The following is a 55,590-nucleotide window of genomic DNA, read 5'->3' on the forward strand; positions in this document are numbered from 1 at the left end:
GCTGCCGGCCAGGCCGGCCAGCCTGTGCACGGTGACGAACTGCGGCTCGATCCGCATGTAGACCGGGTCGAAGACCGCGCCGTCCACGAAGTGCGGTACCGGCCCGAAGAGTTCCAGCTCGGCGGTGGCCGGTTCGACGATCTGCGCGGTCCCGGTGAACTGGACCGACCACAGCCGGGAATCACCGGAGTTGAAGTTGTCGGCCCCGTACGCGACGACGCTTCCGTTGCACGCCTGGTGGTAGCCGAAGCCGCCGTGCATTCTCAGGACGACCCGGCCGTCCACCACGATGTGGCGGGCGACGGCGAGGAAGGGCAGCGCGCGCATGCTGGTGGCCACCCGGCCGTACGGCACTCGGCACAGCAGGTCGATGGCGTGACGTTCCTCCGGTGACATGCCCCCACTCTCCGATACCGGCGAGTAGCGGAACAGGGGAGCCCGCCCCCATGTTCGGGGACGTTGGTCCCGAAATGGCACGGAGTGCCACGTGGAACCTTCGCGTCAGCGCTTCTCCGCCTGCAGGCGGGCCACGTACGCGGCGGCCTGGGAGCGGCGCTCCATGCCCAGCTTGGACAGCAGGCTGGAGACGTAGTTCTTGATCGTCTTTTCGGCCAGGTGCAGCCGCTCGCCGATCACCCGGTTGGTCAGGCCCTCTCCGATGAGGTCGAGGATCTTGCGTTCCTGCTCGGTGAGATTGGCCAGCCGGTCGTCCGACTTGCCGTTCTTGCCGTCCCGCAGGCGCTCCAGCACCCGGGCCGTGGCCACCGGGTCCAGCAGGGACTTCCCGGCGGCGACATCGCGTACGGCATGCAGCAGCTCATTGCCGCGGATCGCCTTGAGGACGTACCCGGAGGCGCCCGCCATGATCGCGTCGAAGAGCGCCTCGTCGTCCGCGAACGAGGTCAGCATCAGGCACTTGATGTCCTCGTTCTGGGAGCGGACCTCCCGGCACACCTCGACGCCGCTGCCGTCCGGCAGCCGTACGTCCAGCACCGCCACGTCGGGCCGGGTCGCGGGGATCCGCACCAGCGCGTCCGCAGCCGTCCCGGCCTCGCCCACCACCTCGATGTCGGATTCGCTCGAGAGCAGCTCGTAGACACCTCGGCGTACCACTTCGTGATCGTCCAGGAGGAATACCGTGATTTTTCCATCTTCGCGCACGGAGTCAGTTTCACACACTCACCCCTTCCCTGGCGGAGTTACCCGGGATAACGTGCCGTTGTTCCGGCCCCCTGCAAGGCTGTGACCAGTGGTTGTTCCAGATTCCTGGGATTTACTTGGAAATCCAAGCAAAATCCCAGGTCAAATGGGGTTTCGCGGTTACGCGACGCACTGGGTAACGTGCATTGCGCAGGGCACTCGCCGGGACACCTGTCACGCCTGTATCCCGGACGAGTCGCACCCACCCCGTGCGCGGGTACGGATACAGGCGGAGCCGCACTGGTCCCGGAGAACCCGGGTGCCGGACCGACGGAGGAGCACACGTGACCGTGGAGAGCACTGCCGCGCGCAAGCCGCGACGCAGCAGCGGCACCAAGCGAGCGGCAGCCGGGGCAAGCACCCGCAAGTCCGCCGACAGCGCCGCCGCAGCCACTCAGAGTGCCGAGCCCCAGCTCGTACAGCTGCTGACGCCCGAAGGGGACCGGGTCGAGAACGCGCAGAACGCGGAGTTTCTCTCCTACGTCTCCGACATCACCGCCGAGGACCTGCGCGGGCTCTACCGCGACATGCTCCTGACCCGCCGCTTCGACGGGGAGGCGACCGCCCTGCAGCGCCAGGGCGAGCTCGGCCTGTGGGCCTCGCTGCTCGGCCAGGAAGCCGCCCAGATCGGCTCCGGACGGGCGCTGCGCGACGACGACTACATCTTCCCGACCTACCGCGAGCACGGCGTTGCCTGGTGCCGCGGGGTCGACCCGACCAACCTGCTGGGCATGTTCCGCGGTGTGAACCACGGCGGCTGGGACCCCACGGTCAACAATTTCCACCTGTACACGATCGTCATCGGCTCGCAGACCCTGCACGCCACCGGCTATGCAATGGGTGTGGCCAAGGACGGCGCGGATTCCGCGGTCATCGCGTACTTCGGCGACGGAGCGTCCAGCCAGGGCGACGTCAACGAGGCATTCACCTTCTCGGCGGTCTACAACGCCCCCGTGGTGTTCTTCTGCCAGAACAACCAGTGGGCGATCTCCGAGCCCACCGAGCGCCAGATGCGCGTACCGCTCTACCAGCGGGCCGCCGGCTTCGGCTTCCCGGGCGTCCGGGTGGACGGCAACGACGTCCTCGCCTGCCTGGCCGTGACCCGCTGGGCCCTGGAGCGGGCCCGCCGCGGCGACGGTCCGACCCTGATCGAGGCCTTCACCTACCGGATGGGTGCCCACACCACCTCCGACGACCCGACCCGGTACCGGCGGGACGAGGAGCGGGCGGCCTGGGAGGCGAAGGACCCGATCGAGCGCCTGAAGGCGCACCTGCTCGCCAGCGGTGACGCCGACGAGGAGTTCTTCGCCGCGCTGGAGGTGGAGAGCGAGCAGCTGGGCAAGCGGGTGCGCGAGGTCGTGCGCGCGATGCCCGACCCGGACACGATGGCGATCTTCGAGAACGTCTACGCGGACGGGCATGCGCTGGTGGACGAGGAGCGCGCCCAGTTCGCGGCCTACCTCGCGTCGTTCGAGGAAGGGCACTGATCATGACTGTCGAGAAGATGTCGATCGCGAAGGCGCTCAACGAGTCGCTGCGCAAGGCCCTGGAGACGGACCCCAAGGTCCTGATCATGGGTGAGGACGTCGGCAAGCTGGGCGGTGTCTTCCGGATCACCGACGGCCTGCAGAAGGACTTCGGCGAGGAGCGGGTCATCGACACCCCGCTCGCCGAGTCGGGCATCGTCGGCACCGCCATCGGCCTGGCCCTGCGCGGGTACCGGCCGGTCGTGGAGATCCAGTTCGACGGGTTCGTCTTCCCGGCGTACGACCAGATCGTCACGCAGCTGGCGAAGATGCACGCGCGGGCGCTGGGCAAGGTCAAGATGCCGGTCGTCATCCGCATCCCGTACGCGGGCGGCATCGGCGCGGTGGAGCACCACAGCGAGTCGCCGGAGGCCCTGTTCGCGCACGTGCCGGGCCTGAAAGTGGTCTCGCCGAGCACGCCGAGCGACGCGTACTGGATGCTCCAGCAGGCGATCCAGAGCGACGACCCGGTGATCTTCTTCGAGCCGAAGCGGCGCTACTGGGACAAGGGCGAGGTCGACGTCGAGGCGATTCCCGGCGCCCTGCACGAGGCCCGGGTGGCCCTGGCGGGTACGGACATCACCCTGGCCGCGTACGGTCCGATGGTGAAGGTCTGCCTGGAGGCGGCTGCCGCGGCGGCCGAGGAGGGCAAGTCGGTCGAGGTCGTGGACCTGCGCTCGATGTCCCCGGTCGACTTCGACGGACTGCAGCGGTCGGTGGAGAAGACCCGGCGGCTGGTCGTGGTCCACGAGGCCCCGGTCTTCCTGGGCATGGGTTCGGAGATCGCCGCTCGCATCACGGAGCGGTGCTTCTACCACCTGGAGGCGCCGGTGCTGCGAGTCGGCGGCTTCCACGCTCCCTACCCGCCGGCCCGCCTGGAGGACGAGTACCTGCCGGGCCTGGACCGCGTGCTCGACGCCGTCGACCGCTCGCTGGCGTTCTGAGGAGATCCGCTGTGACGATCCGCGAATTCAAGATGCCCGATGTGGGCGAGGGCCTCACCGAGGCCGAAATCCTCAAGTGGTACGTCCAGCCGGGCGACACGGTCACCGACGGCCAGGTCGTCTGCGAGGTCGAGACGGCGAAGGCGGCGGTGGAGCTGCCCATCCCGTTCGACGGCGTGGTCCACGAGCTGCGGTTCGCCGAGGGCACCACGGTCGATGTCGGCCAGGTGATCATCTCGGTGGCGGTGGGCGCTGACGGCGCGGCCGAGGCTGTGGCCGTGGCCGCGGCTCCGGTTGCCGAGGCTCCGGTTGTTGCCGAGGCTCCGGCCGAGGCCGAGGAGCCGGCCGCCCCGGCCCGCCAGCCCGTGCTGGTCGGCTACGGCGTCTCGCAGGGCTCGACCAAGCGGCGCCCGCGCAAGGCGGGCTCGCCCGCGGCCGTGACGGGTCAGCCCGCCCAGGCCGGCTTCGCCGCCGCCGCACCCGCCGCCACCCCGGCCCCGGCCGGAGCGGCGCTCGCGCCGGCCCCCGCCGCGGTGCTGAACGGCGCCGGGACCGTGTCCGGCGAGCGCCCGCTCGCCAAGCCGCCGGTGCGCAAGCTCGCCAAGGACCTCGGTATCGACCTGGCGCTGGTGGTCCCCACCGGCGAGGGCGGCATCGTGACCCGTGAGGACGTGCACGCGGCGGCGGCAGCCGCAGCCGCCCCGGCCGTCCCCGCGAGCCGGAATGGCACGGCCGCTGCGGCCCAGGCGCCGGCACAGGCCCCGGCTCCGGCACAGGTGGCAGCTGAGGCGGCGGCTCCGGTTCCGGCCGGCGCCCGCGAGACCCGTATCCCGGTCAAGGGCGTCCGCAAGGTCACCGCCCAGGCGATGGTGGGCTCCGCGTTCACCGCCCCGCACGTCACCGAGTTCATCACGTTCGACGTGACCCGCACGATGAAGCTCGTACAGGAGCTCAAGCAGGACCCGGACCTCGCCGGGCTCCGCATCAACCCGCTCCTGCTCATCGCCAAGGCGGTCCTGGTCGCGATCCGCCGCAACCCGGACGTCAACGCGTCCTGGGACGAGGCGGCCCAGGAGATCGTGCTCAAGCACTACGTCAACCTCGGGATCGCCGCGGCGACCCCGCGCGGGCTGATCGTCCCCAACATCAAGGACGCGCACGCCAAGACGCTGCCCGAGCTCTCCCAGGCCCTCTCCGACCTGGTCGTGACGGCCCGGGACGGCAAGACCTCCCCGGCCGACATGCAGGGCGGCACCCTCACCATCACCAACGTCGGCGTCTTCGGCGTCGACACCGGTACGCCCATCCTGAACCCCGGCGAGTCCGCGATCCTCGCGGTCGGCGCGATCAAGCTCCAGCCGTGGGTCCACAAGGGCAAGGTGAAGCCCCGTCAGGTCACCACCCTGGCCCTGTCCTTCGACCACCGCCTGATCGACGGCGAACTCGGCTCCAAGTTCCTCGCGGACATCGCGGCGGTCCTGGAACACCCGAAGCGCCTGATCACCTGGTCCTGACGTCCTGACGTCCTGACGGACTGCCAACGCGCCTTCGCCCCCGGCCTTCTTGGCCGGGGGCGAAGGCGCATTTGCGCGTGGAACTCTCCCCCACCCACCGGTTACGGTCGTCTGATCATGTGATCAGCCGACTGATCGCATCGGGCAAGAGGGGAAGGCCGATGAGCGGCGACGGCGAGCTGGAGATATCCGCGCAGGCGGTCAAGGGCATTCAGGACGGCCTGCGTTCCGCCATCGCGGAGTTGCGCGAGTCCGGGGCTGACGCCGGAGGTGCCTCGCTGGGGGCCGGTTTCAGCGACCTGGCCATGACCGGAATGGAAACCGGACACCCGGGCCTGGCAACCGACTTCGAGGACTTCTGCGAGCGCTGGGAGTGGGGCGTACGAGCCCTCGTCCAGGACGCGAGCGGCCTCGCATCCCGACTCGGCATCGCCGCCGGCACCCTCTGGGAGGAAGATCAGTACCAGCACGGTGCCCTGAAGGTGTTCGTCAACTCCCTGTACGGCAACCCGTATGCCGACGAGGACGAGATCGAGAAGAAGCCCTGGGGCGAGTTCATCCGGCCGCCGTGGGAGGTCTACAAGCCCGATTGGAGCCGGGAGAGCTTCGGCAAGGCCTTCGACGAGATGGGCAACACCTGGGAGGACACCGGCGAGAAGCTCACGGACAGCGGCCGGGTCGGCTCCCTCAAGGACCTCCTGGATCAGGCGCGGGACCAGGCGCAGGGGGGTGACCGCTGATGGGCTTCCGCGACTACATACCCGATCCGATCGAGGACTTTGCCGAGGACCGGGCCGAAGACGTCGGCGATTTGGTCGAATGGGCCGGCGACAAGACCGCCCGCGCGGCCGAGAAGGTCGGCTGGGACGGAGGCGGCGACTGGATCCGCGACAAGAGCCGCTCCGCCGCCAACCGGCTGGGCGCGGACGTCGCCGAGCTGGAACTGGGCCAGACCGAGGACCCGAAGCGGCTGGTCTACGGATCCGCCTCCAAGATCCGTGCCCAGGCAGCCCACTTGACCGACTTCCAGACCTCCTTCACCTCGGTCGGCAACGGCCTCAAGGGCCTCCAGGGCGACGGCCTGAAGGGGAAGTCGGCCGACGCCTTCCGGGAATCCGTGGCCAAGGAGCCGCCCAAGTGGTTCAAGGCGGCCGAGGCCTGCGAGAAGGCCGCCGACGCGCTCACCCGGTTCGCCGAAACGGTGGAGTGGGCCCAGGGCCAGGCCCGGGAGGCCCTCGACGAGTACAAGGCGGCGCGCAAGGCGTCGCAGGACGCCGTCGACGCCCACAACAAAAACGTCGACACCTACAACGAGGCCGTCAAGGCCCGCAAGGACCCCCTGCCGCCCCGCCCCGGCACCTTCACCGACCCCGGCAAGGCGAAGGCCTCCGCGGCGCAGGACAAGCTGGACTCCGCCCGCCGCCAGCGCAACGACATGGCCGAGACGGCCCGTACGGCGATCCGCGCCGCCCGCGACACGGCCCCGGCCAAGCCCTCGTACGGGGAGCAGCTCGCGGACGGCCTGGCGTACACGGACATCGCCAAGGACCACCTGATCGGCGGCCTCCTCAAGGGCACGGGCGGGCTGGTCAATTTCGGCCGGTCTCTCAACCCGTCCGACCCCTACAACCTCGCGAACCCGGACGAGTACCTGACCAACCTCAACTCGACGGCGGCGGGGCTGGTGACCGTCGTGAACGATCCGTTGGGGACCGGGAAGACGCTCCTCGACGAGTTCATGAAGGACCCGGGTGAGGGCCTCGGCAAGCTCCTGCCCGAGCTGCTCGGCACCAAGGGCGCGGGCGCGGCGAAGAAGGGCGGCACGGCCGCCAGGATCGGGGACGACGCCGCCGGCAACGGCCGCACCTCGGTCGACAAGAACGGCCCGGACGCGGCAGACAAGCCCGACTCGGACAAGACCAGCAAGGGCACCGACCCGGTCGACCTGGCCACCGGCCGGATGTACCTGCCGCAGACGGACGTCCTCCTCCCCGGCACCCTGCCGCTGGTGTTCACCCGACGGGCGGAATCCGGGTACACGGCCGGCCGCTGGTTCGGCCCGTCCTGGTCCTCCACGGTCGACCAGCACCTGGAGATCGACGCCGAGGGCATCGTGTTCGTGGCGGAGGACGGCCTGCTCCTCACCTACCCCCACCCGGCACCGGGCCTCCCGGTGCTCCCCCTGACCGGCAGCCTCCGGCGCCGCCTGTCGCGCATGCCGGACGGCACCTACTCCCTCCTCGACCCGGATACCGGGCACACCCGCCACTTCACGCCCGAGGGCCGCATCGACGCGATCTCGGATCGCAACGGCAATACGATCACCTTCGACCACGACGAGTCCGGCATCCCGCTCGCCCTCACCCACAGCGGCGGCTACCAGCTCCGGTTCGACGTCTCGGAGGGCCGGATCACAGGCCTCCACCTGACCGGCGGCCCGCGCATCCTCGCGTACGGCTACACGGACGGCCACCTCACGGAGGTGGTGAACTCCTCGGAACGTCCCCTCCGCTTCACGTACGACGACTGCGCCCGCATCACGTCCTGGACGGACACGAACAACAGCCGCTACGACTACGCCTACGACGACCGGAACCGCTGCATCGCGGAGGGCGGCGCGGCCGGCCACCTGGCCATCACCATCGACTACTCCGACCCGGACCCGTCCACCGGCCACAGCACCACGACGGTCACGACCTCCGCAGGCCACACCACCCGCTATCTGATCGACCACCGCTACCGCGTCATCGCGGAAACGGACCCCTTGGGCGCGACGACCCGCTTCACGTACGACCGCCACGGCCGGCTCCTGATCCGCACGGACCCACTGGGCCACACGACCTCATGCTCGTACGACGAGGAAGGCCGCCTGGTCTCGGCGACCCGCCCGGACGGCCGCTCCAGCCGGGCGGAATACAACGCCCTCGGCCTCCCGGTGAAGGTCGTCCGCCCGGATGGCACGGTCCTGCGACAGACCTTCGACGAACGCGGCAATCGCACCTCCCTGACCACGTCCACCGGTGCCACCACGCGCTTCGGGTACGACGTCCTGGGCCACCTCACCTCCGTGACGGACGCCCTGGGCGCGGTGACCCGGATCACCTCCGACGCGGCCGGGCTGCCCGTCTCCTCGACGGACCCGCTGGGTGCCGCCACGGCCTGCACCCGCGACGGTTTCGGCCGCCCGGTCACCCTGACCGACCCCCTCGGACGTACGACCAGCTTGAGCTGGACGGTGGAAGGCCGCCTGGCACACCGGTGGCACCCGGACGGCGCGGTGGAATCCTGGATTTTCGACGGCGAGGGCAACTGCCTCACGCACACCGACCGCGCCGGCGGGGTGACCACGAGCGCGTACGGGGACTTCGACCTCCTCAAGGCCCGCACGGGCCCGGATGGCGTCCGGTACGAGTTCACCCACGACGCGGAACTCCGCCTCACTTCGGTCACCAACCCTGCGGGCCTGGCCTGGACGTACGCGTACGACCCGGCCGGCCGACTGACCACCGAGACGGACTTCGATGCCCGCACCCTCACCTACGCCCATGACCCGGCGGGCCGCCTGACCTCCCGCACCAATGCGCTCGGCCTCAGCACGTCCTACGAGCACAACGTCCTCGGCCAGGTCGTCCGCAAGACCACAGCGGACGGCGTGACCACGTTCGAGTACGACACGGCGGACCAGCTGGCTCGGGCCCAGTCCCCGGATGCGACGGTCACCCTGCTCCGCGACCGCAACGGCCGGCTGGTCTCCGAGACGGTCAACGGCCGTACGGTCCGCTACGGGTACGACGCGCTGGGCCGGCGCAGGGAGCGCACCACGCCCTCCGGCGCCCACCTGGTGTGGACGTACGACGCGGCCGGCCGCCGCAGCGCCCTCACCACTTCGGGCCGCACTCTGACGTTCGACCGGGACGCGGCCGGCCAGGAACTGACCCGCACCCTCGGCTCGACCGTCACCCTCACCCACGCCTACGACGAGGCGGGCCGCCTCACGTCCCAGCACCTGACCGGCCAGGACGGCCGCACCCTCCAACGCCGCGGCTACGCCTACCGCGCAGACGGGGCCCTCACGGAGCTGGACGACCTGCTGTCAGGTCACCGCACGTTCACCCTGGACGCGGCCTCCCGCGTCACGGCGGTGTCGTCGCCGTCCTGGTCGGAGCAGTACGCGTACGACGCGGCGGGCAACCAGCTCTCCGCGTCTTGGCCGACCAAACACCCGGGCGCCGACGCCCAGGGCACCCGCGAATACGCGGGCACCCGCATCACCCGGGCCGGCTCGGTCCGCTACGAACACGACGCCCTCGGCCGCACCACCCTCCGCCAGAAGACCCGCCTGTCCCGCAAGCCGGAGACCTGGCTGTACGAGTGGAACGCGGAAGACCAGCTCAGCGGGGTCACCACCCCGGACGGCACGGTCTGGCGCTATATCCACGACCCCTTGGGCCGCCGAATAGCCAAGCACCGCCTGTCCCCGTCCGGCGAGATCGCGGAGACAACCCACTTCACGTGGGACGGCACAACCCTCTGCGAGGAGACCACCGACCAGGTCAGCCTCACCTGGACCCACAACGGCCTGCACCCGCTCACCCAGACCGAGTCCAACGGCATCGACGAACGCTTCTTCGCGATCGTCACCGACCTGATCGGCACCCCGAAGGAACTGGTCGCCGAAGACGGCACGATCGCCTGGCACACCCGCACCACCCTGTGGGGCACCACCAGTTGGAACCGTGACGCCACGGCGTACACCCCCCTCCGCTTCCCGGGCCAGTACTACGACCCCGAAACGGGCCTCCACCACAACTACTTCCGCACCTACGACCCGGAAACCGCCCGCTACCTCACCCCAGACCCCTTGGGCCTGGCCCCATCCCCCAACCCGTCCACGTACGTCGACAACCCGCACACCTGGTCCGACCCGCTCGGCCTTGCTCCACATGGGTGTCCGGAAGAAGACGGCGATACGGTGCCCATCTACAAGGCCCCTCAGAGGAACCAGGGAGAAACGCAGGAACTACTAGGGTTCCTGAAGGAGAATTTCCCCGGAGGTCAGGACGATCCCTACCTGAACGGGCTGGTGTATTTTGCCAAGCAACGAGAACTCGCTGATGTCTACGCAAAACACTATGGTGAAGGGGTGATCGAGGTCAGGATTCCGGTAGCGGAGTACCTAGCGCAGTATCAGAAATATGAACGCTCATACGAAGGTGGGCCACTTACGGAACTTGAGATACCCAACTCGGTCGTGGAGGATCTGAACCAGTATTGGCGAAAGCGGCACAAGTGATGAATGAGGCGATGTGGGAAGCAGTCAAGCAGGCCCACCCCATTGGGTCGCAATTGACCGGCAGGGTCCAGGCTCGATTCCCCTTCGGGGTTTTCCTTGGGGTTGAAGGGGAGCCTCAGCTGAAGGTATTTATGGACATTGTTTCGTATCTGCCGCAGGCCGCATCGAATTCTGTAACACCACTTCCGGAGGTCGGGGAACTCGTCGAAGGTGTCGTTGCCGATTTCAGCGACCGGGACCAGCAGATCAGAATCAGAGTCGGGGACAGGCTCTGGGAATGATGGGAAATCGGCATTTCATGCCCTTTTCCTGCAGGGGTCAGCTACATGTCATGATTGTTAGATTCTCCGTACGTCCAGGGCGGGGAGAACCCAACGGGTTCGACCTCGGAGACATGCATTGGTCCGGAACACTCGGAACGGCTAGTTCTGTTGGCAGAACCCCCGATCAGGGGATGATGATCTATTTGTCTGTGACGCTCCTTCTCGACAACCTCCGGCCGCTGCTGAAATGCCAGGCGAAGACCGTTTCCTTCGTCGGAATCGACACCTTGTTCGGTCTGATGTTCCGGGTGACCCGGAAGGGCGTCAGTGCTACCGGCCCGAGCGGTCCGGTGGCGGTGCTCAGCCCGGGCGCACTTGCGGAGTCGGTGCTGCTTGCCGCCGAGGAATTGGCCGGCGACTTTCGGGCAGTGGCACCGTGATCCGCTCATGTTGAGGGGTGCGGGCATGCGGCCCGAAGAGTTGCTCCAGCTGATTCGGAAGCTGGTTGCGGACGATCCACAGCGGCGAGCGCGCGGTGCGGACGAGCTCACCGACTGGATCCGTCTCTACACGTCCACTGACGGCAGGATCCTCACCGGGGTGTTGGCGATCGCTGCCGCGTGTGAGAGCGATGCCATTGCCCTTGAGGCCCAGCTCAACGCGATCATCCAGCTCGGGGATCTGGCCGACGATGATGCGGTGTCGTATGTGAGGAGCCTCGAGTCGGAATCCCTGCCGCCCGGTCTGTCGGACTATGTCGATGACATTCTCAATGGCTAGACCACCGGCAGTGCAGGCATGGGTGGGGCGAGGTGTAGGGGGAGGCAATCGTGACCGTCGTATTCACCGTACGTCCCGGTCAAGGGAATCCCAGCGGACTCGACCTCGGGGACATGCTCCGGTCCGGGGTGCTCGGCACGGCCGACTCTGCCGGCCGGATTCCAGACGCCTGGGGGGTTCGACGGGAAGAGGAGGATGATGAGATGCGCATGCAGGTGGCGAACCGTTTGACGATGGCCAAGGCGGGTGTCACGGCGCGGATTCCGGCGAAGGATCCGGAGAACGTGGCCTGGGTGGCCGTCTATCCCGTGGATGACGGATTCATGGTCTTCACGGTGGAGATTCCCGAAGGGCTAGCTGGCGACAGCGAATGCTTTGGCGAGGAATCCATTGCGAGGCGGAGACTGGGAACGGTTCGGACGGTCGACGAAGTCGATCAGGTTCTTCTCGGCCTTGGGGTCGATCCCGACGATCTCGACGCTCCCTGGCACAACGACTACCCGCTCTGATCAGTGCCGGGATGTGATGGGACGCGGAAGACCGCCTCTCGGAGGTCTGAGTTGGTGCGTGGACGTGCGGGCGGGACCGCGGGGTGGGTTTTCGCGATGCGGTGGGGTGGGTGGTCAAGTAAGTAAAGGACGGGGGAAAGGACCTCTGCCAGACCCCTCCAGCCTCCCGGGCGGGGCGTGTCGCTCGCATGGGTGAATTGGGTCAACTGGGCTGGATTCGGCGGGGGTTGGCTGGCATATGCTCGGCGCGACCGACCCAGACATGCGTCGGCCCCCGACGGGACTAGCGATCCCGGCGAGGGCCTGGCCAACTAGGAAGTAAGCCGCTTCCCGATGGATGTTTCGAAGCCTAGCGTGCTCGCGCGCGCCTCGTCCCGTCTTCGCGACAGGACCCCCCGATCCGGTGTCATCCACGTCAACGTGAAGCACACGAGCCGCTTCACCGTCGTCGGAAACCACCTCGCCCAGCACCCCGAACTGTCGCTCATGGCGAGGGGGCTCGCGCTCTACATCCAGTCGCTGCCCACCGGGGCCCGCATCGGCATCAAGGACCTGGCCGCCCGGTGCCCCGAGACCGAGTACCGGATCGCCCGGGCGCTGCGGGAGTTGGAGGCGTACGGGTATCTGGAGCGGAGCCGGGTGCGGCTGGACGACGGGCGGGTGGTGACTCGGACCGTGTCCTACAACCGGCCGGGAGTCCTGCCCGAGACGGTGACGGAGACGGAGCCCCCGCCCCGGCCGGAGCCCCGGCCTGAGCCGGAGCCGGAGCCCCGGCTCGAGCCCCGGCCTGAGCCGGAGCCGGAGCCCGGCCCGGGGCCGGAGGGCGAGCCGCCACCGCCGGGCAAGGAGTCGGTGCCGGGGCCCGGGGCTTCCGCGCCTCGGGCGGGCGGCGGTCTGCCGAAGCCTGACGGGCCTCACAACCCGGCCCGGCGGCGCGCCGCCGAGGGGCTGCTGGCCAGGTTGCGTCGCGTCGACCCCCGGCTGTTGCTCGGCGCGCGGGACATCGAGTGGCTCGCGCCCGGCGTCGAGGCATGGTTCGAGCGCGGCGCCACCGCCGATGCCGTGACCGTGGCCCTCACCGCGAACCTGTTGCCACAGCCCCGCAATCCCGCCGGTCTGATTGCCCACCGCCTTACCGTCCAGCTCCCGCCTGGCCTGCCTCCGAGCCCCCGCGCCGCACCCTTCGTACCGCCCGACCCCATGCAGAACTGCGACCACTGCGACCGGGGCTTCCGCGCGCCGGCCCCGGGCCGGTGCGGCGACTGCCGCACCGGTGGGGAGGAAGCTGCCTAGTGCTCGCACGGTCTAGGCTCCCGCCCGGAAGGGGGGGAGCGGGATGGGTATCGCCAAGTTGCTGGTGTCCTCCGTCGAGGAAGCCGACGGGGCCGGTGGGGTGTGCATCGTGCGCTGTGTGGGTGGAATCGCGCGGACCGGGCAGGTGTATGCCGCCGCCGGATCCAGAGTCGTGCTGCGGCGGATCGAGTGGTACGGGCGGGAACGCGCCTTTCTTGATGGCGGTCATTCGGCGAAGGTGCACCTGGGCGGCGCGGTCGTGCCGCTGCTCGGCCCGTTCCAGGTGATCAGCTCCATCCCCGTGGGTGCGCTGAGCCTGGCCGACGCCGAGTTCTGGCTGGCGGACGGCACCCCGCCCGCCGAGGGGCAGGATCTGTACACCCTCCGCGCCCTGGGCAACGCGAGCATGCAGGACGACCGGTTGCCGCAGGCCGACCGGATCCGCTGGGCCCGGGTCCAGCTCGCCGCCATCGAGCGGATGGGCCTGGCTCCTCTGGTGGCGGCGATCGACTCGGCGCAGGTGCGGGCCTACCTGATCCGGTACCTCGGCCCCGAGCCCGGCACCGGCGACGGGCTGCGGGACCCGGCCGGGCTGTGCTGCTTCGTGCTGGACCGGGCCGGCATCGGCCCGGACGAGGCGCTCCGGGACGGACGGGTCTGGCGGGACTTGGAGCCGGAGCGGATCCTGCGCCTGCGGCACCTGAAGCTCCTCACGGCCTCGCTGGACGCCGTCCGGCCGCACCTCGCGGCGGGGGACCCGCTGGCCGCGACCGCCGACGCCTGGCTCCGGGCCCGCCGAGAACTCCCTTGAGCTTCAGGCGGACGCCGCGTTGCCCAGGATCCGGCGCGGGGTGATCCGTACGACGACCCGGGGCTCCGCCGGCAGCGATGCCACGAAGCCCTTGCCGCCGTCCGGCCCGAGGTACTCGGCGGCGATGCGGTGGACGACCGTGCGGTCGGTGTCCTCCGTGACGGTCGCCTCGCCGCGCAACTCGGCGTAGAGGAAGGGGTTGGACAGGTCGAAAACGGTCACGCTGACCCGCGGGTCGCGAGCGATGTTCTGCGCCTTGCGGCGCCCCTGCTCGGTCGAGACGAGTACGTCCTCGCCGTCGCGGCTCACCCAGACCACTGAAGTCTGCGGGCTGCCATCGGGGTTGAGGGTGGACAGGACGGCCGGGTGCGGGGCGTCCAGCAGCTTCCGTACGGCATCGTTCAGGGCAACGGTCGTCATGGGGGCGACCCTAGGCGGCGGTCCGGGCCGCGTCGACCGTCCCGGTCAGGCCGCCGCCGACTACCCGAAGTCGACCGCGCCGACGGCCGGATGACCCCCTTGACGGACCGTCCGGGCGGATGGACGCTCACGGCTTGGCATCCGTACGGTTCAAGGGGGGAGCCGGAATGCCGGAGGAGTACGACCGGCCGGTGCAGCTCGCGGGGGAGCTGCGGGCCCAGGTGGTGGAGCACGGGGCGCCGTGGTCCGTCAGCGAGCGGCTGTCCGACGAGGACCCGGTGCCGCGCGCACCGCTCGGGCTGGACCCGGACGCCCGGCCGACCACCGCCGCCGAGGCCGGCACCGTCGACCTGCGGGGGCTGGTCGGACGGGAGAGCGGCAACCCGCACCTCACCCGGCGGCGGGCCGCCCACGGGCTGCTCGCCGACCGCAAGGCACAGGCCGCCGCGCCCCGGCCGGCCGCCGTCGACTGGCGCAGCCGCTGGGGATGGCCGTGGATCACCCGGGTGAAGGACCAGGGGCCGTGCAGTTCCGGCTGGGCCTTCGCCGCGGCCGGGCTGGTCGAGTCGATGGCTCGGATCGAGCACCATGTGTGGGCCGAGCGCGCCGAGGGCGATCTGCACGACGGCATGCGGGCCGCCTGCGGGCAGCTGGGCAGCCCGGAGGAGGCCCTCGACTGGATCCGGGACAACGGGGGCATCGCCGATCCGGACTGCCATCCGCCCGTGGAGCCCCCCGCCGGGCTGCCCGCCGAACGGCTCGACGGCTGGCGGGCCGCCTACCCGCCCAGCTGGGACCGCTCCGGCCGGACCGTCCGGATCACCGACTACGTCCGGCTGGGCGACGTGGAGCAGCAGAAGGTCTGGCTGGACACGGTCGGCCCGCTCACCGCCTGCCTCGACGTGTACGAGGACTTCTTCGGGCTCGGCGCCGGGGTGTACCGCCGGACCACCGACCGCCGAGCCGGCGGCCACTGCCTCCTGATCGTCGGCTACGACGACGCGGCCGGCTGCTGGATCTTCCGGAACTCCTGGGGCCCCGGCCACCACGTCGGGGGATTCGGCCGGATCGGCTACGGCGAGGCCCGGATCGACCACTGGGCCAAGTGCGGCCTGCGCCACACCAATGTCGACCCGTGGAGCAAGCGGCGGCTGCACACCGGCAACGTCTACGAGAGCGGAAACGGCCGCGCGCACCGCAACTTCGAGCTGCTCCTCACCACCGCCGACGGCCGACTCCGGCACTGGTGGCGCAACGGCGACCCGCCCCACCGGTGGTCGCCCTCGGCGGAGTTCGGCAGCGACGCCGCCGGCCTGCCCGCCTTCACCGGGACCACCTACAACCGCAATATGGAATCCCTGCACGTCACCCCAGGCGGGCGGCTGCGGCACTGGTACTACGAGCAGTCCGCCGGCACCTGGCGCGACGGCGGGCTCTTCGGGGCCGACGGCGACGCGGCGGCCGGCTCCACGCCCGCCTTCATCCAGAGCGACTACGGCAAGCCGGGCAACTTCGAGGTGGTGGTGCGGACCGCCGACGGCCGGCTGCGACACTGGTGGCGGATCAACGGCTCGCCCTGGTCGTGGAACGACGGCGGCTGCTTCGGCTCCGGGATCGCACACTACGGGCCCGCGCTGGTGCAGACCCGCGACCGCCGGCTCGACCTGGTTGCCGCCCGTACGGACGGCCGGATGCAGCGGTGGTGGCGGGACGACGCGGCCGGCTTTGTATGGCGGCCGGGGGAGATCTTCGGCAGCGGGATCGGTGCCGCGCCCTGCCTGATCGAGGCCCAGTACGACGCCCGGGACGAGGCCACCGCCGGGAACTACGAGCTGTGCGCGGTGACGGAGGAGGGGCGGGTCGAGCACTGGTGGCGGGGGAACGCGAGCGGCTCCGGCTGGACCCGGAGCGCGGTCTTCGGGCGGGACGCGCTGGCCGTGACCGGGATGCTGCAGGGCAGCTTCGGCTTCCACCTGGAGGTGTTCGTGCTGCGGGCCGACCGGCAGGTGCAGCACTGGTGGCGGGACGGGAACGGGGGGTGGCACGAGGGCGCGGTCATCGGGTGATGTGCGCTCTGGGGGGCGCCGTGCCCGTGCCCCGGGCCTTTGGCCCGGGGCACGGCAGCTGTGCGTTGTGCAGGGTGCCGCGACTAGTCGCGGTTCGCGCCCGCCGGGAGCTCGCGGAGCTCGGGGCCGGACCGGAGGGTCTTGGGCACCGGGCCCAGGCTGTAGTCCATGATCTTCTTGGCGTCGTCGTACCGGCTGGTGACCGAGGTCGAGCCGAGCACCACACCGATCACCGTCTTGCCGTTGCGGGTGGCGGCGAAGACCAGGCAGGGCCCGGCCGGGGTGTTGGTGCCGGTCTTGACACCGATCGCACCGTTGTAGGCGCCGATCAGCTGGTTGGAGTTCGGCCAGCTGTACTTGCGGGGGTTGCCGTTGGCGGCGGTGGCGGTCGCGTTCATCGTGGTCCGCCCCACGAGCTTCTTGAACTCGACGTTCTTCATGGCGGACTGGGCGAGCTTGGAGAGGTCGCGCGGGGTCGTGTAGTTGCCCGCGCTGTTGTTGGGCGAGTTGCCGTCGAAGGAGTCGAACTTGGTGTTCGTCAGGCCGAGGGCCTTCGCCTTCGCGTTCATCTGGGCGATGAAGTCGGCGGTGCGGGCGGCGCGGCTGGTGCCCTTGCCGTAGGTGTCGGCGAGCGCGTAGGCGGCATCGCAGCCCGACGGACCCATCATCGCGTTGAGCATGCCGTACGTCGTGATCTTGTCGCCGACGAACAGGTACGCGCTGCTCGCGCCGACCTGCGTGACGTAGTCCGGGTACGCCTTCTGGACCGTGATCTTGCGGGCCAGGTCCAGGTTGGGCTGCGAGAGCACCACATAGGCCGTCATGATCTTGGTGGTGCTGGCCATCGGGCGACGGGTGTCGGCGGCCTTGGCGAACTGGCCGACGCCGTTGGCGTTGTCCAGCAGGAACGCGCCCTTGGCGGTCACGGTCGGCCAGCCGGGCGGGTTGGCGGCGGACGCGCCGGCGGCGAGCGGGGTGGCGGTCAGCAGCGCGCCGGTGGCGGCGGCCACGAGCACGGCGCGACGGGCGCGCGAAAAGCCGGTTTTGCCGAATTTCAAGAGGAATCCCCCGAGTTCGCGAAATCGGATCTGTCCGGGCCTGCCTGCGGTGGCGGCCCGGACAGAAGACGCTCGGTGGATCCGGATGGATGTACGGGATCAAGGTGTCTTTGCTATTCCGCAATCTGCTTCGGGCTGCGACTCCGGCCGGGTCTGGGTCTGGGCGCGGTTCCGGTTCCGGGGTGACAGGGCCCGGTGCTGTACGGCTTCCAGCGGGCCGCGCGCGAACCGGCGCAGCCAGAGCGTGGAGCCGGCCATGAGGACGGCGCTGACAGCGGCCCACAGCCCCATCACCCACCAGGGCCCGGCCTCGGGCCCGAACCGGCTCGCCAGGCCCAGCCCCAGTCCGTAGCAGGCCAGCATGCAGAGCAGGTTCTGCAGCACGTAGCCGGACAGGGCGGTGCGGCCGACGGAGGACAGGCCGGTGGTGACCGCGGCCGGCACCGCCAGGCGGTCCAGGGCCCAGCCGATCAGCCCGAGATAGCCGAGCGCGACCAGCGGGGCGGCGGCGTAGCGGCCCAGCGCGAACCAATCCGGGCCGGCGAGGGCGGTGGCGAGGTTGAGCGGCAGCCCCAGGCCGAGGCCCCACCCGGCCAGCCGGGCCCGCAATCGGCGGCCGGCCGCGTCCGGGGCGAAGGCGCCGGCACGGTAGAGGCGGACCCCGAGCAGGAAGAGGAAGACCAGCAGGCCGAAGGAGAAGACCGGCTCGATGCGCAGCGCGACGGCGTTCTCCAGGCGGAAGGAGATCTGCTCGGGCCAGCTGCCGCGGGCGTACAGATCCACGGCCCGCGCGGAGACCTCGGAGCCGGAGTCCGAGGTGGTGGTCAGGGCCAGGGTGACCAGGCCCACCAGGGCCAGGTGCACCCCGGCCGCGGTCCACATGGCCACCCGGCGCACCCGCTCGGAGCGGGCCAGCAGCCAGGCCACCAGCAGGGCGGTGACGGCGTACCCCATCAGCACGTCCCAGGCGAAGATCAGGACGAAGTGGACGGTGCCCTCGAGGAAGAGGAAGGCGGCCCGCCGCCAGTAGCCGCCCGGCCAGGGGCGGCCCCGGCGGGCGGCGGAGTCGTACTGGATGGCCAGGCCGACCCCGAACAGGATCGTGAGCAGGGCGAGGAACTTGCCGTCGGCGAGGAAGCGGAAGACGAACTCGGGGTTCACCCGGTCCGGCATGTTCAGCCCGCCCTGGAGGACGCCCCACTCCGAGCCCGGTGCCGCGAAGACCCAGACGTTGGTCATCAGGGTGCCGAGGATCGCCGTGCCGCGCAGGACGTCGAGCAGGGGGATCCGGCGTGCAGTGTCAGCGTCAGCATCAGCCATGCCTTCAGCCTCGCGGCGGCGGCATCCCGATACGTCGTGCGGCCGGAGGAACCGTGCGGGGTGGCCGGTACATCCTTCGATGCAGTGCGGCGTCGGCGTCCGGATGATGGACGGGGCCTGAGTTGTGTCGTACACGTATCTATGCTGCGTCCATGCCTTCCGCAGCAGTGAAGCAGCCACCCGCCGCCGACCGCTGCTTCCACGCCGAGTCGCCGGCCCGAGGGACCGCCCGATGACCGCCCCGGCCGGCCCGGCGGGCCCGGCCGACCAGGCCGAGCCCGCGGCGGCGGCCGGCGCCGTGCAGGATCCGCCCGGGGGGCGGCAGGCCGTCGCCGTCTGGTCCATCGGCGTGGCCGTGTACTTCGTCGCCGTCATCTTCCGTACCAGCCTGGGCGTCGCCGGTCTGGACGCGGCCGACCGATTCCAGGTCAACTCCTCCGCCCTTGCCACCTTCTCCCTCCTCCAGCTGCTCGTCTACGCCGGTATGCAGATACCCGTCGGCCTGATGGTCGACCGGCTCGGCACCAAGAAGGTCCTCACCCTCGGCGTGGTCCTCTTCACCGCCGGCCAGGTCGGCTTCGCCCTCTCCCCCTCGTACGGGATGGCGCTGGCCGCCCGCGCCCTGCTCGGCTGCGGCGATGCGATGACCTTCATCTCCGTACTCCGCCTCGGCACCCGCTGGTTCCCGGCCCGCCAGGGCCCGCTGATGGCCCAGCTCGCCGGTCTCGTCGGCATGGCCGGCAACCTGGTCTCCACCCTCGTCCTCGCCCCCGTCCTGCACGGCGTCGGCTGGGTCCCCGCCTTCGCGGGCAGCGCGGTGGCGGGGCTGGTCGTCCTGGTTCCGCTGGTGCTGTTCCTGCGCGACCAGCCGGCCGGTCACGAGGTGGAGCCGGTCGCCCACGGCGGCCGGGGCTTCGTCCGCACCCAGATCGCCGCGTCCTGGCGGGAGCCCGGAACCCGGCTCGGCCTCTGGGTCCACTTCACCACCCAGTTCCCGGCCATGGTGTTCCTGCTGCTGTGGGGCATGCCGTTCCTGGTGGAGGCGCAAGGGCTGACCCGCTCCGCCGCCGGCGGCCTGCTGACCCTGGTGGTCGCCTCCAACATGGTCTTCGGCCTGCTCTACGGCCAGATCATCGGCCGCCGCCAGTCCTCCCGGATCCCCCTCGCGCTGGGCACGGTCGGCGCGACCGCCCTGCTGTGGGGAGCCACCCTCGGCTACCCGGGGGACCGGGCGCCGATGTGGCTGCTGGTCTCCCTGTGCGTGGTGCTCGGCACCTGCGGCCCGGCCTCGATGATCGGCTTCGACTTCGCCCGGCCGGCCAACCCGCCCGCCCGGCAGGGCACCGCCTCCGGCATCACCAATATGGGCGGCTTCCTCGCCTCGATGACCACCCTGCTGGCGGTGGGCATCCTGCTCGACGTCACGGGGGACGACTACCGGATCGCGTTCTCCACCGTCTTCGTGCTCCAGCTGCTGGGCGTGAGCCGGATCCTCCGCCTGCGCGGTGCGGCACTGCGCCGCGAAGCCACCCGCCCCGGAGCCCCGGCCGCCGCCGTCCCGCCCCAGGGCACCCGGACCCGGGCCATCACCTAGCCAGCAGGCCTACGGGGTGACCGCGAAGTTCGCCAGGATCGCGTCCGCCAGCTCCTGGTCGCCCTCCACCTTCAGCCGGTCCGCCACCGCCGCCGGCCGGACCCGGCCCGCGGCCAGCCGTACGTACGTCTCCCAGTCCATGGCCAGCGTCACCGCCGGACCCAGCGACGGGGTGCCGTCCACCGTCCCGCGGCCCGCCGCGTCCACCCGTACCGTCCGCATGAACTCCAGCGGACCGTGCACGTCCAGCACCACCGCCGAATTCGCCGGCGCGCCCGCCCGCTTCGCCACCACCTTCGGCAGCCCCGCCAGCAGCAGGTCCCGCACCACCACCGCGCCCGGCGAGTCCAGGTTCCCGGGCCGGCCGAGCGCCGTCCGCAGGTCCTGCTCGTGGATCCATACGTCGAACGCGCGCAGCTGCAGCGCGTGCTCCAGCGTCACCTGCTCGCCCAGCGGTCCCCGAACCATGGTCTGGGGGTCCCGCTTCTCGTTCCGCAGCTGCCGGGTCCGCCGGATGAGCGTGTACTCCAGCTCCGAGGTCATCTCCGGCGCCGTGTGGTGCCGGCGCACGTCGACCTGTACCTCCATGTACCGGGTGAACTCGTCCACCACGTGCCGCAGATCCCGCGGCAGCGTGTGGATCGGCCGCGGATCGCCGAGCATCTCGCACTCGATCCCGATGACATGGGACACCACATCCCGTACCGACCAGCCCGGGCAGGGCGTCGCCCGGTTCCACTCGCCCTCCGGCAACGGCTGGACGAGCTCGGATATCGCCTCGATGGAGTGGGTCCACGCATCGGCGTACGGCTGAAGGCTGGGATGGGGAAGGACGGTCAACGGAACCCCTCGCGTGCGGTTCAATGGCGCAGTGGCGCGTTGTGGACTTGATTTCCCAAGCTACGCTGCCCAGGAGCACCCCGGCAGTGCTTTCGTGTGACGATCGTAGGCCCGAGTTGACGGCTTGAATGCCAGGACGGTGGTACCGTGCGCGCCTCCCTCATCCAAATCGCCGTGGACGACGCCGAATCGGTCCCCTCCCGCCGGGCCCGAGTCGCCGCGCTCGTCCGCGAGCAGCAGGGCTCCGACCTGGTGGTGCTGCCGGAACTGTGGCCGATGGGGGCCTTTGCGTACGAGCAGTTCGAGACGGAGGCCGAGCCGCTGGACGGCCCGACGTACGCCGAGCTCTCCAAGGCGGCCCGGGACGCCGGGGTCTGGCTGCATGCGGGCTCGATCGTGGAGCGGGCGGGGGACGGCCGGCTCTACAACACGGCACTGGTCATCTCCCCGGCCGGCGAGCTCGCCGCCACCTACCGCAAGATCCACCGCTTCGGCTTCGACGAGGGCGAGGCCGTGCTGATGTCGGCCGGCGACTCCCTGACCGTCGTGGAGCTCCCCGAGCAGACCCTGGGCCTGGCCACCTGCTACGACCTGCGCTTCCCGGAGCTGTTCCGCGGCCTGGTCGACTCCGGCGCCACCACCCTGGTCGTCTCGGCGGGCTGGCCCGAGCGCCGCCGGTCCCACTGGACCCTGCTGAACCGGGCCCGTGCGGTGGAGGAGCAGGCGTACGTCCTGGCCTGCGGTACGGCCGGCACTCACGCGGGGGTGCAGCAGGCCGGCCACAGCCTGGTGGTCGACCCCTGGGGCGAGGTCCTGGCGGAGGCCGGACCGGGCGAGCAGGTCCTGACGGTGGACCTCGACCCGGCGAAGGTGGCGGAGACCCGCGAACAGTTCCCGGCCCTGAAGGACCGCATGCTCGGCATCCGCCGCTCCGGGCAGTGACCGGCGACCGCCCGGAAGCGAGCTAGGGGACGTACCACTGCTGGGTCTTGTTTCCCGGGGTACAGGCGGTGACGGTCAGCTCCCGGCCCGCGCCGGTATTGGTCAGGCATTTCTTGCCCGAGTAGTCCTTGATGTAGTACGCGCCTGCGGTGGGGGCGGTCAGCAGCTTCCACGACGTGTCGGCGGCGCCGTACTGGGGGATGAGCTGCGGAGTCGAGGACTGGTAGCCCTTGCCGAGCCTGGGGCCGCTCATGCTGCAGGAGTTGAACTTGGTCCACTGGGGGGTGGTGTGCACCCAGCCGAACTCGGTGTGGCCACCCATGATCACCTTTGTGCCGCCCTCGGGGCTGCTGGCGGCGAGGCCGATCTTGAGTCCGTCGCCGACGCTGGTGATCGCGCCCCAGTTGTCGCCGCCACAGCCTTGCGGGACAGCGGGCGCCTTGGTGGCCGGAGGGCCGGACGGCTTGTTTCCGGAGCTGCCGGGGCCACCGGAACCGTTGGCGGACGGGGTGGCGCCGGAACCGCCGGCGTTCCCCTGGGTCGGGCCGGGGCCCGTGCCGGTACCCGGCGCCTGGTCGGCGCCACCGGCTGCGCCGCCGGGCGACGGCACAGCGCCGGGGCTCGCCGACGCACTCGGCCCGACGCTCGGCGACGTGCCGGCGCCGGGGCCCCCGGGCGCCCCGATGGACACCACCGGACCCGGCCCGGGCGTGTGCGCCGCGTCGGGCTGCGCGGCCCCGCGGTCGATGTACAGCGTCGTGCTGACGACCACCACGAGCACACCGGGCACAAACAGGGCGATGGTCCTGCCCCGCCGCGTGTGCGGCTCGGCCTTGGCCGCCGGCGCGGGTGCGGGATCCGGCACGGGCACGGGAACCGGTGCGGGCACGGGTGCGGGCTCTGCCTGCCCGGCGAGTGCCCGTCGCGCAGCGGCGGCCATCACCGCGGCGTCGGGGTACCGGTCCTCCGGCTGCTTGGCCAGCGCCCTGGACACGAAGGCCCGTACCGCGTCCGGAAAGCCGGCGGGAAGCTCCGGCGCGGGCTCCCTGATGTGCTTGAGCACGATTTCCAGCACCGAATCGCCGGTGAAGGGCAGCTCGCCGGTCAGTAATTCGTAGCAGACGACGCCGAGGGAGTACAGATCGGACGCGGGCACGGTGGCGATGCCTTCGGCCTGCTCGGGGGCGATGTAGTGCGCGGTCCCGAGCACGGCGTCCGGGGCGGTGAGCTTGGTGCGGGCCGCGGCGCGGGCGATGCCGAAATCGGTCACCGCGACCCGTCCGTCGGGGCGGAGCATCAGGTTCGACGGCTTGATGTCACGGTGCACGATGCCCCGCCGGTGCGCAGCATGCAGGGCGTCGAGGGCTTGGGCGACGATGTCGATCGCCTCGGCGACCGGCAGCGGCCCGCTGTCCGCGCGTACGCGCTCCAGCGACTGCCCGTCGATGAGCTCCATGACGATGTACGCGCCCTCGTCCTGGCCCTCGCCCTCGCCGTAGTCGTGGACGTCGACGATGCCGGGGTGGCTGAGCGCGGCGAGGATCTTGGCCTCCCGTCGGAAGCGCGCCGCGAACATGGCGTCCTCGAGCAGCGCGGGCAGCAGGATCTTGACGGCGACGTCCCGCTCCAGCACCTCGTCGGCTGCCCGCCAGACCTCCCCCATGGCCCCGCCGCCGATCCGCTCGACGAGCCTGTACCGCCCACCGAGCACCGTCCCCCGACCCCGCATACCCCGGTCCCCTCGCACAGCCCAGCCTGACTCGCCGTTTCCAATTGCAGTCTGTCAGAGGCAAGTTGATCTCTGGATCTCCGGTGCCGTACCGGTGTGATCCGGTGTTCACAGCCGGATGGCAAGCTTGACGCATGAACGATGCCGCCCCGGCGCCCAGCCCCGCGTCCACACCCCGACGACGTGCCCGTGTCCGTGCCCCCGAGCTGATCGGCAAGGGTGGCTGGCTGAACACGGGAGGCAAGGACCTCGCCCTCGCCGATCTGCGAGGGAAGATCGTTATTGCCGATTTCTGGACCTTCTGCTGCATCAACTGCCTGCATGTTCTCGACGAGCTCCGCGAGCTCGAGGAGAAGCACCGCGACACCGTCGTGATCATTGGGGTGCATTCGCCGAAGTTCGTCCACGAGGCCGATCACCAGGCCGTGGTCGATGCCGTCGAGCGGTACGAGGTCCACCACCCCGTGCTCGACGATCCCGAGCTGGTGACCTGGAAGCAGTACGCCGTCCGCGCCTGGCCCACGCTGGTCGTGATCGATCCCGAGGGGTACGTGGTCGCGCAGCACGCCGGTGAGGGGCATGCGCACGCCATCGAGCGGCTGGTCGAGGAGCTCGAGGCGGAGCACGAGGCCAAGGGGACGTTGCGGCGCGGGGACGGGCCGTATGTGGCGCCGGAGCCGGAGGCGACCCATCTGCGGTTCCCCGGCAAGGCCGTCGTACTCGGCAACGGGAACTTTCTGGTGTCCGACTCCACCCGGCACCAGTTGGTCGAGATCGCCCCGGACGGGGAGAGCGTCGTACGGCGCATCGGCAGCGGGGAGCGCGGGTTCGGGCCGGAAGCGTTCAGTGAGCCGCAGGGGCTCGCGCTGCTGCCCGACGGGAAGGTCGTGGTGGCGGACACCGTCAATCACGCACTGCGGGTGTTCGACCCGGAGAGCGGGGCGGTGGAGACGGTCGCGGGCACCGGGCGGCAGTGGTGGCAGGGCTCGCCCACCGCCGGTCCCGCGCGCGAGGTGGACCTGTCCTCGCCGTGGGACGTGGCCTGGTGGCAGGACCGGGTGTGGATCGCCATGGCCGGCGTGCACCAGCTGTGGACCTGGGATCCGGCGACGGGCACCGTCGGGGTCGCGGCCGGGACCACGAACGAGGGGCTCGTGGACGGGCCCGCCGCCGAGGCCTGGTTCGCGCAGCCGTCCGGGCTCGCCGCCGCCGGGGACCGGCTGTGGATCGCCGACTCCGAGACCTCCGCGCTGCGCTGGATCGACACCGACGGGGACGTGCACACGGCCGTCGGCACCGGGCTGTTCGACTTCGGGCACCGGGACGGGGCCGCCGGGCAGGCGCTGCTCCAGCATCCGCTCGGGGTGACCGCGCTGCCGGACGGGTCCGTCGCGGTCTGCGACACGTACAACCACGCGCTGCGCCGGTTCGACCCGGCGACCGGTGAGGTCAGCACCCTCGCCACCGACCTGCGGGAGCCCAGCGCCGCGGTGCTCGACGGCGAGGAGATCGTGGTCGTCGAATCGGCCCGGCACCGGCTGACCCGGCTGCGGCTGCCCGAGGAGGCGGTACGGGTGGACGCGGTGGCGCACCGTACGCAGCGGGCCGCCACCGAGGTGGCGGGCGGGGCGCTGCGGCTGGAGGTGGTGTTCCGGGCGCCGGCCGGGCAGAAGCTGGACACCCGGTACGGGCCGTCCACCCGGCTGCTGGTGTCCTCGACCCCGCCGGAGCTGCTCGCGGAGGGGGCGGGTGCGGGGACCGAGCTGTTCCGGGAGCTCCGGCTCGCGGACGGGGCCGGTTCCGGTGTGCTGCACGTTTCGGCGATGGCCGCGTCCTGCGACGACGACCCGGAGAACGAGTACCCGGCCTGCCATGTGCACCAGCAGGACTGGGGGGTTCCGGTGACGGTCACGGCCGGCGGGGTCTCCCGGCTCGCGCTGGTGCTGGCCGGCATGGACGAGGGGGAGGGAGAGGGCGCATGACGCCGACATTGCGGACCGGGCGGCTGCTGCTGGAGGCGTACCGGCCGGAGGACGAGGACGAGTTCGTCGCGCTGTTCCAGAATCCGCTGGTCTCCCGGTGGATCGGCGAGGGCACGGACACCGAGGAGAACGACCGGGCGCTGTTCGGGCGGATCTTCAGCAAGGTCTACGCACAGGGGCTGTTCGATGTCTGGGCGGTGCGCCGGGCGGAGGGCGGGCCGGTGATCGGGCATGCCGAGATCAAGCGGACCGAGGAGGTCGGCGGGCACGAGATCGTGTACGCGCTGGCGCCGGAGGCGTGGGGGAGCGGGCTCGGCAGCGAACTGGCCCGGGCCGTCCTCGGGCACGGCTGGGACACCCTCGGCCTGGCCGAGGCATACGCGACGGTGGCCGAGCCGAACGAGGGCTCCCTGGTGCTGCTCGACCGGCTCGGGTTCCGCTGGGTACGGGACATCGCGGAGGAGGACGGCAGCACCACCCGGGTGCTGGTGCTGCCCCGTCCGGCCGGCTGATCCAAGGCTGTTGACGGCTGTTGGCGGCTGTTTGGCGGGGGATAACCCCCGTCAGCAGCCGCCGGTCAGCCGGATGTCGGCCCCTTCGCGAGCTCCGTAGCGTCATGGGCATGACGAAGAACAATCTGGTCCGCGGCGCCGCCGCAGTCGTGCTGGCAGCCGTTCTCGGCTCTCTCGCCGTGCCGGTGGCGGCGGCCACCGGCCCCGAGCGGAAGCCGGCCGCCGAGGCCCGTGGTGCGTACGCGGCGCGCGGGACCCTGCTCACAGTGACCCCGGTGGCCGCCCTCGGACGGGACGAAGTCCGGGCCTACGAGGCCGAGTCCGGGGTGGACACGGCGACCGTTCGGTACGGGGTGCGGGCCTACCGGATCGAGTACGCCACCGTCACCCCCGAGGGCCGGCCCACCACGGCGACCGGACTGCTGACCCTGCCCGAGGGCGGCCCGCGCCGCCTGGACCTGGTCTCCGACACGCACGGCACCCTCGCCTACCGCGACGGCGCGCCCTCGGGTCCGCTCGGCTGGAACCGGCTCACCTCCTACCTGCACGCTTCCGCCGGGCGGGCGGTGGCGGCGCCCGACTACCTCGGGCTCGGCGGCGGCCCGGGGCCGCACCCCTACCTGGACACCCGCTCGGCCGTGACCGCCTCCCACGACATGCTGCGGGCCGCCCGCACCGCGAGCGGCCAGCTCGGCCGGCCGCTCACCCGCGACGTGTACGTCACCGGGTTCTCCCAGGGCGGGCAGGTCGCGATGGCCCTCGGCCGGGAACTCTCCCGCCCCGGCTCCGGGTTCCGGGTGCGCGCGCTGGCGCCGATGGCGGGTCCGTACGACCTGGCGGGCCAGATGTCGGGTCTGACCGACGGCCGGACCGACCCGCGCAGCGCCGTCTTCTACCTCTCCTACTTCCTCACCGCGCAGAACCGGCTGCACCCGCTCTACCGGGACCCGGCGGAGGTGTTCCGGGCGCCGTACGCCCAGCGCGTGGAGGGGCTGTTCGACGGCAGCCACTCCGAGGAGGAGATCGGGGCCGCGCTGCCGGGCACCCTCGACGAACTCCTCACCCCCGCCTGGGCCGAGCTGGTCCGCCGCCCGGAGGGCGCGCTGCTGTCCGTGCTGCGCGCCAACTCCGGGGTCTGCGACTGGCGGCCGGGTGCCCCGGTGCGCCTGTACGCGGGGGCCGGCGACCGGGACGTGCCGATCGGCCACGCCCGCGCTTGCGCCGCGGAGCTGGCCGGGCACGGGGTGCGGGCCCGGGTGCTGGACCAGGGTCCGGCCGCGGATCACAACGGCACCGCGATCCGGTCGCTGGGCGAGGTGGCCCGCTGGTTCGACGCCCTGTCCCGCTGACCGGAGACCGAAAAGGGGGCTGTCAGCCCTCCAGGAAGGCCACGAGCGCGTTCGCGAGCAGGTACGGATCCTCCGAACCGCACAGTTCGCGGGCGCTGTGCATCGACAGGATCGCGACGCCGATGTCGACGGTCTGGATGCCGTGGCGGGCCGCCGTGATCGGGCCGATGGTCGTGCCGCAGGGCATCGAATTGTTGGACACGAAGCTCTGCCAGGGCACGCCGGCCCGCTCGCAGGCGGCGGCGAACACCGCGCGCCCGCTGCCGTCGGTGGCGTACCGCTGGTTGACGTTGACCTTGAGGATCGGGCCGCCGTTGGCGCGCGGGTGGTGGGTCGGGTCGTGCCGCTCGCCGTAGTTGGGGTGGACGGCGTGGCCGGTGTCGGAGGAGAGGCAGACCGTGCCGGCGAAGGCGCGGGCGCGGTCCTCGTAGGAGCCGCCGCGGGCGAAGACGGATCGTTCCAGCACATTGCCCAGGAGGGGGCCGTCGGCGCCGGTGTCGGACTGGGAGCCGTTCTCCTCGTGGTCGAAGGCCGCGAGGACGGGGATGTACGGGAGCTTCCCGGTGGTGGACACGGCGGCCAGTGCGGCCACGCCCGCGTGCACGGACAGCAGGTTGTCCATCCGCGGGCCGGCCAGCAGTTCGCGGTCGCGGCCGAGGTAGGCGGGTGCCTCGATGGAGTGGACCATCAGGTCCCAGCCGGCCACCGAGCCCTGGGGCAGGCCCTCTTCCTCCTCCAGGAAGGCGATCAGGTCGCCTTCCTGGACCTCGCCCAGGCCCCAGATCGGCTGCATGTGCCGCTGCTTGTCCAGCTTGAGGCCGTCGGTGTTGACCGACCGGTCGAGGTGGACGGCGAGTTGGGGGACGCGGAGCAGCGGGCGGTCCACGTTGACCAGGCGCTCGCTGCCGTCGCGCAGGGTCAGCCGGCCCGCCAGGCCGAGGTCGCGGTCCAGCCAGGTGTTGAGCAGGGTGCCGCCGTAGATCTCCACGGCGATCTGCCGCCAGCCCTGGGAGCCGGTGTCCGGCTGCGGCTTGACCCTCAGGTTCGGGGAGTCGGTGTGCGCGCCGATGATCCGGAACGGGGTGTGTGCAGCCGCGTCCTCGGGCACGTACCAGGCGATGATCGCGCCACCGCGGAGCACGAACTTGCCGCCCGCGCTCGAGTCCCAGGCGTCCGTTTCCGCGACCTGCCTGAAACCGGCCTTCTCCAGCCGCTCGGCCGAGTTGGCCACAGCGTGGTACGGCGAGGGGCTCGCCGCCAGAAAGGTCATCAGATCGTCGGTGTGGCCGCGGTCGAAGCGGGCGGGAGAGCTCATGTGGTTCACCTTAACGACGGTCGTGTTCGTCATGGCCGGACTGCGGCGGATGGCCGAAGAGTGCGGTTGCGCGCGGTGGTTGAGCGCGGTCCCGGTTCGGTCAGCCCGGCGGCCGCTCGAATCGGCGCTGCAGCCGGCGCCGCTCTCCCCGGCGGATGCGCGGGAGCATCTCGGGGGTCTGCGGAGGGCGCTGTGCGCGTCTTCTGCGTCCGGCGCAGAAGATACAGGCTTCCCCGGGCGGAGCATCGGGGTCCACCGGCGCGCCGGGATGTTCGGCGCAGCCGGAGGCGTTGCGCGGGCGGGACAGCTCGCGGGCGACGATGAACGCGCGGTGAAGATCGTCGGCAATCTGCACGAACTCCGCGTCGGGGGAGGAGAGGCCGAGGTGGAACCGGCGGTCCTCGATGGCGCGCAGGTAGGTCCGGAGCAGTTGCAGGGTGTACGGCGGCGGGGGCACCGGGTATCCGAGGCGGCGCTGTTCCACGGCCGGGGCCGCGGTGCGCCCGCCCTGGCTGCGCTGCCCGAGCCGGCGGCGGTCGTTGCAGAGCAGGCAGCGGCCCCAGCCGTCGGGGGCCTCGGGGTCGATGGCGCCGTTGGGGTGCTCGGGGCAGCCGGTGTAGCTCTTGGCCGGCGCGAGTGAGGCGGCGGTCTGGAAGGCAGCGTAGAGCGCGTCGGCGATGCCCTCGTACTCGCCGGGGTGCGCGCCCTCGTACAGATCCTTGACCTGGTCGCCGAGGGCGCCCACGTTCGACTGGAGCTCCTTGAGGGCGTACGGGCGCCCGGTCGGGACGGAGTATCCCCGGCTGTGCTGCTGCTCCTGTGGACTCATACCTATGAGCGTCCCATGGATGTCCGACAACGGTGACCGGCGGCCGGTACGACAGTGGCCGGACCCCCCGGTACGGGGAGGTCCGGCCACTGCGGTGTACGTACACCGCGTACGGATCGGGTCCGCCTGGGAAGGCGGCGCCGGCCGTCCTTAGAAGGCGGCCTCGTCGAGCTCCATCAGCGAGTTGTCGACGGCCTCGGCGAGCTGACGCGCGACCGCGACGCCCGGCAGGATCTGGGAGGCGAAGAACTTCGCCGCCGCGATCTTGCCCTGGTAGAACGGCACGTCCTTGGCGGAGGCGCCGGCCAGCTTCTCGGCGGCCACGGCCGCGCCCTTGAGCAGCAGGTAGCCGACCACGACGTCGCCGGAGGCCATCAGCAGGCGGGTGGTGTTCTGGCCCACCTTGTAGATGTTCTTGACGTCCTCGCCGGTGGCGGTGAGGTCGGTGATCATCTTGCCGACGATGCCCTCGAGGTCGACGGCGGCCTTGGCCAGCGCGTCGCGGGCGTCGGCGAGCTCCTCGCCGCCCTCGCCCTCGGCCAGGAACTTCTTGATCGTCTCGGAGAGGATGTTCAGCGCGGCGCCCTGGTCGCGGACGATCTTCCGGAAGAAGAAGTCCTGGCCCTGGATGGCCGTGGTGCCCTCGTAGAGGGTGTCGATCTTGGCGTCCCGGATGTACTGCTCGATCGGGTATTCCTGCAGGTAGCCGGAGCCGCCGAAGGTCTGCAGGGACTGCGCCAGCTGCTCGTAGGAGCGCTCCGAGCCGTAGCCCTTCACGATCGGCAGCAGCAGGTCGTTGAGGCCGACCTGGGCGGAGGCGTCCTCGCCGGCGGCCTGCTTCAGGGCGATCTCGTCCTGGACGGCGGCGGTGTAGAGGACGAGCGCGCGCATGCCCTCGGCGTACGCCTTCTGCGTCATCAGCGAGCGGCGGACGTCCGGGTGGTGCGTGATGGTGACCTTGGGCGCGGTCTTGTCCATGAAGTTCGCCAGGTCCGGACCCTGCACGCGCTCCTTGGCGTACTCCAGGGCGTTCAGGTAGCCGGTGGAGAGCGTGGCGATGGCCTTCGTGCCGACCATCATGCGGGCGAACTCGATGATCATGAACATCTGGCGGATGCCGTCGTGCTTGTCGCCGATCAGCCAGCCCTTGGCGGGGTGCTGGTCGCCGAAGGTCATCTCGCAGGTGTTGGAGGCCTTGAGGCCCATCTTGTGCTCGACGTTGGTGGCGTAGACGCCGTTGCGCTCGCCCAGCTCGCCGGTCTCCCAGTCGAAGTGGAACTTCGGGACCAGGAAGAGGGAGAGGCCCTTGGTGCCGGGGCCGTGGCCCTCGGGGCGGGCGAGGACGTAGTGGAGGATGTTCTCCTCCATGTCGTGCTCACCGGAGGTGATGAAGCGCTTCACGCCCTCGATGTGCCAGGAGCCGTCGGCCTGCTGGATCGCCTTGGTGCGGCCGGCGCCGACGTCCGAGCCGGCGTCCGGCTCGGTGAGGACCATGGTGGAGCCCCAGCGCTTCTCGACGGCGATCTGCGCGACCTTCTTCTGCGCCTCGTTGCCCTCTTCGAAGAGGATGCCGGCGAACGCCGGGCCGGAGGAGTACATCCAGATGGCCGGGTTCGAGCCGAGCAGCAGCTCCGCGTAGGCCCAGATCAGGGAGCGCGGGGAGGTGGTGCCGCCGATCTCCTCGGGCAGGCCCAGGCGCCAGTACTCGGACTCCATGAAGGCTTCGTAGCTCTTCTTGAAGGAGGCCGGGACGGGGGCGGTGTTGGTCGCCGGGTCGAAGACGGGCGGGTTGCGGTCGGCGTCCTCGAAGGAGGCGGCCAGCTCGTTCTCGGCGAGGCGGGCGATCTCGGACAGGACGCTCTTCGCGGTCTCGGTGTCCATCTCCTCGAACGGGCCGGTGCCGTACAGCTTGTCGCGGCCGAGCACCTCGAAGAGGTTGAACTCGATGTCGCGGAGATTCGACTTGTAGTGCCCCATGGCGACGGCTCCGTTAAGCGCTCGGGAGACAGGTTCCTCGTACGTACCAATCGGTAACGTAATAGTGCTACCCGTCGGTAATAAGAATCAACCCCTGGTTGTGGACTGTGACCAGCGTCGCGCGGCGGGCTCGGTAGTCTTGGCCCATGTACGGCTACGACCAGCAGCAGCAGTACGCCGCCCCGCAGCAGCAGATGCCCGGTGGCTACGCCGAGCAGCCGCTCTACCCCGAGCCCTCCCCGCCGTCGCTGGCCGACGCGGTGCGGGCCTTCACCACAGGCTCGCTGTCGGCCGAGGATTTCCAGCAGATTTTCGCCACATCGCGGGTCTACTGCCCGCGCGGTGACACCCCGGGCTTCCTGGCGCTGCACAACACGCAGCAGCCGGTGATCCCGATGTTCACCACGCTCAAGGAGCTGCGCCGGTACGCCGGCAAGGAGTCGAAGTACTTCGTGATCACCGGCGCGGAGGTCATCGACCTGCTGCCGACGGGGTACGGCTTCGTCCTCGACATGGAGGGCGACCACCGCATGGTCTTCGACGCGAAGGCGGTCGAGCAGATGGTCGACTTCGCGATGCGCCGCATGTACGGCTAGCGCGCCCTACGGCCGGGGTGCGACCGCGGGTGCGCCGGCGCGGTGGGTCCATGCGCCGTACCCGCACCAGACCGCGGCCGCGAGGACGACCGCGGCGGCGCCGGCCGCGAGGACGGGGGGCTCCGGGCGGAAGCCGAGGGCCAGCCGGGTGCCCGTCATGACCAGGACGAAGCCGACGCGGCTCGGGGCGTAGAGGGGGATCCGGGCGGCGGTCGCCCGCAGCAGCGCGGTGGCCGCCAGGCCGGTGGCTCCGCACACGGCGAGCAGCGGCCACAGTGGACCGGGCGCGGCGCTCGGGATGCCGTAGTCCTCCGGGCCCAGGCGCCACAACGAGGCGACCCAGGCGAAGCAGAGCGCGCAGGCGGTGATACCCAGGACCCAGAGCGCGTGGCGCCACAGCGGGCCGGGGCGGAGCTCGCCCTCTTCCTCGCCGTCGGCGATGTCTTGGCTGCCGATGATCTCCATCATGTCCGGTAGGACGCACGGCCACGGGCAAAGGTTGGCCCCGGGAATTCTCCCGGGGCCCTTCCTGTTTTGCGGGTGTGGCAGAAAGTTCGAGTTTCAACTAAACTCGACGCAGAAGGAGGTTCCGACCATGCCTGCAGTGACTGTGGAGAACCCGTTGACGCTCCCGCGCGTCGCCGAGCCCCAGGCGGCCGTGCCGCGCAAGGTGCTCGCCGTGACGACCGCGCCCGGCGGGTTCGAAGGCGAGGGATTCCCGGTGCGCCGCGCGTTCGCCGGGATCAACTACCAGTACCTCGACCCGTTCATCATGATGGACCAGATGGGCGAGGTGGAGTACGCGCCGGGCGAGCCCAAGGGCACCCCCTGGCACCCGCACCGCGGCTTCGAGACCGTCACGTATCTGATCGACGGAACCTTCGTCCATCAGGACAGCAACGGCGGCGGCGGTGTCATCAACGGCGGGGACACCCAGTGGATGACCGCCGGCTCCGGCCTCCTGCACATCGAGGCCCCGCCGGAGTCCCTGGTCGTGTCCGGCGGGCTGTTCCACGGCCTCCAGCTGTGGGTGAACCTGCCGGCCTCCGACAAGATGATGCCCCCGCGGTACCAGGACATCGGCGGCGGCCGGGTCCAGCTGCTCACCACCCCCGACGGCGGCGCGCTGCTCCGGGTCATCGCCGGTGAGCTGGACGGCCACCACGGCCCCGGCATCACCCACACCCCGATCACGATGATCCACGCGACGGTCACCCCGGGGGCGCAGGTCACCCTGCCCTGGCGGGAGGACTTCAACGGCCTGGTGTACGTCCTGGCCGGGCGCGGCTCGGTCGGTGCCGAGCGGCGGCCGATCCACACCGGCCAGACCGCCGTCTTCGGCGAGGGCGGTTCGATCACCGTCCGGGCGGACGAGTCCCAGGACGCGAACGCGCCGGATCTGGAAGTCGTCCTGCTGGGCGGGCGCCCGATCCGGGAGCCCATGGCGCACTACGGGCCGTTCGTGATGAACAGCCACGCCGAGCTGCAGAAGGCCTTCGAGGACTTCCAGGCGGGCCGGCTGGGCCGGATCCCGACCACCGAGCGCACCGGCCTCGGCCACCGGGGCACCGGTGCGGTGGACGAGGAACAGGCCTAGCAGCTAGGGGGTTTCCGCGGGCTCGGGCCCGGGCGCGGCGTCGGCCGCGTACCGGGTCCGCAGCTCCGAGATCACCCCGAAGGCCGCCGCCGTCAGCGGTACGGCCAGCAGCATGCCCAGGATTCCGGCCACCCCGGCGCCCGCCGTGATGGCGAGCATGACCACGGCCGGGTGCATCTGGACGGTCCGGCTCTGCACGACCGGCTGGAGCACGTTGCCCTCTATCACCTGGACCGCGAGGACCAGGCCGAGCGTCCACAGGCCGATGATCCAGCCCCGGTCGGCGAAGGCGACCAGCACCGCGATGGCGCCGGAGAGGAAGGCGCCGAGGTAGGGGATGTAGGCGGTGACGAAGACCAGGGCGCCGAGTCCCACCGCCCCCGGCACCTTGAGCACCAGCAGGCCCGCGGTGATCAGGACGGCGTCGATCAGCGCGATGAAGGTGGTGCCGCGCATAAAGCCCTCGACGGCGTCGAAGGCGCGCCGGCCCATGGCCTCGACCATGTCCCCGGAGTGGGTGGGGGCCAGCGAGCGCAGGGTGACGGCGGCGCGGTGCGAGTCCCGCAGGAAGAAGAAGATCAGCAGCAGGGCCAGCACGGCGGTCGTGAGCATCTGCCCGACCACGCTGAGTCCGGTGATCACGCCGGAGGCGGCGGTGCCGCCGAACTTCTCGAGCAGCTCCTTCGAGTTCTTGGCGAGGTCCTCGAGCGAGGTGCCGGCCGCGCCGAAGTGCTGGGCGAGGTCCCGGCCCGCCTTCCGCAGGGAGTCGACGATCTGGTCGCCGGTCTCGATCAGCGCCAGCGTCACGAGGTACGTGGCCCCGCCGACCACCGCCACGACCGCGAGGCAGGTGAGCGCGGCGGCGAGGGAACGGTTCACCCGCCACCCGACGAGCCGCCGGTGCATCGGCCCGAGCAGGGCCGTCCCGAGCAGCGCGAGCAGTGCGGGGGTGACGGCGGTCTTGAAGGTGATGCACAGCCAGACCAGCACGGCCGTCACGCCGGTGACGAGCAGGAAGACGGCGCACCAGGCGGCGAGCCGGCGGACGGGCTCGGGAAGCAGAGAGCTGATCACCGGCCCAGACTAGGGGGTGCCCGCGAGGCGCTCCTGGTCGGCCTTCGACTGCTCGTGGAGTTCGAACCAGATGGACTTGCCCTCGCCGCGCGGGTCCACGCCCCAGCGGTCGGCCAGCATCTCCATCAGCAGCACACCGCGCCCGCTGGAGGCCATCTCGCCCGGGTGGCGCTTGTGCGGCAGTTCGTCGCTGCCGTCGGCGACCTCCACCCGCAGCCGCCGGGTGCCGTGTTCCCCGACCGCCTCCGCGACCAGCAGCGCATCGCCGTCCGTGTGCATCAGGACGTTGGTGACCATCTCGGAGACCATCAGCACCGCCGAGTCGACCTGGTCCTCGTCCGCCCAGTCGTGCAGCAGCTGCCGCACCTGCTGCCGGGCTCCGGCGATGCGTTCCGGTTCGGCCTGGGCCACGGTCAGCATGGTCCGGCGGGCCGGCCGGGCCGGGAGGGCGAGCCCGGGGGTGCCGCAGCCGCAGCCGGGGCCCTCGCGGCAGAGCAGGACCAGGGCGATGTCGTCCTCGCGCCGGTCGGCCAGCGGGCCGGTGGTGTGGTGCGAGGACGGGCCGTGCACGGCGGAGACCAGCAGGTCCGCGAGTTTCTCCAGGCTCTCCGAGTCGTGCGTGCCGGTCTCCAGGATGGCCCGCAGCCGGGCCCAGCCGGTGTCCAGGTCGTGCCCGCCGGTCTCGATGAGCCCGTCCGTGCACAGCATCATCGTTTCGCCGGGCTCGAGGGTGAACCGGGTCGTCGGGTAGTCGGTGTCCGCGACGATGCCCAGCGGCAGTCCGCCCGCCGTCGGCCGCATCAGCACGGTCCCGTCGGTCATCCGGACGGCCGGGTCGGGGTGGCCCGCCCGGGCCACCTCCAGCATCCCGGTCTCCGGGTCGCACTCCACGTACAGGCAGGTCGCGAACCGGGGGCCGGCGATGCCGTCGTCCTCGTCCTCGTAGGAGTCGGTCAGCCCGGTCAGGAACCGGGAGGCCCGGGAGAGCACCGCGTCCGGCCGGTGGCCCTCCGAGGCGTAGGCCCGTACGGCGATCCGGAGCTGGCCCATCAGGCCGGCCGCCCGTACGTCGTGGCCCTGCACGTCCCCGATGACCAGCGCGAACCGCCCGCCCCCGGGGAGCGGGATCATGTCGTACCAGTCGCCGCCGACCTGGAGTCCGCCGCCGGTCGGCACATAGCGGGCCGCGACCGTCATCCCGGGGATCTCCGGCCCGAGGGTGGGCATCATCGACCGCTGCAGGCCGGTGGTGAGCTCCCGCTCGGACTCCGCCACGCCGGCCCGCTGGAGGGCCTGGGCCAGCATCCGGGCGACCGTGGTGAGGACGGAGCGTTCGTCGGGGGAGAAGGAGACCGGCTGCTTGAAGGCGGCCATCCAGGCGCCCATGGTCCGGCCGGCGACGATCAGCGGCAGGAAGGCCCAGGAGGTCCGGTCGAAGCGCTGGGCCAGCGGCCAGGCCGCCGGGAAGCGCCGCTTGTACTCCTCCGGGGTGGGCAGGTAGATCGCCCGCCCGGTCCGGACCACCTCGGCGGCCGGGTAGTCCGTCTCCAGCAGCATCTCGGTGAACGGGCCCTCGTCCTCCGGGTTGTGCCCGTGGTGCCCGATGACGGAGAGCCGGTCCCCGGCCACCCCGAAGACCGCCAGCCCGTCCGGGGTGAACCCGGGCATCGACAGCGAGGCGGCCACCCGCAGCACCTCGGCGGTGGACCGGGCCTCGGCCAGGGCCCGTCCCGCATCCAGCAGGAAGGCCTCCCGGGAGCGCCGCCAGTCGCCGGTGATGGCGGTGTGCGCGGCGGTGGTGCCCGGCTGCGGGGCGGCGATCTCCTGGAGGGTGCCGATCAGCTGGTAGTCCGTACGGCCGTCCGCCGTGAGGTTCTCCAGCGGTTTGGAGCGGCTGCGTACGGTGCGCAGCACCCGTCCGTCCTCGTCCATCACCCGGAGCAGCGCCTCGGCCAGGGTGCCCTCGGCGACCGCCAGGTTCACGATGCCGTTGATCTCGTTCCAGTCCACCGGGTGGAACCGGGAGCGCACCACGGCCTCGGGGAGGTCGACCTCCTCGGCGGGCAGGCCGAGCAGCCGGGCGGCCTCGCCGTCGAGGGTGACCGTCCCGGAGGCGTTGTCCCAGCGCCACAGGCCGGTCGCGATCGCGGCCAGGACGTCCTCGGTGCGCATTACGTCATCTTTACAGGTCATAGGCGTAAGACGCCCGTCAGGCCGTCGGCGGGCCGGTTGCGGGCCGGGCGGTAACCTTGGTGGGGTTGAATCCCACCTGCTATCGCGAAGAACTGGATGAATGATGCATCGGTACAGGTCCCACACCTGCGGCGAGCTCCGCGCCTCTGACGTCGGCACCGACGTCCGGCTGAGTGGCTGGCTGCACAATCGGCGAGACCTGGGCGGCATCCTCTTCATCGATCTGCGTGACCACTACGGCATCACGCAGCTCGTCGCCCGTCCGGGCACCGCAGCCGCCGAGGCCCTGGACAAGCTGTCCAAGGAGACGGTGATCCGGGTCGACGGCAAGGTCGTCTCGCGCGGCGCCGAGAACATCAACCCCGAGCTGCCGACCGGCGAGATCGAGATCGAGGCCGCCGAGGTCGAGGTGCTCGGTGCCGCCGCCCCGCTGCCGTTCACGATCAACACCGACGACGGCGTCAACGAGGAGCGCCGCCTGGAGTACCGCTTCCTCGACCTGCGCCGCGAGCGCATGCACCGCAACATCATGCTGCGCTCCGCCGTCATCGCCGCGATCCGCCACAAGATGGTGGCCCTCGGCTTCAACGAGATGGCGACCCCGATCCTCACCGCGACCTCCCCCGAGGGCGCGCGCGACTTCGTGGTCCCCTCCCGCCTGAACCCGGGCAAGTTCTACGCCCTGCCGCAGGCGCCGCAGCAGTTCAAGCAGCTGCTGATGATCTCCGGCTTCGACCGCTACTTCCAGATCGCGCCCTGCTTCCGCGACGAGGACGCCCGCGCCGACCGCTCGCCGGGCGAGTTCTACCAGCTCGACGTGGAGATGTCCTTCGTCGAGCAGGAGGACGTCTTCCAGCCGATCGAGAAGCTGATGACCGAGCTCTTCACCGAGTTCGGCGGCGGGCGCGAGGTCACCTCCCCGTTCCTGCGGATCCCGTTCCGCGAGTCGATGCTGAAGTACGGCAACGACAAGCCCGACCTGCGCGCCAAGCTGGAACTCGTCGACATCACCGATGTCTTCGAGGGCTCGGAGTTCAAGGCGTTCGCGGGCAAGCACGTCCGCGCCCTGCCGGTGCCGGACACCGCCGGCCAGCCGCGCAAGTTCTTCGACGGCCTCGGCGACTTCGCGGTCTCGCTGGGCGCGAAGGGCCTGGCCTGGGTGCGGGTCGGCGAGGACGGCAGCCTGACCGGCCCGATCGCCAAGTTCCTCACCGAGGAGAACGTCAAGGTCCTCACCGAGCGCCTGGGCCTGCTCCCCGGCCACGCGGTGTTCTTCGGCGCGGGCGAGTTCGACGAGGTCTCCAAGATCATGGGCCCGGTCCGGGTCGAGGCGGCCAAGCGGGCCGGCCAGTTCGAGGAGAACGTCTTCCGGTTCTGCTGGATCGTCGACTTCCCGATGTACGAGAAGGACGAGGACACCGGCAAGATCGACTTCTCCCACAACCCGTTCTCCATGCCGCAGGGCGGCATGAAGGACCTGGAGGAGAAGGACCCGCTGGACATCCTTGCCTGGCAGTACGACATCGTCTGCAACGGCATCGAGCTGTCCTCCGGCGCCATCCGCAACCACGAGCCCGAGGTCATGCTGAAGGCCTTCGAGATCGCGGGTTACGAGGCGGAGACCGTCGAGCGCGAGTTCGCCGGCATGCTGCGCGCGTTCCGCCTGGGCGCCCCGCCGCACGGTGGCATCGCCCCGGGCGTGGACCGCATCGTGATGCTGCTGGCGGACGAGCCGAACATCCGCGAGACCATCGCCTTCCCGCTGAACGGCAACGCGCAGGACCTGATGATGGGCGCGCCGACGGTGCTGGAGGAGGCCCGCCTGCGCGAGCTGAACATCGCGCTGCGCAAGCCGGTCGAGGTCAAGCCGGCGGACGCGAAGCCGGTGTCGGAGTCGGTCCACCCGGACGCGGCGCGCTAGTTCTGGCTGTAGCTGTACGCGAAGGGCCCGGGATCCGCATGGATCCCGGGCCCTTCGTCCGTTCTCAGGTGCCGATGGGCAGCCGCAGGTTCGCGGGGTCGTAGCCGTTGAACGAAGGGATGATGCTCAGCTCCAGCCAGGGGGTGCCCTGGGGTGCGTAGACGGTGTTCAGGCAGTCCATGCGCTGTCCGGCCGGGATCTTGTCCGGGCAGTCGGGGGTCGGGTTCAGTGCGCCGCCGGTCCGGTCGTAGAAGTGGAGCACGGGCCCGTCGAGGGGGCGGCGGTGGTCGCCGGGGCTGCTGATGCTGATCAGCACCCGGTACGCCTGCTTGCCCTCCGGGCCGGGGGTGACGGCCTGGGGGGAGTGGACGGTGATCTCGACGCCGTCCTGGTAGACGATCCGGCCGGGGTGCTGCTGCCCCGGCTTCGGGGCGGCCGACCAGGAGACCGGGGTTCGTTCCGGAGCGACGTACTCGGACGGCTTGTGGCCGTTGTCGCTGTCGCCGTCCGTGTCGTACGCCTCGTGCAGTACCCAGGCTGCGAAGGCGAGGAACAGGACCGGCACGGTGAAGGCCGTGATGCCGAGGCCGATGCCGACGTTGGCCGGGCCGGTGGTGGTGGCGAGGCTGCGCTGGGCCCGGCTGCGGGCCACTGCGCCGCACACCACGGCGGCGATCCCGAGCGGCGGGGCCGCCAGGACCGCCGGCAGCAGTACGGGCGTCAGCACCAGCGCCATCAGGCCCAGCGCGCCGAGCACCGCCGCGGCGGTGCCGATCCCCGTCGACTCGTTCCTCTCCATGCCCCGCACGCTAGGTGCCGGGCGAGCGGCCCCGCTTCGGCGCGGATACTCAGATCCGCGCTGAGTACGGGGCCGCCATGGCTCCGGTCGGAGCCGCTAGAACCGGTCGAGGATGCCCTTGAGGAGGGCGGCGGAGGCCAGTTCGCGGGGCGCGGGACCGGCGTGGAAGAAGCCGGCGTTCTCGGCGTCCAGCTTGCGGAGGAAGTCGAAGGCCTTGGCGTCGTGCTCACCGAAGGCGACGAACTGCCAGTGGATGTCGTGAGCGGCGGCATCGGCGAGGGCCTGGCGGGCGGGTACCCGGTTGTCGGGCGCGCCGTCCGTCTGGAACACGACGTAGGCAGGGCCGTCGGCGCCGTTCTTCTCGTAGTGCTCGACGACCGCCTCGACGGCACGGTGGTAGCTGGTGCGGCCCATGTGCCCGAGGGAGGTGTGGGCGGCTTCGACCCAGCCGTCGCCGTGGGTGTCGAGGGTGAGGTCGGCGGTCCCGTCGATGTCGGTGGAGAAGAACACCGTGTGGACCGTGGCCTCCTCGTCGAGGTGCGCGGCGAGGGCGAGGGCGTGGTCGGCGAGGTACTGGGCGCTGCCGTCCTTGTAGTACGGCCGCATGGACCCGGAGCGGTCCAGCACCAGGTAGACCCTGGCCCGCGCCCCCGCCCGCTGCTTGCCGCGCAGCACCTGCCCGGCGGCCTTGTACGCCCCGGCAACCCCGGGCGCCCGCCGCTTCACGGCCGCCAACGCGACGGCCGGCTCCGCCACCGGCTCCGCCTGGGCGGCAACCGGCTCCGCCTGGACGGGCTCGGGCTCAGCCTGGGCGGCGAGGGGCTCGGCCACCGGCTCCGCCGGGGCGGGCAGCGGCTCGGGCTCGGCCTCGGCGGCTACGGGCTCGGGTGCGGGTTCCGCTTCGGGCTCGGCCTGGACGGGCTCGGGCTGGGCGGCTACGGGCTCTACGGCCGGCTCCGCGGGCGCGGGCTCGGCCTCAACGACCGGCTCCGCCTGCGCGGCAACCGGCTCCGGCTCGGCAACGGGCTCCGCCTGGACGGGCAGCGGCTCGGGCTCCGCCTCGGCGGCGACCGGCTCGGGTGCGGGTTCGGCTTCGGGCTCGGCCTGGACCGGCTCGGCCTCGGCGGCTACGGGCTCCACGGTCGGCTCCGCCTGCACGGGCTCGGCCTCAGCGACCGGCTCCGCCTGGGCGGCAACCGGCTCTGCCTCGGCAACGGGCTCCGCCTGGGCGGCAACCGGCTCTGCCTCGGCAACGGGCTCCGGCTCGGCGGCAACCGGCTTCGGCTCGGCCACGGGCTCCGTGGGTGCGGGTTCCGCGGCCGGCTCGGCGGCCACAGGGGGGGTGGGGGTGGTGGCGCGGCGGGCTTCCGGGACCGTGGGGTCCGGGGCCGGGGCCGTGGCCGTGAGGAGGGTGCCGCGGTCGCGCGGGGCCGACTGCGGCGGGACCAGCGGATTGTCGAAGGACGCCGCCACAAGAGCCTCCGCCGCATCCATCGGCGTCCGCTCGGCCGCCTGCGCGGGGAGGGCGGGCTGGGTGGTGGCAGTGGGATCGGTGCTCTCCGAGACCGGCTCCGGAGACCGGCCGAACACCTTGCGCAACAAGCTCCGAATACCCATGGGCCAGGCCTTTCGCATGAGTGCGTGCGTCATTTGTCCGTGCTGTGCGGAAGATCCCTGCCCAGAGTGGACACGTAAGGTTATCGACCCCGTGGCTGGAAACACCGGCAGGGCGCCCTTTCGGGGCGCCTGCCGCACCAGCACAGGGGCCGCTCGGGTGAACTCCCGCTCTGACCGGTCGCGTTCATGAATTGTTCACCCGTGAGCCGCCGTGGTGGCGCAACGCCCTCCTACCGTCACGGCTGGATTCATTCCGACACGTTGCCGGCGCAGGGGGCGTCGCCGTGTACCTACCCGGAGGACGTCGTCGTGCGCAAGCTGCTGCCCCTTCTCTCGAACAACCATGCAGGCGGCCGGTCCGCCCTCACCTGCCGCTACCGCTGCGGTGACGCCTGTTTCCACGAGGTCCCCAACACCAGCGACAACGAGTACGCCGGCGATGTCATAGCCAAGGCCTACTCCCGCCGCTCGATGATGCGTGCCGCCGCGGTGGTCACCGTCGCCGGTACCGTCGGCACCTCCATCGCCCTGAGCCAGAGCGGTGGCACCGCCAACGCCGTCGAGGGCGCCGCCGCCGCGGCCGGCTCCGAGGGCCAGGCCGCCCGCGGTCTCCGCTTCACCCCCGTCGCCCCCAACACCGCCGACCAGGTCACCATCCCCGAGGGCTACGCCCAGAACGTCGTCATCAAGTGGGGCGACCCGATCCTCCGCGGTGCCCCGGGCTTCAACCCCGACCAGCAGACCGCCGCCGCCCAGGCCGGTCAGTTCGGCTACAACAACGACTTCCTCAGCCTGCTCCCGCTCGGCGGCAACTACGAGCGCCAGCAGCTCATGGTCGCCAACCACGAGTACACGGACGAAGTCCTGATGTTCAAGGGCTACGACGCCGCGAACCCGACCCGCGAGCAGGTCGAGATCGCCTGGGCCGCGCACGGCCTGTCCGTGGTCGTTGTCCAGGAGGACCACCGCAGCGGCAAGCTGACCGCCGTCAACCGTCACCAGCTCAACCGCCGCCTGACCGCGACCAGCGAGTTCAAGCTGACCGGCCCGGCCGCCGGCAGCGACCTGCTGAAGACCTCGGTCGACGCCACCGGCACCAAGGTGCTCGGCACCCTCAACAACTGCGCCGGCGGCACCACCCCGTGGGGCACCACCCTCCACGGCGAGGAGAACTTCAACCAGTACTTCGGCAACGGCGGCAGCGTCACCGAGCCGGTCCAGGCGGCCCGCCTGAAGCGCTACGGCATCACCGGCGCCGCCTCCGAGCGCAAGTGGGAGCGCTTCGACAAGCGCTTCGACGTCGCCCAGGAGCCCAACGAGGCGAACCGCTTCGGGTACGTGGTCGAGCTCGACCCGTACGACCCGAACTCGGTCCCGCGCAAGCGCACCGCCCTCGGCCGCTTCAAGCACGAGGCTGCTCAGCCCCGCCTCACCGAGGACGGCCGCCCGGTCATCTACATGGGCGACGACGAGCGCTTTGACTACTTCTACAAGTTCGTGTCGAGCAAGCAGATGAAGAAGGGCAACAGCCGGGCGGCGAAGGAGCACAACCTGACGCTCCTCGACGAGGGCACCCTCTACGTCGCCAAGCTCACCGGCGACTCCCCGGCCGCGGAGTTCGACGGCACCGGCAAGTACCCCAGCGACGGCCAGTTCGACGGCACCGGCGTGTGGATCCCGCTGGCCACCGGCAACGTCTCCCATGTGGAGGGCTTCACCGCCGAGGAGGTGTACGTCTTCACGCGGCAGGCCGCCGACAAGGTGGGCGCCACCAAGATGGACCGCCCCGAGGACGTCGAGCCGTCCCCGCGCACCGGCCGGGTCTACGTCGCGCTGACCAACAACACCGACCGCGGCAAGCCCGGCAAGGCGGCGGGCGCGGACGAGGCCAACCCGCGCAACCTCAACAAGCACGGCCAGATCCTGGAGCTCGCCGAGAGCTTCGACGACGCGGCCGGTGACGCCTTCGCCTGGCGCCTCTTCCTGGTCGCCGGTGACCCGAACGACCCGGCCACCTACTTCGCCGGTTTCCCGAAGGACAAGGTCAGCCCGATCTCCTGCCCGGACAACGTGGCCTTCGACCCGCACGGCAACCTGTGGATCTCCACCGACGGTTCCCAGCTCGGCTCCCACGACGGCCTGTTCGGCGTGGCCACCGCCGGTGAGCGCCGCGGTGAGCTGAAGCAGTTCCTGACCGTGCCGAAGGGCGCGGAGACCTGCGGCCCGATCATCCAGGACAAGCGGGTCCTGGTCGCCGTCCAGCACCCGGGTGAGATCGACGGCGCCTCCGTCGAGAAGCCCGCCTCCGCGTGGCCCGACGGCCCGGGCAAGATGGTCCGCCCGGCGGTCGTGAGCGTCTGGCGCAAGGACGGCCGCAACATCGGCGTCTGATCATGAAGTTGGGGCCGTGTTTCACGTGAAACGTGAGACACGGCCTTCAACTGTCCGGAAACAGCGGAATGGTGAGCTTTGTCAGTGCGCCGCCGTCCGGCGCCCGGGCGAAGCCCAGCCCGATCTTCAGGACCGCGGCCTGGCCGGCCACGATGGTGAGTCCCAGTCCGTGACCTCGCCCGCGGCCCGGGTCCCCGGTCCGGAACCGCTGCGGACCTCGCTCGATGAGGTCCGGCGGGTAGCCGGGCCCGTGGTCGCGGACCACCACCTCCGGTCCGTCCACGGTCACCTCGACCGGCGGTCGCCCGTGCTGGTGCGCGTTGGCCAGCAGGTTGGCGAGGATCCGGTCCAGCCGCCGCCGGTCGGTGAGCACCACCGCGTCCCGCACCACCGTGACCTCTGCCGCCAGCCCGCTCGCGGCGACGATCCGGCGGACCGCCGAGCCCAGTTCGAGCCGTTCCAGATCGGCCTGCTCGACGCCGGAGTCCAGCCGGGAGACCTCCAGCAGGTCCTCGGTGAGCAGGTGCAGAGCCTGCAGCCGGTCGTTGATCATTTCCTTGGGCCGGCCCTCCGGCAGCAGCGAGGCCGCGGCCAGTGAGCCGGTGAGCGGGGTGCGCAGCTCGTGCGCCACATCGGCGGTGAACCGCTTTTCCGCTTCCAGCCGGGCCTGCAGTGACCGGGCCATGGAGTCCAGGGCCACGGCCACATCGCGCACCTCGTCGTGGTGGCGCCGGCCGTCGCGGGTGTCCTCGGAGGGGAAGCCGACCCGGGCGTCGAGATCGCCGGCGCTGATCCGGCGGGCGACCGCCGCGGTGGTGGCCAGCCGACGGCTGATCCGGTTGGCGAAGAAGAGGCCGGCGAGCGCGACCACCCCCGCGGCGAGCGCCGAGGAGGCGAGGATCGCGGTGTCCACGTCCCGGAGCCGGCTGCGGGTGCTTTCGTACGGGACCCAGACGGCGAGGGCCTTGCCGTCGGCCGGGCCGGCCGCCCACATCACCGGTTTCCCCTCGTGCTCGCCGACCATGCTGCCGGTCCGGCCGCGGGCCACCAGTGCGCGGAGCTGCGGGGGCAGCGCGGGCGGGTCGATCGCGCTGTTCACATCGCCGTGCGCGGTGCCGTACGCGTAGTGGGTGAGGGCGTGTTCGAGCTCGCGGTGGACGTCCTTGCGGACCTCCCCGGCGATCTGCCGGGACACCACGTTGTGCACGAGGATCCCGAGGACGGCGGCGACGGCGCAGCACACGGCGGTGGTGGTGGCGGCGATCTTCCAGCGCAGACTGCTCGTCGCCCGCATTCCCGGCCGCCCTTCAGCTCTCGCTCGGGGCGCACACGGTGGCGGAATCCTTGGCGGGGGCGCATTCGTCGAGGGTGAGTCCGGCCAGGGCCATCACGCCGGCTTCCGGATTCCACTCATAGTCGGAGATGGACACGAGGGTGGGGGTGGAGGTGGGCTCGCGGACCGCGAGGTGGTCGGCGGCCACCTCGACGCCGGCCAGGATTCCGCGGCGGGCCAGGACGCGGGTGATCCTGCCGTTCTGTACGGAGTAGACGCGGAGCTCGCTGAGCCGGCCGTCGAGGTCCACGGCGGTGATCAGATCCTCTTTGCCGTCGCCGGTGAGGTCGTGCAGGACGGGTGGGCGGACGGGGCAGTCCGGGCCGCCGTCCACAGCCTGTGTACAGCGCGCGAGCCGCTGCACGGCGCGGGGATCCACCAGCCTGCCGGTGCCATTGTCCTTGCGGGTGGCGGAGGTGATGTCGGCGCGGACCACGGAGAGGGCGTCTACCCCGCGCATGCTGCCGCCGGGCACCGGGGGGAGGCCGGGGACGGGCGCGGCCGTGCCGGGGTTCTCGCCGGAGGCGGGGGGTGAGGGGCGGAGGCTGCTCCACAGGGTGAGCGGGGCATGCGCCTCGCCGAGGTCGCCCTCGCTCTGCAGGCCTTCGACGTCGGCGCAGGCGGTGGCGGTGGCGGTGGCCAGCAGGGCGAAGGCCAGGGCCGCGCAGCCGCGGGCGAGGGAGTGCCGCATACACCGATGCTCCCCCGCTGCGCGGAGCCGAGCCCGCAAACAGCGCCGTTCGGGGTACCCCCGCGCCCGCGCGCAGCCCTGCCGCCCGGGCCCCGCCGTTGTCGGCCCCGCTGCTCAGGGGCCGGTGGGGCCGGTGGTGGAGGTGATGGTGCGGGCTGTGGAGAGTTCCTGGTGGAGGGGGGTGAGGACGGGGGACTTTGGTGGGGGCGGGGTCGGGCGGGGCGGCAGTGGGGTGGGGTGGTGGCGGACCGCTTCGGCCAGGGCGCGCAGTTCGGCGGTGATCCCCGAGACCTCCGCGGCCGTCGGCGGCTCCGCACCGTGGTTGACCCGGACCCGGGCCGCCGTGGTCGCGTCCACGATCCGTTCCACCGCCACCACCAGCGGCCACCAGGCCGCCGCCCGCGCCCCGGTCGGCGGCGGCTCGGTCAGGGCCCGCTGGAACTCGTTGCGGACGTCCGCCAGGTCCCGGTAGATACGGCGGCGGGCATGCACCCGGGCGGTCCGGGCGGCGCGCAGGGCCTCGTCGGACTCGACCGGGGAGAAGGCCCGCTCCACGTAGCCGGCCGCATCGTCCACCGCGTCGGCCAGCCGGTCGCCGATCCGGGTGTGCCAGCTCTCCGGCCACAGCAGATAGCCGGCGACCAGCACGATCGCGCAGCCGATCAGGCTGTCCAGCAGCCGGGGCCGGATCAGGTCGAAGCCGGAGTGGCTCAGCAGGTCGGACAGCAGCAGGATGACCGGTGTGATCGCCGCGGTCTGGAAGGCGTAGCCCTTCACCGAGAAGGCGGGGATGAGCGCGCCCAGGACCATCATCACCGGGACGTCCCACCAGCCGCGCGGCACCTCGGCCAGCACGGCCGCCGCGATCACCAGTCCGGCGGCGGTGCCCAGTGCCCGCAGCACCGCCCGGGAGAACACCGAGCCGAAGTCCGGCTTGAGGACGAAGGTGACGGTCAGCGCCACCCAGTACGAGCGCTCCACCTCGACCACGGACACCAGCGCCTGGGCGAGCCCGATGCAGAGGGCGAGCCGCAGCCCGTACCGCCAGGAGGCGCCCGAGAACAGCGCGGCACGGGCGGCCCGGCGGGCCCGGATCCGCAGCGCGGCCGGGCGCCCGAGCCGGTCGTCGACGCTGTACCGGCCAGGGTCCTGCTCGTGCACGATGCCGGCCGCGTGCCGCAGCGCGGCATCGATGGCCCGCGCGGACGGCACCCCCGCCGGAGGCGCGGGCAGGGCCAGGACCAGCGGCTCGGTGCGGCCCGCCGCGACGGCATCGGCGAGCTGCCGGACGGCCGCCGGGATCTCCGGCGGCAGCGGCCGGCCGCGCAGGTGCGCGGCCGGAGCGGCCTCGACCAGCGGGATGACCGCGTTGAGCTGCGCGACCATCCGCACCAGCGAGGGGCTCCGGCCGTGCGCCCGGGCCCGCCGGCCCAGCAGCAGGTCGTAGGCCTGGTTGAGGGCCTCGGTGACGGCGTGCCGCTGCTCGTCGTACGCCGGTGCCGGTCCGCCCGCGGCGTCCAGCAGGTCGGCGACCGACCGGTAGGTGTCCGCGACCGCGGTGCGTTCCGGCTGCCGCCCGCGCAGCGGCCAGCCGAGCAGGGTGAGCAGCAGGACGAACAGGCCGCCCGCGGTGAGCAGGACCGGGGGCGTCCACCAGGGCTCGGGCAGTGCGAGCCCCGCGCCGACCACGGCGTTGAGGAGGAGCAGCAGCCCGGCGACGGAGGCCACCGAACCGATCGAGGAGATCATCCCGGAGACCAGGGCGACCAGGGTGAGGACCCCGACGGCCAGCCAGCCCCGGCCGTAGACCAGGGTGCCGAGGGCCACTCCGACCGCGCCGAAGAGCTGGGGCACGGCGATGTTCAGGATCCGCATCCGGTAGGCGTCGGCGGTGTCGCCGATCACCCCGGCCAGGGCGCCCATGGAGACCAGGGCACCGTACTCGGGCTCGTCCACGGCGAATCCGACGGCGAGCGGGGCGGCCAGCGCGATGCCGGCCCGGGCCGCAGCCGCCCAGGGGACGGGTGCGCTGCTCGGCCGCAGGCCCCGGAGCAGCCATTCGGGCGGGGTGAGCGGATGGTGCCGGTCCCGCCCGGCCCGCCCGTCCCGTTTCCCGTCCTGCTCGCCGGACGGTATCTGTTCGGTGCTCATGCCGCTTCCGTGCCGCCGCTCGCGAATCGGTTCTTCTGGGACGTTTGCCGTGTTCCGAGCTTATGGGGTGCGGCGCAGGCGGCCGGTCAGCCAGGCGCCGAGGGCTGCGGCGAGTCCGAGGGCCAGGACGATCCACGCGGTGGTGCGGAGGAAGGCGGTGAGGGCGTCGTACACGGCCTCGGCCGCCGGGCGGTCGATGTCGGCGGGCAGGTCGTCGAGGACGATCCGGCGGCAGACGAGGACGGCGGCCATCAGCAGGAGCGCCCCGGCCGCCAGGCCGAGGCCGGTCGCGACCAGCGCCCGCCGCCGGGAGACGGCGACGGCGACCGCCGCGACGGCAACCACCAGGGTCAGCAGGGGAAGCCAGATGCCGGCGATCTGGAGCATGTGGAAGACCTTCCGGAGCGCGCCGAGATCGTCGTACTCCATGACCTTGATCTCGGTGTGGGTGACGGGGATCCGGTCGGCGAAGGGGACCCCGCCGGTGACGAGTTCCCCCTTGATGCGCTCGACGACCGGGGCGAGGTCGAGGGTGACGGCGTCGCCGTGGCCGGTGGTCAGCGCCTTCAGGAAGGCGGCGTGCGCGGCGTGGTTGGCGGCGTCCCAGGCGGTCCGGTAGGCGTCCGTGCCGGTGAAGGACTCGAGGGCCTCGCCGAGCAGGGTCTCCACGCCGCCCTGGAAGGGGCCGGCGTCGATCTGCGCGGAGATGGCCCGGGTGGCCTGGGTGACCACCACCTGCTGGACGGCGGGGTCCTCGGCGAGCGGGGACATGGCGGCGGTGTAGCGGTCGACGTCGCCCAGCTCGCGGTCCGCCCAGTACGCGACCGCACTCAGTGGCACCAGGAGTACCAGGAGCGCGGCGAGGGCCGCCGAGAGGAAGGTGCGCACGTCACCAGGGAAGGCCGGGACCGCGCGCGGCGCGAGCGGTGCTGCTGCGGGCGGGTGGTTGTGGTGCCTCATTGTGGTTCATAATCTGGATATGTAATATCCAGATTATGAAGATGAGCGAGGGCGTCGAATGGGCGCTGCACAGCTGCATCAACCTGGCCTGGAGCGGCCCGGACCGTGCGGTGTCGGCAGCGCGCCTGGCAGCCTGGCACGACCTGCCCGCGGCCTACCTGAACAAGCAGCTGCAGGCGCTGGCCCGGGCCGGCATCGTCCGCTCCACCCCCGGCCCCAAGGGCGGATTCCGGCTCGCCCGGCCGCTGGAGCGCATCTCGCTCATGGACGTGGTCGCCGCCGTGGAAGGGCCGGACCAGGCCTTCCGGTGTGCGGAGATCCGGCAGCAGGGCCCGGGCGGCGGCCCGGCCGCCTCCTTCACCGCCGAGTGCGCCATCGCGCACGCCATGAGCCGGGCCGAGGTGGCCTGGCGGCGCGAACTCGCCGCCCAGACCCTCGAGGAGATCCGGCAGCAGGCGGAGAACCAGGCCCCACAGGCGCCGCAGCGGCTGCGCGCCTGGCTCGAAGCCGCCCACTGACGACCCGCCAAGCACCCGCCATCACAGACCCGAGGAGCCAGTAATGACGCGCAGCATCACCAACCCGGCAGGCCTCCACAACCCCACCGCCTTCGGCTACAGCCACATCGTCTCCGCGCCCGGCGAGCAGGTCTTCATAGCCGGCCAGTACGGCTCCGACGAGACCGGCGCCGTGGTCTCCGAGGACTTCGCCGAGCAGGTCGAGCGCACCTTCGCCAATCTGCGTACCGCCCTCGCCGCGGCCGGCCTCGGCCCGTCCGACGTGGTCCGCATCGGCACGTACATCGTCGACCACGACCAGACCCGGCTGGAGGTCCTGCTGGGGCACCTGCACGCCACCTGGGGTACCGAACTGCCCGCGCAGACCCTGATCGGCGTCGCCTCCCTCGCCCTCCCCGGCATGCTCTTCGAAATGGACGCCGTCGCCGTACGGCCCGCCGGCCGCGGCTGATCCACTTGCCGGACCGGAGTGGCGGGTGTGCCCTTGATGGACGGGGGGAGAGGGAAGGAGCCCCGTCATGGCACATGCGGCACCCACCGCCGCCCGGCGGCACCGAGCGGAGCCCCGCCACCTGAGCTGGACCGCGTACGTCGGCCCCCTGACCTGGGGCCTGGTCTACGGGGTCTACGCGGCCTTCATGAAGCGCCAGATGGGGCCCGTGGACGCGGCCAACGTGTTCTACGGCATCCTGTGCGGCCTGCTCTTCGCGGCCGGCATGTTCGCCCTCGCCCGCCTCGGCCCCAAGCTGATGCGCGAGCTCCACGCCACCGCGTACGGGGCCTTCGCCGGCATCACCTTCGGCTACCTCTACAGCCTCTCCGGCGAGAGCGTGATGCGCTCCACCTGGCTTGCCCTGGCGGTCGGCACGGGCGTGGGCCTGATCGCCTTCTATCGCTACTACACCCGCGAAGACTGAGCACTACGGCCCAACCGGGGCGGGCCGGTCACCTGCTGCTGTCTCAACCGCAGGTGACCGGCCCGCGCCGGCGTCAGTCGGAGGGTGCGGCGGCGGCAGCGGTGCCGACGGCCTCGCCCTCGGCTTCCGCCTCCGCCTCGGCCGCGGGCCGGTCCGGATCGGAGGGGGCCGTCTTCGGCGGGGGCGGGGTGAACCGGGCGGCTTCGGCGCGGATCATGGCGTTCAGGGCTGCGTACGGGTCGATGGGCATGACGGCACCTCAGGGTGTCGATGGAGCTGGGTGTGGGGGGTTCGCTCGCTGCCGCTCGGCGCGGTCAGCAGCGCAACACCACACCCCGCAGCGCCCACCGGGGCGCACCGGGTTCCAGCCGTCCGTACGAGAGGCCGCGCGCGGCCGGCACCACGGCCGCCCACGCACCCTGCGCAGGCGGACGCCGGACCGGCACCGTCCCGCGCGCCGCCCCCCGTACCGCCGCCCGCGGTTCCGGATCCAGTGCGGGATCCGACTGCCCCTCGGCCGGGGCCGAGGGTTCCGCGGGGGCGGAAGAGGCGGTCCGCGGCTCCGCCGCACCGGCCGCGGCCCAGGCCGCACCGGGGGCGAAGAGGGCGAGCAGCACCACGCAGCCCACCGTCAGGGCCCTCGTCAGGGCATACCGCGTCCCGCTCATGCGGCCCATGTGCCCCGACACGCCGGGCCGCACCCCGCAGGGTGCGCAGAACCCCCCGAGTGGCGGAGGAAAACACCCCTCTCGGCCGACAGCCGGCCGGGCCCGGCCGACGGCGGGTTACACCGGCACTCGGGTCACACCAGCACTAACGCCACCGCCGCCGCACCCATCAGTGCGGCGGCGAGGTGGACGGCGGGGTGCCCGTAGTCCCCGAACCAGAGCTGGCGGATCAGGCCGCCCAGGGCGGCCAGCGCCGTGATGACGGCGATCTGGGCGGGGAGGGGGCCGGAGGTGAAGGGGATCAGGGCCAGCAGGACCGCGTTCAGCCAGAGCGGTGCTGCTCCCGTCCAGCCCCGCCACTCCCAGATCGCCGTCTGTGACATCCCGGCCCCCCGCCGTCATACGCGTCAACCAGTAGGCTGCACCGCCTCCTTGCCAGCTTCCCGGGGCGCGGCCGTGGGGACAAGCAGACGTTCGGCAAGAGCTCCGAAGACCAGGCCGAAACTCGCCCACAGGGCGGTCTGGATGGCCAGGGAGGAGAGCCGGAACTCCCAGATGAGGGTGGCAGGGAAGTCCGCGGGGACCTCGTCGATGCCGGGCAGCAGGGCGTACGACAGGGCGATGGCCGCGATGAAGAAGGCGCCGCCCGCCACGCTCGCGTTCCAGTTGCCGAGCGCCGGTGCCAGACGCCGGCCCAGGATCACCGCGCCCGCGGCCAGCAGCACGCTCAGCACGATCATCAGCAGGTAGAGGGCGGTGCGCCGGCCCGCCGTCTCCGGGTCACCGACCGCCGGGGGATTGGCCGGGTACTTGAAGAAGGGGACCAGGGTCACCGTGACGAACAGGGCCAGGGTGGTGAGGGCGGCGGTGGTGCGCGGCGAGAAGCGCCCGATGCGTCCCAGGGCGAAGCAGAAGACGAGCGCGGCGATGCCGCCGAGCGCGACCCCGTAGAGCAGGACGCCGGTGCCGAGGCCGGCGGTGGCCTGGAGGGTCCGGCTGACCGGGGCTTCCTCGCCGTGGTCGTGACCGTGGCCGTCGGCCGCGGCGGCTGCTTCCTCGATGGCGATGGCCGCGTCGACCTTCGGCTCACCGAGGAAGTAGGCGACCAGGAGGGCGAGCGCACCGGCCACGAGGCCGGCGAGCATGCCGCGCACGAGCAGCGCGCGGACAGAGGGGGAGTTCATGGTTCGGTTCCCTCGCGTTGTGGAGCGATGTCTGCGTCTGTGGGGGTACGTCAGTGGCAGGGGAAGCCGAGCAGGTGGCGGCCGTCGTGCAGCCACTCGTGGATGGTCTCGCCCTCGAAGACCGCGGTGGCGCCTTGTTCCGCGCCGATGAAGTAGAGCAGGACCAGCAGCAGGATGCCGGTGAAGACCGCCCAAGGGGTCAGGGTCTTCAGGGAGATGGGGGTGATGGGGGCGACGGAGCCCGTCGCCGTGGGCATGGCGGACTGAGCCATGGCAGTACCTCCAGGGGAACACGCGTCCCGGTCAGTGGTGCACTAGGGCGACGGAGGCGGGTCTGACTTTCACAGTGGCGCGACCGTGCCGGATTCTCACCGGTACTTCCGCCCTGCCGTCGTCATGTCGCGGAGACCGTACCGCGTTTATGCTCCGCTTATGAATCCCCCCGTCGTACGAGTTCACCTGGTCACTCCGGCCATTGACGAGGGCATGCGGAAGCACCGGTTCGGCCCGGAATACGGGGCCTGGGCCGGCCGGACGCTCGACGAGGTGGCCGCCGAAGACCCGGAGGCCGTACGGCGCTGGCTGACCGATCCCGAGTACGCGCCGCCCGGCGGGGAGTCCGTGGCGGCGCTCGTCGCCCGCGCCGGAGCGTGGCTCGACGGCCTGGCCCCGGGCACCCACCGGATCGAGGCCGACCAGGCCTTCGTCCGGGCGGCGGTGGTGCACGCGCTGGCGCTGCCGGCCGGAACCTTCTGGCGGCTGGACGCGAAACCCCGCACGCTCACCGAACTCAGCGGGCGTGCGGGGCGGTGGAACCTGCGGCTGGGCGGGCCCTGCGGGGAGGCAGCGGATCCCGGGCAGCAGCCGCCGGATACCCCTGGCTAGGCCACGATCCAGTCGCTGGTGGCGATGACCGGCGTGACGCCGTCGCGGTGGATGGTGCCCTCGATCAGGCCGTACATCCGGTCCGCGGCGAAGTAGACCTCGTTGTCGTTCTTGAGGCCGAAGGGCTCCAGGTCCACCAGGAAGTGGTGCTTGTTGGGCAGGTTCAGCCGGACCTCGTTGACCTTCGGGCAGTTGTCCAGCACCCGCTCGGCCATCTGGTTCAGGGTCTGCTGGAGCGAGTACGAGTAGGTCTCGGCGAAGGCCTCCAGCAGGTGCTTGCGGACCTTCTTGTACGACCGGTCCCAGTCGAACTCCGGGTCGTCCGCGGCCAGCGCCGAGTGCGCCCAGCGCGAGGTGACCTTGGTCGCGAGGATGCGGTCGTACGCTTCCTTCAGGGTCGTGTACGTGTCCTTGATGTAGCCGTGGAACTCGGAGTTGGTCGAGTTCATCACGGTCAGGTCCTTCAGCCCCGAGATCACCTGGAGGCCGGTGGTCTCGCTGTAGGTGATCTGCGCGGTGCGCACCTCCTGGCCCTTGAGGGCGAAGGAGTGCTGCTCCTTGCGGGTCGGGACCGGGATCCGCTCCCAGGCGTACTCCTCGATCCGGATCTGCGCCTCGCGGATCGGGGTCTGCGAGGAGACGAAGTGCTTGGCCAGCAGGATGCCGAAGGCCTCCGGGGAGGCGATGCCGTGCTCCTTGCCGAAGGCGTACACCGTGTTCTTGGTGGTGTCGGTCGGCAGGCAGTTGGTGTTGTCGCCGGTCAGGTGGACATCGCGGAACTCGCCGCGGAGCGCGACCGAGACGTTCAGGTCGCGGATCTCGTGCCAGGAACCGTCCGCTCCTTTGCGGGTGACCTTGACGATGCGGTTCTCGGCCTTGCCGTACTGGTTCTGCGCCAGGACGTGCTTGCTCATGCGCTGTCTTCCTTCGGGTACTCGGGTACACGGAGTCCGGATCAGTGGATCCCGTACGCCCGGCGTCCGGCGGCCCCGTCCCGGAAACCGTCCGGGCGGTGCCGCCCCCCGCCGTTCGGCCCCGGAGGACCGCCCCGGGACTGACGTGCATCCCGGTCCGTAGGTGCTTCTTCGGATTGCAGCATGGTTGCGTCCCGCTGGGAACGGGACGAATCCTCCGAGAAGGAGCACCCGCGGACTGGACGAATCACCGGCTCATGTCATGCCGTTCATGCCGTTCATGCCATGTGGGCGTCCGCGACGGACAGGGCCCCGTCGAGGATCTCCAGGCCCTTGGCCACGTCCGCCGCCGCGATGTTGCAGGCGGGGGCGAGGTGGATCCGGTTCCCGGCGGTCAGCGGCCACAGCCCGCCCTTCTTGCAGGCCGCGGCGAACTCGGCCATGGGCGCGTTGTCGGCCCCCGAGGCGGCGTAGGGGACGAGCGGCTCGCGCGTCTGCCTGTCCCGTACGAGCTCCAGCGCCCAGAAGGTGCCCAGGCCCCGGACCTCGCCCACCGACGGGTGGCGCTCGGCCAGCTCCCGCAGGCCCGGGCCCAGCAGCTCGGCGCCGGTGCGGGCGGACTGCTCGACGATGCCCTCCTCGGCCATGGTGGTGAGGGTGGCCACCGAGGCGGCGCAGGCGAGCGGGTGGCCGGAGTAGGTGAGCCCGCCCGGGTAGGGGCGGCGGGCGAAGGTCGCGGCGATCGCCGCGGAGATCGCCACACCGCCGAGGGGCACGTAACCGCTGTTCACGCCCTTGGCGAAGCAGAGCAGGTCGGGGGTGACCCCCCAGTGGTCGGCCGCGAACCATGTGCCGATGCGGCCGAAGCCGACCATGACCTCGTCGAGGATGAAGACGATGCCGTACCGGTCGCAGAGCTCGCGGACCCCGGCCAGATAGCCCGGCGGGGGCACCAGCACGCCCGCGGCTCCGACCACCGGCTCCAGGATGAGCGCCGCGATGGACTGCGGGCCCTCGAAGGCAATGGTGTCGGCGAGGTGGCGCAGGGCGCGCTCGCACTCCTCGGCCTCAGTGGTCGCGTGGAACGGGGAGCGGTAGGCGAACGGGCCCCAGAA

51 protein-coding genes (2 of these 51 running past the window's edge) are annotated in these 55,590 nt (G+C 71.4%); 25 read left to right on the forward strand and 26 right to left on the reverse strand.

What is annotated here, in order from left to right:
- Together ABT123_RS06300 and ABT123_RS06305 are read right to left on the reverse strand one after the other, a co-directional pair.
- Window positions 1–396, reverse strand: the 5' portion of a protein-coding gene (locus ABT123_RS06300) for a pyridoxamine 5'-phosphate oxidase family protein (RefSeq protein WP_351310338.1). It extends 30 nt beyond the left edge of the window; only the first 396 of its 426 coding nucleotides appear in the window; the start codon lies at window positions 394–396; the stop codon falls past the left edge of the window.
- 105 nt (window positions 397–501) lie between these two features.
- On the reverse strand, window positions 502–1,161 hold the full coding sequence (locus ABT123_RS06305; RefSeq protein ID WP_351310340.1) for a response regulator: 660 nt from the start codon (window positions 1,159–1,161) through the stop codon (window positions 502–504).
- Between the two features lie 323 nt (window positions 1,162–1,484).
- Between ABT123_RS06305 and pdhA the strand changes: the two genes are divergently transcribed.
- The 11 genes from pdhA to ABT123_RS06360 all read left to right on the forward strand — a co-directional run bounded on the left by pdhA (window position 1,485) and on the right by ABT123_RS06360 (window position 14,133).
- Entirely contained in the window at window positions 1,485–2,687 is a 1,203-nt protein-coding gene (gene pdhA, locus ABT123_RS06310; RefSeq protein WP_351310342.1) for a pyruvate dehydrogenase (acetyl-transferring) E1 component subunit alpha, read from the forward strand.
- Between the two features lie 2 nt (window positions 2,688–2,689).
- Window positions 2,690–3,670, forward strand: a complete 981-nt coding sequence (locus tag ABT123_RS06315) for an alpha-ketoacid dehydrogenase subunit beta (RefSeq protein ID WP_351310344.1) — start codon at window positions 2,690–2,692, stop codon at window positions 3,668–3,670.
- 32 nt (window positions 3,671–3,702) lie between these two features.
- Window positions 3,703–5,184, forward strand: coding sequence for a dihydrolipoamide acetyltransferase family protein (locus ABT123_RS06320; protein ID WP_351310568.1), 1,482 nt, complete (start codon window positions 3,703–3,705; stop codon window positions 5,182–5,184).
- Window positions 5,185–5,345: 161 nt separating this feature from the next.
- Entirely contained in the window at window positions 5,346–5,924 is a 579-nt protein-coding gene (locus tag ABT123_RS06325; protein WP_351310346.1) for a hypothetical protein, read from the forward strand.
- Window positions 5,924–10,477 carry a putative T7SS-secreted protein gene (locus ABT123_RS06330; protein WP_351310348.1) on the forward strand — a complete coding sequence of 1,518 codons (4,554 nt, stop codon included), beginning with the start codon at window positions 5,924–5,926 and terminating at the stop codon, window positions 10,475–10,477. Before ABT123_RS06325 ends, ABT123_RS06330 begins: the two co-directional genes overlap by 1 nt.
- On the forward strand, window positions 10,477–10,758 hold the full coding sequence (locus tag ABT123_RS06335; protein ID WP_351310350.1) for a hypothetical protein: 282 nt from the start codon (window positions 10,477–10,479) through the stop codon (window positions 10,756–10,758). The genes ABT123_RS06330 and ABT123_RS06335 overlap by 1 nt, the downstream gene beginning before the upstream one ends.
- Window positions 10,759–10,931: 173 nt before the next feature.
- On the forward strand, window positions 10,932–11,180 hold the full coding sequence (locus ABT123_RS06340) for a hypothetical protein (protein WP_351310352.1): 249 nt from the start codon (window positions 10,932–10,934) through the stop codon (window positions 11,178–11,180).
- A 25-nt stretch (window positions 11,181–11,205) separates the two neighbouring features.
- Window positions 11,206–11,520: a hypothetical protein gene (locus ABT123_RS06345; protein WP_351310354.1), complete on the forward strand. Its 315-nt coding sequence runs from the start codon at window positions 11,206–11,208 to the stop codon at window positions 11,518–11,520.
- Between the two features lie 50 nt (window positions 11,521–11,570).
- Window positions 11,571–12,029, forward strand: a complete 459-nt coding sequence (locus ABT123_RS06350) for a hypothetical protein (RefSeq protein ID WP_351310356.1) — start codon at window positions 11,571–11,573, stop codon at window positions 12,027–12,029.
- Window positions 12,030–12,449: 420 nt separating this feature from the next.
- A complete protein-coding gene (locus ABT123_RS06355) occupies window positions 12,450–13,322 on the forward strand; it encodes a helix-turn-helix domain-containing protein (protein ID WP_351310358.1) in 873 nt (290 codons plus the stop codon).
- A 43-nt stretch (window positions 13,323–13,365) separates the two neighbouring features.
- Window positions 13,366–14,133: a hypothetical protein gene (locus tag ABT123_RS06360; protein ID WP_351310359.1), complete on the forward strand. Its 768-nt coding sequence runs from the start codon at window positions 13,366–13,368 to the stop codon at window positions 14,131–14,133.
- 3 nt (window positions 14,134–14,136) lie between these two features.
- Here ABT123_RS06360 and ABT123_RS06365 read toward each other — a convergent pair whose 3' ends face one another.
- Window positions 14,137–14,553, reverse strand: coding sequence for a PPOX class F420-dependent oxidoreductase (locus ABT123_RS06365; RefSeq protein WP_351310361.1), 417 nt, complete (start codon window positions 14,551–14,553; stop codon window positions 14,137–14,139).
- 134 nt (window positions 14,554–14,687) lie between these two features.
- Between ABT123_RS06365 and ABT123_RS06370 the strand changes: the two genes are divergently transcribed.
- Window positions 14,688–16,619: a C1 family peptidase gene (locus tag ABT123_RS06370; protein ID WP_351310363.1), complete on the forward strand. Its 1,932-nt coding sequence runs from the start codon at window positions 14,688–14,690 to the stop codon at window positions 16,617–16,619.
- An 83-nt stretch (window positions 16,620–16,702) separates the two neighbouring features.
- Here the strand turns inward: ABT123_RS06370 and ABT123_RS06375 are convergent, their stop codons facing one another.
- Both ABT123_RS06375 and ABT123_RS06380 read right to left on the reverse strand, forming a co-directional pair.
- Window positions 16,703–17,635: a D-alanyl-D-alanine carboxypeptidase family protein gene (locus ABT123_RS06375; RefSeq protein ID WP_351310365.1), complete on the reverse strand. Its 933-nt coding sequence runs from the start codon at window positions 17,633–17,635 to the stop codon at window positions 16,703–16,705.
- 141 nt (window positions 17,636–17,776) lie between these two features.
- Window positions 17,777–18,997, reverse strand: coding sequence for a DUF418 domain-containing protein (locus ABT123_RS06380; RefSeq protein WP_351310367.1), 1,221 nt, complete (start codon window positions 18,995–18,997; stop codon window positions 17,777–17,779).
- A gap of 232 nt (window positions 18,998–19,229) precedes the next feature.
- Here ABT123_RS06380 and ABT123_RS06385 point away from each other — a divergent pair, with 232 nt between their 5' ends.
- Window positions 19,230–20,591, forward strand: a complete 1,362-nt coding sequence (locus ABT123_RS06385) for an MFS transporter (RefSeq protein WP_351310369.1) — start codon at window positions 19,230–19,232, stop codon at window positions 20,589–20,591.
- Window positions 20,592–20,600: 9 nt separating this feature from the next.
- Here ABT123_RS06385 and ABT123_RS06390 read toward each other — a convergent pair whose 3' ends face one another.
- The gene (locus ABT123_RS06390) at window positions 20,601–21,431 is read right to left on the reverse strand and encodes a maleylpyruvate isomerase family mycothiol-dependent enzyme (RefSeq protein ID WP_351310371.1); all 831 of its coding nucleotides are present in this window, start codon (window positions 21,429–21,431) and stop codon (window positions 20,601–20,603) included.
- Between the two features lie 147 nt (window positions 21,432–21,578).
- Between ABT123_RS06390 and ABT123_RS06395 the strand changes: the two genes are divergently transcribed.
- Window positions 21,579–22,373 (forward strand): carbon-nitrogen family hydrolase, encoded by a 795-nt coding sequence (locus ABT123_RS06395; RefSeq protein WP_351310372.1) that lies wholly within the window; start codon window positions 21,579–21,581, stop codon window positions 22,371–22,373.
- 22 nt (window positions 22,374–22,395) lie between these two features.
- Here the strand turns inward: ABT123_RS06395 and ABT123_RS06400 are convergent, their stop codons facing one another.
- Window positions 22,396–24,102 carry a serine/threonine-protein kinase gene (locus ABT123_RS06400; protein ID WP_351310374.1) on the reverse strand — a complete coding sequence of 569 codons (1,707 nt, stop codon included), beginning with the start codon at window positions 24,100–24,102 and terminating at the stop codon, window positions 22,396–22,398.
- 134 nt (window positions 24,103–24,236) lie between these two features.
- Between ABT123_RS06400 and ABT123_RS06405 the strand changes: the two genes are divergently transcribed.
- The 3 genes from ABT123_RS06405 to ABT123_RS06415 all read left to right on the forward strand — a co-directional run bounded on the left by ABT123_RS06405 (window position 24,237) and on the right by ABT123_RS06415 (window position 27,945).
- On the forward strand, window positions 24,237–26,084 hold the full coding sequence (locus ABT123_RS06405) for an NHL domain-containing thioredoxin family protein (RefSeq protein WP_351310376.1): 1,848 nt from the start codon (window positions 24,237–24,239) through the stop codon (window positions 26,082–26,084).
- Window positions 26,081–26,596, forward strand: coding sequence for a GNAT family N-acetyltransferase (locus ABT123_RS06410; protein WP_351310378.1), 516 nt, complete (start codon window positions 26,081–26,083; stop codon window positions 26,594–26,596). The genes ABT123_RS06405 and ABT123_RS06410 overlap by 4 nt, the downstream gene beginning before the upstream one ends.
- A gap of 110 nt (window positions 26,597–26,706) precedes the next feature.
- Complete coding sequence (locus ABT123_RS06415) at window positions 26,707–27,945, forward strand: alpha/beta hydrolase (RefSeq protein ID WP_351310379.1); 1,239 nt, start codon at window positions 26,707–26,709, stop codon at window positions 27,943–27,945.
- Window positions 27,946–27,967: 22 nt separating this feature from the next.
- On the opposite strand, the gene ABT123_RS06420 is transcribed toward ABT123_RS06415, so the two are convergent.
- The 3 genes from ABT123_RS06420 to ABT123_RS06430 form a co-directional block, all read right to left on the reverse strand.
- A complete protein-coding gene (locus ABT123_RS06420; protein ID WP_351310380.1) occupies window positions 27,968–29,260 on the reverse strand; it encodes a M18 family aminopeptidase in 1,293 nt (430 codons plus the stop codon).
- A gap of 100 nt (window positions 29,261–29,360) precedes the next feature.
- Window positions 29,361–30,089 (reverse strand): hypothetical protein, encoded by a 729-nt coding sequence (locus tag ABT123_RS06425; protein WP_351310382.1) that lies wholly within the window; start codon window positions 30,087–30,089, stop codon window positions 29,361–29,363.
- A gap of 150 nt (window positions 30,090–30,239) precedes the next feature.
- A complete protein-coding gene (locus ABT123_RS06430; protein ID WP_351310384.1) occupies window positions 30,240–32,066 on the reverse strand; it encodes an acyl-CoA dehydrogenase in 1,827 nt (608 codons plus the stop codon).
- A 146-nt stretch (window positions 32,067–32,212) separates the two neighbouring features.
- Between ABT123_RS06430 and ABT123_RS06435 the strand changes: the two genes are divergently transcribed.
- On the forward strand, window positions 32,213–32,662 hold the full coding sequence (locus ABT123_RS06435) for an SseB family protein (protein ID WP_150208825.1): 450 nt from the start codon (window positions 32,213–32,215) through the stop codon (window positions 32,660–32,662).
- A gap of 6 nt (window positions 32,663–32,668) precedes the next feature.
- Here the strand turns inward: ABT123_RS06435 and ABT123_RS06440 are convergent, their stop codons facing one another.
- Window positions 32,669–33,130 carry a hypothetical protein gene (locus ABT123_RS06440; RefSeq protein ID WP_351310386.1) on the reverse strand — a complete coding sequence of 154 codons (462 nt, stop codon included), beginning with the start codon at window positions 33,128–33,130 and terminating at the stop codon, window positions 32,669–32,671.
- Window positions 33,131–33,257: 127 nt separating this feature from the next.
- Between ABT123_RS06440 and ABT123_RS06445 the strand changes: the two genes are divergently transcribed.
- On the forward strand, window positions 33,258–34,259 hold the full coding sequence (locus tag ABT123_RS06445; RefSeq protein ID WP_351310388.1) for a pirin family protein: 1,002 nt from the start codon (window positions 33,258–33,260) through the stop codon (window positions 34,257–34,259).
- Window positions 34,260–34,262: 3 nt separating this feature from the next.
- Here ABT123_RS06445 and ABT123_RS06450 read toward each other — a convergent pair whose 3' ends face one another.
- Window positions 34,263–35,330: an AI-2E family transporter gene (locus ABT123_RS06450; protein ID WP_351310569.1), complete on the reverse strand. Its 1,068-nt coding sequence runs from the start codon at window positions 35,328–35,330 to the stop codon at window positions 34,263–34,265.
- A 12-nt stretch (window positions 35,331–35,342) separates the two neighbouring features.
- Window positions 35,343–37,505 (reverse strand): ATP-binding SpoIIE family protein phosphatase, encoded by a 2,163-nt coding sequence (locus tag ABT123_RS06455; protein WP_351310390.1) that lies wholly within the window; start codon window positions 37,503–37,505, stop codon window positions 35,343–35,345.
- A 124-nt stretch (window positions 37,506–37,629) separates the two neighbouring features.
- Between ABT123_RS06455 and aspS the strand changes: the two genes are divergently transcribed.
- On the forward strand, window positions 37,630–39,447 hold the full coding sequence (gene aspS / locus ABT123_RS06460) for an aspartate--tRNA ligase (RefSeq protein WP_351310571.1): 1,818 nt from the start codon (window positions 37,630–37,632) through the stop codon (window positions 39,445–39,447).
- Between the two features lie 64 nt (window positions 39,448–39,511).
- Here aspS and ABT123_RS06465 read toward each other — a convergent pair whose 3' ends face one another.
- Both ABT123_RS06465 and ABT123_RS06470 read right to left on the reverse strand, forming a co-directional pair.
- Window positions 39,512–40,246: a DUF4190 domain-containing protein gene (locus ABT123_RS06465; protein WP_351310392.1), complete on the reverse strand. Its 735-nt coding sequence runs from the start codon at window positions 40,244–40,246 to the stop codon at window positions 39,512–39,514.
- Window positions 40,247–40,342: 96 nt separating this feature from the next.
- Window positions 40,343–41,863 carry a VWA domain-containing protein gene (locus ABT123_RS06470; RefSeq protein WP_351310394.1) on the reverse strand — a complete coding sequence of 507 codons (1,521 nt, stop codon included), beginning with the start codon at window positions 41,861–41,863 and terminating at the stop codon, window positions 40,343–40,345.
- 309 nt (window positions 41,864–42,172) lie between these two features.
- Here ABT123_RS06470 and ABT123_RS06475 point away from each other — a divergent pair, with 309 nt between their 5' ends.
- Window positions 42,173–44,254 (forward strand): PhoX family protein, encoded by a 2,082-nt coding sequence (locus tag ABT123_RS06475; RefSeq protein WP_351310396.1) that lies wholly within the window; start codon window positions 42,173–42,175, stop codon window positions 44,252–44,254.
- Between the two features lie 46 nt (window positions 44,255–44,300).
- Here the strand turns inward: ABT123_RS06475 and ABT123_RS06480 are convergent, their stop codons facing one another.
- The 4 genes from ABT123_RS06480 to ABT123_RS06495 form a co-directional block, all read right to left on the reverse strand.
- Entirely contained in the window at window positions 44,301–45,548 is a 1,248-nt protein-coding gene (locus ABT123_RS06480; RefSeq protein WP_351310398.1) for an ATP-binding protein, read from the reverse strand.
- Between the two features lie 13 nt (window positions 45,549–45,561).
- The gene (locus ABT123_RS06485; protein WP_351310400.1) at window positions 45,562–46,278 is read right to left on the reverse strand and encodes a hypothetical protein; all 717 of its coding nucleotides are present in this window, start codon (window positions 46,276–46,278) and stop codon (window positions 45,562–45,564) included.
- A gap of 114 nt (window positions 46,279–46,392) precedes the next feature.
- Window positions 46,393–48,429 carry an FUSC family protein gene (locus tag ABT123_RS06490; RefSeq protein WP_351310402.1) on the reverse strand — a complete coding sequence of 679 codons (2,037 nt, stop codon included), beginning with the start codon at window positions 48,427–48,429 and terminating at the stop codon, window positions 46,393–46,395.
- Between the two features lie 60 nt (window positions 48,430–48,489).
- Window positions 48,490–49,317, reverse strand: a complete 828-nt coding sequence (locus tag ABT123_RS06495; protein ID WP_351310404.1) for a hypothetical protein — start codon at window positions 49,315–49,317, stop codon at window positions 48,490–48,492.
- 113 nt (window positions 49,318–49,430) lie between these two features.
- Between ABT123_RS06495 and ABT123_RS06500 the strand changes: the two genes are divergently transcribed.
- The 3 genes from ABT123_RS06500 to ABT123_RS06510 all read left to right on the forward strand — a co-directional run bounded on the left by ABT123_RS06500 (window position 49,431) and on the right by ABT123_RS06510 (window position 50,824).
- Window positions 49,431–49,907: an RrF2 family transcriptional regulator gene (locus ABT123_RS06500; protein ID WP_351310572.1), complete on the forward strand. Its 477-nt coding sequence runs from the start codon at window positions 49,431–49,433 to the stop codon at window positions 49,905–49,907.
- A 43-nt stretch (window positions 49,908–49,950) separates the two neighbouring features.
- A complete protein-coding gene (locus ABT123_RS06505; RefSeq protein WP_351310406.1) occupies window positions 49,951–50,358 on the forward strand; it encodes a RidA family protein in 408 nt (135 codons plus the stop codon).
- Between the two features lie 67 nt (window positions 50,359–50,425).
- Window positions 50,426–50,824 (forward strand): hypothetical protein, encoded by a 399-nt coding sequence (locus tag ABT123_RS06510; protein WP_351310408.1) that lies wholly within the window; start codon window positions 50,426–50,428, stop codon window positions 50,822–50,824.
- Window positions 50,825–50,897: 73 nt separating this feature from the next.
- On the opposite strand, the gene ABT123_RS06515 is transcribed toward ABT123_RS06510, so the two are convergent.
- The 5 genes from ABT123_RS06515 to ABT123_RS06535 all read right to left on the reverse strand — a co-directional run bounded on the left by ABT123_RS06515 (window position 50,898) and on the right by ABT123_RS06535 (window position 52,948).
- Entirely contained in the window at window positions 50,898–51,074 is a 177-nt protein-coding gene (locus tag ABT123_RS06515) for a hypothetical protein (RefSeq protein ID WP_351310410.1), read from the reverse strand.
- A 64-nt stretch (window positions 51,075–51,138) separates the two neighbouring features.
- On the reverse strand, window positions 51,139–51,492 hold the full coding sequence (locus ABT123_RS06520) for a hypothetical protein (RefSeq protein ID WP_351310412.1): 354 nt from the start codon (window positions 51,490–51,492) through the stop codon (window positions 51,139–51,141).
- Window positions 51,493–51,626: 134 nt separating this feature from the next.
- Window positions 51,627–51,875: a hypothetical protein gene (locus tag ABT123_RS06525; RefSeq protein WP_351310414.1), complete on the reverse strand. Its 249-nt coding sequence runs from the start codon at window positions 51,873–51,875 to the stop codon at window positions 51,627–51,629.
- 24 nt (window positions 51,876–51,899) lie between these two features.
- Window positions 51,900–52,676, reverse strand: a complete 777-nt coding sequence (locus ABT123_RS06530) for a CbtA family protein (protein ID WP_351310416.1) — start codon at window positions 52,674–52,676, stop codon at window positions 51,900–51,902.
- Window positions 52,677–52,726: 50 nt separating this feature from the next.
- On the reverse strand, window positions 52,727–52,948 hold the full coding sequence (locus ABT123_RS06535; RefSeq protein WP_351310417.1) for a CbtB domain-containing protein: 222 nt from the start codon (window positions 52,946–52,948) through the stop codon (window positions 52,727–52,729).
- 160 nt (window positions 52,949–53,108) lie between these two features.
- Between ABT123_RS06535 and ABT123_RS06540 the strand changes: the two genes are divergently transcribed.
- Complete coding sequence (locus ABT123_RS06540; protein WP_351310419.1) at window positions 53,109–53,561, forward strand: histidine phosphatase family protein; 453 nt, start codon at window positions 53,109–53,111, stop codon at window positions 53,559–53,561.
- Here the strand turns inward: ABT123_RS06540 and pucL are convergent.
- Complete coding sequence (pucL, locus tag ABT123_RS06545; protein ID WP_351310421.1) at window positions 53,558–54,475, reverse strand: factor-independent urate hydroxylase; 918 nt, start codon at window positions 54,473–54,475, stop codon at window positions 53,558–53,560. The genes ABT123_RS06540 and pucL overlap by 4 nt on opposite strands.
- Window positions 54,476–54,753: 278 nt before the next feature.
- Window positions 54,754–55,590, reverse strand: the 3' portion of a protein-coding gene (locus ABT123_RS06550) for an aspartate aminotransferase family protein (protein ID WP_351310423.1). It continues 504 nt past the right edge of the window; only the last 837 of its 1,341 coding nucleotides appear in the window; the start codon falls outside the window, past its right edge; the stop codon is at window positions 54,754–54,756.

Origin of the sequence: Streptomyces sp. NPDC002054 (assembly GCF_040296685.1) — a bacterium.
GTDB lineage: Bacteria > Actinomycetota > Actinomycetes > Streptomycetales > Streptomycetaceae > Streptomyces.

What these genes read in the sequence shown, in the direction of transcription:
- ABT123_RS06315 (WP_351310344.1), top strand. Translation starts at nt 2,690, where the DNA reads ATGACTGTCGAGAAGATGTCGATCGCGAAGGCGCTCAACGAGTCGCTG.
- ABT123_RS06320 (WP_351310568.1), top strand. Translation starts at nt 3,703, where the DNA reads ATGCCCGATGTGGGCGAGGGCCTCACCGAGGCCGAAATCCTCAAGTGG.
- ABT123_RS06325 (WP_351310346.1), top strand. Translation starts at nt 5,346, where the DNA reads ATGAGCGGCGACGGCGAGCTGGAGATATCCGCGCAGGCGGTCAAGGGC.
- ABT123_RS06330 (WP_351310348.1), top strand. Translation starts at nt 5,924, where the DNA reads ATGGGCTTCCGCGACTACATACCCGATCCGATCGAGGACTTTGCCGAG.
- ABT123_RS06335 (WP_351310350.1), top strand. Translation starts at nt 10,477, where the DNA reads ATGAATGAGGCGATGTGGGAAGCAGTCAAGCAGGCCCACCCCATTGGG.
- ABT123_RS06340 (WP_351310352.1), top strand. Translation starts at nt 10,932, where the DNA reads ATGATGATCTATTTGTCTGTGACGCTCCTTCTCGACAACCTCCGGCCG.
- ABT123_RS06345 (WP_351310354.1), top strand. Translation starts at nt 11,206, where the DNA reads ATGCGGCCCGAAGAGTTGCTCCAGCTGATTCGGAAGCTGGTTGCGGAC.
- ABT123_RS06360 (WP_351310359.1), top strand. Translation starts at nt 13,366, where the DNA reads ATGGGTATCGCCAAGTTGCTGGTGTCCTCCGTCGAGGAAGCCGACGGG.
- ABT123_RS06365 (WP_351310361.1), bottom strand. Translation starts at nt 14,553, where the DNA reads ATGACGACCGTTGCCCTGAACGATGCCGTACGGAAGCTGCTGGACGCC.
- ABT123_RS06380 (WP_351310367.1), bottom strand. Translation starts at nt 18,997, where the DNA reads ATGGCTGATGCTGACGCTGACACTGCACGCCGGATCCCCCTGCTCGAC.
- ABT123_RS06385 (WP_351310369.1), top strand. Translation starts at nt 19,230, where the DNA reads ATGACCGCCCCGGCCGGCCCGGCGGGCCCGGCCGACCAGGCCGAGCCC.
- ABT123_RS06400 (WP_351310374.1), bottom strand. Translation starts at nt 24,102, where the DNA reads ATGCGGGGTCGGGGGACGGTGCTCGGTGGGCGGTACAGGCTCGTCGAG.
- ABT123_RS06405 (WP_351310376.1), top strand. Translation starts at nt 24,237, where the DNA reads ATGAACGATGCCGCCCCGGCGCCCAGCCCCGCGTCCACACCCCGACGA.
- ABT123_RS06410 (WP_351310378.1), top strand. Translation starts at nt 26,081, where the DNA reads ATGACGCCGACATTGCGGACCGGGCGGCTGCTGCTGGAGGCGTACCGG.
- ABT123_RS06415 (WP_351310379.1), top strand. Translation starts at nt 26,707, where the DNA reads ATGACGAAGAACAATCTGGTCCGCGGCGCCGCCGCAGTCGTGCTGGCA.
- ABT123_RS06420 (WP_351310380.1), bottom strand. Translation starts at nt 29,260, where the DNA reads ATGAGCTCTCCCGCCCGCTTCGACCGCGGCCACACCGACGATCTGATG.
- ABT123_RS06425 (WP_351310382.1), bottom strand. Translation starts at nt 30,089, where the DNA reads ATGAGTCCACAGGAGCAGCAGCACAGCCGGGGATACTCCGTCCCGACC.
- ABT123_RS06430 (WP_351310384.1), bottom strand. Translation starts at nt 32,066, where the DNA reads ATGGGGCACTACAAGTCGAATCTCCGCGACATCGAGTTCAACCTCTTC.
- ABT123_RS06435 (WP_150208825.1), top strand. Translation starts at nt 32,213, where the DNA reads ATGTACGGCTACGACCAGCAGCAGCAGTACGCCGCCCCGCAGCAGCAG.
- ABT123_RS06440 (WP_351310386.1), bottom strand. Translation starts at nt 33,130, where the DNA reads ATGATGGAGATCATCGGCAGCCAAGACATCGCCGACGGCGAGGAAGAG.
- ABT123_RS06445 (WP_351310388.1), top strand. Translation starts at nt 33,258, where the DNA reads ATGCCTGCAGTGACTGTGGAGAACCCGTTGACGCTCCCGCGCGTCGCC.
- ABT123_RS06455 (WP_351310390.1), bottom strand. Translation starts at nt 37,505, where the DNA reads ATGCGCACCGAGGACGTCCTGGCCGCGATCGCGACCGGCCTGTGGCGC.
- aspS (WP_351310571.1), top strand. Translation starts at nt 37,630, where the DNA reads ATGCATCGGTACAGGTCCCACACCTGCGGCGAGCTCCGCGCCTCTGAC.
- ABT123_RS06465 (WP_351310392.1), bottom strand. Translation starts at nt 40,246, where the DNA reads ATGGAGAGGAACGAGTCGACGGGGATCGGCACCGCCGCGGCGGTGCTC.
- ABT123_RS06470 (WP_351310394.1), bottom strand. Translation starts at nt 41,863, where the DNA reads ATGGGTATTCGGAGCTTGTTGCGCAAGGTGTTCGGCCGGTCTCCGGAG.
- ABT123_RS06480 (WP_351310398.1), bottom strand. Translation starts at nt 45,548, where the DNA reads ATGCGGGCGACGAGCAGTCTGCGCTGGAAGATCGCCGCCACCACCACC.
- ABT123_RS06485 (WP_351310400.1), bottom strand. Translation starts at nt 46,278, where the DNA reads ATGCGGCACTCCCTCGCCCGCGGCTGCGCGGCCCTGGCCTTCGCCCTG.
- ABT123_RS06490 (WP_351310402.1), bottom strand. Translation starts at nt 48,429, where the DNA reads ATGAGCACCGAACAGATACCGTCCGGCGAGCAGGACGGGAAACGGGAC.
- ABT123_RS06500 (WP_351310572.1), top strand. Translation starts at nt 49,431, where the DNA reads ATGAGCGAGGGCGTCGAATGGGCGCTGCACAGCTGCATCAACCTGGCC.
- ABT123_RS06505 (WP_351310406.1), top strand. Translation starts at nt 49,951, where the DNA reads ATGACGCGCAGCATCACCAACCCGGCAGGCCTCCACAACCCCACCGCC.
- ABT123_RS06510 (WP_351310408.1), top strand. Translation starts at nt 50,426, where the DNA reads ATGGCACATGCGGCACCCACCGCCGCCCGGCGGCACCGAGCGGAGCCC.
- ABT123_RS06515 (WP_351310410.1), bottom strand. Translation starts at nt 51,074, where the DNA reads ATGCCCATCGACCCGTACGCAGCCCTGAACGCCATGATCCGCGCCGAA.
- ABT123_RS06520 (WP_351310412.1), bottom strand. Translation starts at nt 51,492, where the DNA reads ATGAGCGGGACGCGGTATGCCCTGACGAGGGCCCTGACGGTGGGCTGC.
- ABT123_RS06525 (WP_351310414.1), bottom strand. Translation starts at nt 51,875, where the DNA reads ATGTCACAGACGGCGATCTGGGAGTGGCGGGGCTGGACGGGAGCAGCA.
- ABT123_RS06530 (WP_351310416.1), bottom strand. Translation starts at nt 52,676, where the DNA reads ATGAACTCCCCCTCTGTCCGCGCGCTGCTCGTGCGCGGCATGCTCGCC.
- ABT123_RS06535 (WP_351310417.1), bottom strand. Translation starts at nt 52,948, where the DNA reads ATGGCTCAGTCCGCCATGCCCACGGCGACGGGCTCCGTCGCCCCCATC.
- ABT123_RS06540 (WP_351310419.1), top strand. Translation starts at nt 53,109, where the DNA reads ATGAATCCCCCCGTCGTACGAGTTCACCTGGTCACTCCGGCCATTGAC.
- pucL (WP_351310421.1), bottom strand. Translation starts at nt 54,475, where the DNA reads ATGAGCAAGCACGTCCTGGCGCAGAACCAGTACGGCAAGGCCGAGAAC.